Origin of the sequence: Mycolicibacter sinensis, assembly GCF_001673565.1 — a bacterium.
Lineage (GTDB): Bacteria > Actinomycetota > Actinomycetes > Mycobacteriales > Mycobacteriaceae > Mycobacterium > Mycobacterium sinense_C.
Genome location: NZ_LZMF01000071.1, coordinates 1 through 57,671 on the forward strand (window position 1 = coordinate 1; position 57,671 = coordinate 57,671).

Consider the following 57,671-nt stretch of genomic DNA (forward strand, 5'->3'; position numbering starts at 1 on the left):
GGGCGCCCTGGACGCGGCGATCGAATACACCAAGGACCGCAAGCAGTTCGGCAAGAACATCAGCACCTTCCAGGGTGTGCAGTTCATGCTCGCCGACATGGCGATGAAGCTGGAGGCGGCGCGGCTGATGGTCTACTCGGCCGCGGCGCGCGCCGAGCGCGGTGAGACCGAGCTGGGCTTCATCTCCGCGGCGTCGAAGTGCTTCGCCTCCGATGTGGCCATGGAGGTCACCACCGATGCCGTGCAGTTGTTCGGCGGGGCCGGCTACACCACCGACTTCCCCGTCGAGCGGATGATGCGCGACGCCAAGATCACCCAGATCTACGAGGGCACCAACCAGATCCAGCGCGTCGTCATGAGCCGCCACCTGCTGCGCTGAACCGCGGCTCGATGACATCGCGGCTCGTCGACTAGGAGAGCTTCATGCCAGGACTGCTGCCCGAGGTGGACCCCGACGGCTTGCTGGAGTACTCCGTCGTCTACACCGACCGGGCACTCAACCACATGTCCGAACGCTTCCAGAACGTCATGAACGACGTCTCGGCCACGCTGCGCGAGGTCTACCACGCCGACGCGGCAATCGTGGTGCCCGGCAACGGAACCTGCGGCATGGAAGCCGTCGCGCGCCAGTTCGCCAACGATGCCGAGGTACTCGTCGTCCGCAACGGGTTCTTCAGCTACCGGTGGAGCCAAATTTTGGAGGCCGGCCGCATCACCGACCGCGTCACGGTGCTCAAAGCGCGCCCGACGGGCGACGGCGACCAGGCGCCCTGGGCGCCGGCGCCCATCGACGAGGTCGAGGAGGCGATCGCGCGGACCCGGCCGGCGATAGTGTGCGTCCCGCACGTGGAAACCGCCAGTGGAATCCTGTTGCCCGACGACTACCTGGCGCGCGTCGGCGCGGCGACCACGGCGGTGGGCGGCCTGTTCGTACTGGACTGCATCGCCTCCGGCGTGGTCTGGGCCGATATGGCCGCACTCGGGGTCGACGTCTTGGTGACCGCGCCGCAGAAGGACTGGAGCGCCGAGCCGGGCTGCGCCATGGTCTGCCTGTCCAACCGGGCGCTCGAGGTCATGGACCGCACGCAAAGCACCAGCTTCGCGCTGGATCTGAAGAAGTGGCGCGAGATCATGGCGACCTACGAGAACGGTGGCCACGCCTACCACGCGACCATGCCGACCGGTGTCATCAGCAGTCTGCGCGACGCCATGACCGAGACCCGCGAGCGTGGTTTCGGCGCGGTGTGTGAGCAACAATTCACCTTGGGCCGCAAGGTGCGCGCGCTGCTGGCCGAACACGGCTTCCCCAGCGTGGCCGCAGCGGGATTCGAAGCACCCGGCGTGGTGGTCAGCTACACCACCGATCCCGAAATCCGCACCGGTAGAAAATTTTTGGCACAGGGACTTCAGACCGCGGCTGGAGTGCCGCTGCAATGCGACGAACCGCCGACGTTTAGCACCTTCCGGCTGGGCCTGTTCGGTCTGGACAAACTGGCCGACATCGAGGGAACGGTGGCGCGCCTGCGCTCGGCGATCGATCGGATCGGCTGAGCTCGCTCTGGTCTAGGTTGAAAACACCATGACCGAAGCTGAACCGGCTCGCGCGTCGAGCATCTATCTGGCCGCCGCCGAGGGAGGCACCGGCAAAACCGTGATCGCGCTGGGCCTGCTGCACCTGCTGGCCGCTTCGTCGGCGCGGGTCGGGGTGTTCCGGCCGATCGTCCGGTCGCTCGATGAGCCTGACGACCAACTCGAACTGCTGCTCGCACACGCCACCGCCAAGCTCGACGACCACCGCGGCTGCCGAGGCGTGACCTATCAGCAGGTCTACGCCGACCGGGAAACCGCGCTGAGTGAGATCGTCGCGCGTTTCCACGAAGTCGCCCGGCAATGCGACGCGGTACTGGTGGTCGGCAGCGACTTCACCGACGTCGTCAACCCGAGCGAGTTGAGCTTCAATGCCCGCGTCGCGGTCAACCTGGGCGCACCGCTGGTCCTGGCGGTCAACGGCCACAACCGCGACCCGCGAGCGATCTCCGAGATCACCGCGCGCTGTCTGACCGATGTGGCCTCGGTGCATGCCCGGCCGGTCGCGGTGATCGCCAACCGCTGCGACCCCGGCCTGCTGGCGGAGGTCACCCAGGCGATGGCCGACATCGGCGTGCCGGCGTTCGCGGTTCCGGAAGTGCCGTTGCTGTCCGCGCCGACGATGGCGGAACTCTGCACTTCCCTGGGCGGCACCGTCTACAGCGGCGACCCGGAGCTGATGCGCCGAGAGGCGCTCAGCGTGATGGTGGGCGGGATGACAGCCGAGAATATCCTGGAGCGCCTGACCGAGGGGCAGGTGGTGATCGTGCCGGCCGACCGCTCTGACGTCCTGCTGGCACTGCTGAACGCTCATGAAGCGCAAGGGTTCCCGTCGCTGTCGGGGATCATCCTCAACGGTGGCCTGCTGCCGCACCCGGCCATCGACAAACTGGTCAAGGGGATGCGGCCCAAGCTGCCGCTGATCGCCACCGGCCACCGCACCTACGACACCGCCGAGCAGGTGTCGCACACCGGGTCCCGGATCACCGTCGACTCGCTGCGCAAGATCGACACTGCGCTGTCGGTGATGGCCGCCCACGTCGACGGTGCGGAGTTCGCCGAACGGGTCCGGGTGCCGGCCTCGACGGTGGTGACGCCGCAGATGTTCGAGTACCGGCTGCTGGAAAGGGCCCGGTCCGACCGGCGCCATATCGTGCTCCCGGAAGCCTCCGATGACCGGATCCTGTTGGCGGCAGGGCGGTTACTGTCTCGCGGCATCGTCGACCTGACCCTGCTCGGGGTCGAGGATGTGGTACGCAGGCGCGGCGCCGAACTCGGGGTGGACCTGGGCGCTGCGCACGTGGTCGACCCGAGCACCAGCGGCCTGCTGGAGTCCTTCGGCGCCGAATACACCCGGCTGCGCGCACACAAGGGGATGACCGAGGAGCGCGCTCGCGAGATCATGCGCGACATCTCCTATTTCGGCACCATGATGGTGCAGCTGGGGATCGCCGACGGGATGGTGTCGGGTGCCGCGCACACCACTGCGCACACCATCCGTCCGGCGTTCGAGATCATCCGCACCGCGCCCGGGGTGTCGACGGTGTCCAGTGTGTTCCTGATGTGCCTGTCGGATCGGGTGCTGGCCTACGGCGACTGCGCGGTGGTCCCCGATCCGACGGTCGAGCAACTGGCCGACATCGCCATCTCCTCGGCGGCCACCGCGGAGGCGTTCGGTATCGAACCCCGGGTGGCGCTGCTGTCGTACTCGACCGGCGAGTCCGGTTCCGGGGCGGGTGTCGAAAAGGTGCGCTCCGCAACGCAACTGGTGCATGAGCGGCGCCCCGACCTGCTCGCCGACGGGCCGATCCAGTACGACGCCGCCGTCGATGAGACGGTGGCGGCCGCCAAGATGCCCGACTCGCCGGTCGCCGGGCGGGCCACGGTGCTGGTGTTCCCGGACCTGAACACCGGAAACAACACCTACAAGGCGGTGCAGCGCAGCGCTGGAGCGGTGGCGATCGGGCCGGTGCTGCAGGGCTTGGCCAAACCGGTCAACGACCTGTCCCGGGGCGCACTGGTCGACGACATCGTCTACACCGTCGCGATCACCGCGATCCAGGCGCAAGGTGTCGGCTCGTGAGCAACCCCGGCCTGGTGCTGGTACTCAACTCCGGCTCGTCGTCGATCAAGTACCAGCTCGTCGATCCCGGCGCCGGAACCGCGGTGGTCTCCGGCCTCGTGGAGCAGATCGGCGAGGCGGACGGACCGGTCGTCGATCACGCCGCAGGGCTGCGACTGATCCATCGGCGGCTCACCGATTCCGGGGTCGATCTGGCCGCCGTGCGCGCGGTGGGGCATCGCGTGGTGCACGGCGGCAGCCGGTTCTTCACGCCCACGCTGATCACCGACGCGGTGGTGGCCGAGGTGCAACGGCTCGCCGAATTGGCGCCGCTGCACAACCCGGCCAACGTGATCGGGATCAAGTTGGCCCGCAAGGATTTTCCCGATGTTCCGCACGTGGCGGTGTTCGACACCGGCTTCTTCCATTCGTTGCCGTCCGCGGCCGCCACTTACGCGATCGATCACGGCGTCGCCACCCGATACGGCATCCGCCGCTACGGATTCCACGGCACCTCCCACGAATATGTCTCCGCGGAGACGGCCGCGGCCCTGGGGCGCGACCCGGCCGAGCTGAACACCATCGTGTTGCACCTGGGCAACGGCGCCTCGGCGTCGGCGGTGCGCGGTGGAGTGGCGGTCGAGACGTCGATGGGGCTGACCCCGCTCGAGGGGCTGGTGATGGGCACCCGCAGCGGCGACCTCGACCCCGGCGTGCTGTTTCACCTCAACCGGACCGCCGGGATGGGGGTCGAGCAGCTCGACGAGTTGCTGAACCGCCGCTCCGGACTGAAAGGACTCAGTGGGGTCAACGACTTTCGTGAGTTGCTGGAGCAGCGGGCGGCCGGGGGAGCCTCAGGCGAGGCGGCCGGGCTGGCCTATGACGTCTACATCCATCGGCTGCGCAAGTACGTCGGCGCCTACCTGGCAGTGCTCGGCCGGGTCGACGCGATCGCCTTCACCGCCGGGGTGGGGGAGAACGTGCCCGACGTGCGTGAGGACGCCCTGGCGGGTCTGGACGGGCTGGGCATCGCCGTCGACCCGCACCGCAACCGCTCCGGCACGGGCGCGCGGATCATCTCGACCGACGCCTCGCGCACCACCGTCATGGTGGTACCCACCAACGAGGAGCTGGCGATCGCCCGCGCCGCCTGGGAATTCGTGTAGTCGAGCGGTCAGTACCAATAACGTCGGCCGCCGACCGGACGCCCGACGGACCCCAAGATCCACAGGATCGCGCCGATCACCAGCAGGACGATGCCGATGCTCCACAGGATCTGGATCCCGAATACGAAGCCGAGTATGAGCAGAAGAACTCCCAGGACGATCATGGCTACTCCATTCCTATGAGGTGTTCGATGCCGCCGCCGGGAAGTGAGCTGGGCTGCGGCAGCTGACATTGCGACACTTGAGGATTGACGCCGCCGTAGTTCAGCGGCCCGGCGAGCACGGTCAGTGCGATGGTGCCCGCTGATCGGCACGTGGGTTCGGCATTTTCCAGATAGCCGCGCTGCCACACCGCGATCGCCCCGATCAGCAACCAGATGAACACCACCGTGCCGAGTACATTGCCCAATCGCATCGTGGCCTCCGTTTTCGGTTGCGCCCCCGAGGTGGGAGCGACGATACCGCCGCAAAGCTTGTCGCGGACCCGGATTGGCTCGCGGACCGCAGTCGTCCTTGTGAAATACCCCGACGGAGCCGTCTCCAACCAACACCCCGCTCGCCTCGGGCGGAGTACAGTGATGAGCTGTGAAAATCGGCCGAGGGACCGTGTTTCTGACTCTGCTCACTGTTGGCGCACTGACAGTTTCGGGCTGCGGCGGAAACTCCGGTGAGTCGGGTTCGGCGGCCGACGCCTCGTCGTCGGTCGACTGCGGCGGAAAGCCGGAATTGCACGCCAGCGGCTCCACCGCCCAGGAGAACGCGATCGAGCAATTCGTCTACGCCTACATCCGGGCGTGCCCGGGCCACACCTTGGACTACAACGCCAACGGGTCGGGCGCCGGGGTGGACGACTTCATCGGCAACCAGACCGATCTCGCCGGATCGGACGTGGCGCTGGACGCCGCCAAAAGCCAGCCGGAACGCGCGGCGGAGCGGTGCGGTTCGCCGGCCTGGAACCTGCCGATCGTGTTCGGCCCGATCGCGGTGACCTATCACATCAGCGGGGTCAACGCGCTGACTCTGGACGGCCCCACGCTGGCGAAGATCTTCAACGGCACAATCGGCAGTTGGGACAATCCGGCGATCAAGGCGCTCAACGCGGGCGTAGCGCTGCCCTCGATGCCCATCCATGTGGTCTACCGCAGCGACAAGTCGGGCACCACCGCCAATTTCCAGAAGTATCTCGATGGTGCCTCCGACGGCGCGTGGAACGGGGGAACCGGCGAGATGTTCAACGGCGGCGTCGGTGACGGAGCCGCCGGAAACAACGGCACCTCGGCGGCGCTGCAGAACACCGACGGTTCGATCACCTACAACGAGTGGTCGTTCGCGGTCGGCAAGCAGCTGCCGATGGCGCAGATCATCACCTCGGCGGGCCCCAAACCGGTGTCCATCTCCGCCGACTCGGTCGGCAAGACGATCGCCGGCGCGAAATTCGCGTCGCCGTCCGGGCAGCCCAATGACCTGGTGCTGGACACGTCGTCGTTCTACAAGCCGACCGAGGCGGGCGCCTACCCGATCGTGCTGGCGACCTACGAGATCGTCTGCTCGAAATACCCCGACGACGCCACCGGGGCGGCCGTCAAGGCGTTCATGCAGGCTGCCATCGGCCCTGGCCAGGACGGGCTGGATCAGTACGGCTCCATACCGCTGCCGGATTCCTTCAAATCGAAGCTACTGACGGCGGTGAACGCCATCTCGTGACCATTTGCGGGGGTGACGCCGGTTAGGCTGGTGGGCAGTCTTTCGCCGCAGATCGCGGCACGGGGGTGCTGGTGAGGCGAAGGGAGCGACGTCGGTGAACAACACCGAGCCGGGTTCGCGGGCCGGGTCGCGGTTCGGCCCCTACCGGCTTGAGCGTTTGCTGGGTCACGGCGTCGTGGGTGAGGTCTACCGGGCCGAGGACACCCGCAGCGACGAGATGGTGGCGCTGAAGCTGATCTCCGAGGCGTTCTCCGGCGACGAGGCGTTCCGCAGCCGGCTGGAAGACGAGGCTGAAGCCGCCGGTCAGCTCATCGAACCCCACGTGGTGCCGATCCGGGCCTACGGCGAGATCGACGACGTGCTCTACCTCGAGACCGGCCTGATCGACGGCACCGACCTGGCCACGTTATTGGCGGAGGACGGCCCGTTGAGTCCCCCGCGGGCGGTGGCCATCGTGCGGCAGATCGCCGCGGCGCTGGATGCCGCCCACGACGCCGACGTCACCCATCGCGACGTCAAGCCCGACAACATCCTGGTCACCGGGGACGATCTGGCCCACCTGATGGACTTCGGGGTGGCTGCGGCCATCGGGGCTCCGGGGATGCCGGCAGATCCGGCGACCGGCACCGTGCGCTACATGGCGCCGGAGCGCCTGACCGGCGAGCAGGTGACCCACCTTGCCGACATCTATTCGCTGGCCGGTGTGCTGGCCGAGTGCCTGAGCGGAGTGCCGGCGTTCTCGGCCGGCACCGTCGACGACGCGGTCGAAGAACGCCGGACGGCGGCGCCGCCGCAACCCAGCAAGCTGCGCCCGGGACGTGTCCCGGCCGCCATCGACGACGTGCTGGCCCGCGGGTTGGCCCGCAAGCCCGAGGACCGCTACAGCAGCGCCGGCGAGCTGGCCGCGGCCGCCTACCAGGCGCTGACCGAGGCCGAACGCCACCAGGTGGCCAGAATCCTGCGGCGCGGCGAGCCCGCCCTGCACCTGCCGGGCGGGCTGGAAGCAGAGACCCGCCCCGAACCCCGAACCGGAGCCTGGGGCGATACCGCCCCGCAGCCGGTGGCGTTCCCGGTGTCCCCGCTGCTGCGCGCCGAGACCCCGGCTAAGCCCTCCTTGCCCACCCCGTCTCGGCGCGGACGGCTGCCGCGCAAGCCGGTCCTGCTGGCGGCGGCTGCGCTCGCCGCGGTCGCGGTGGTGGCCGGCGTCGGCCACCTGGTGAGTCGTCCCTCGTCGGCGTCGGCGGTGGCGTCGCCCCCGCAGGAGGTGCTGTCCTTCACCGATCTGAACTACCGGCTCTCCCCGGCCGGGGTGGCGCTGGATGGCGACGGCAACGTCTATGTCACCAGCGAAGGCATGCAGGGCCGGGTGGTGAAACTGGCGGCCGGCTCGGATGCCACCGCGGTGCTGCCATTCAGTGATCACTATCAGCCGCGCGGGCTGGCGGTCGACGGCGACGGCAATGTGTACTTCTCCGACGTCAACAACCGGGTGGTCAAGCTGGGTTCCGACTCGCACACGGTGTTGCCGTTCGCCGGCCTGGACGATCCCGACGGGGTGGCGGTCGATTCTGACGGCAACGTCTACGTCGCCGACCGCGGCAGCGATCTGGTGTTGCGGCTCGAGTCCGGCTCGAACGTCCAGACCGTGCTGCCGTTCGTCGGCCTCCACAAGCCCGTCGGGGTGGCGGTGGATTCAGCCGGCAACGTCTATGTCACCGACACCGGCAACAACCGGGTGCTCAAGTTGGCGGCCGCCGGAGACGAGCAGGTGGTGCTGCCGTTCGCCGGGATCGTCTCACCGTGGGGTATCGCGGTGGACGACGGCGGCGACGTCTACGTCACCGAGCGCAGCCGCAACAAGGTGGTCAAACTGTCAGCCGGGGCAGCGATCCCGGAGGTGTTGCCGTTCACCGGTCTCAACGCGCCGCTGGACGTCGCCGTCGACAAGCACGGCAACGTCTACGTCGCCGACCGCGGCAACGATCGGGTGGTGATGGTGGAGGAGAACCGATGAGGACCGGTGCATAACGGCGGCCCAGGCTCGCGTGCCGGTTCCCAGTTCGGGCACTACCGGCTGATACGACTGCTGGGCAGCGGCGGGATGGGCGAGGTCTACGAGGCCGAGGACGTCCGCAAGCGCCGCATGGTCGCGGTGAAGCTGATTTCGCCGCAGCTCTCCGACGACCCGGTTCTGCACGCGCGTCTGCAGCGCGAGGCCGACACGGCCGGGCGGCTCACCGAACCGCACGTGGTGCCGATCCACGATTACGGCGAGATCGATGGCCAGTTCTACGTGGAGATGCGCCTGATCCAGGGTCAGTCGCTGCGCGCGCTGCTGCATCGCCACGGCCCGCTCAGCCCGGCCCGGACGGTGGCGGTGATGCGTCAGGTCGCGGCTGCCCTGGACGCGGCGCATGCCGCGGGGATCATGCACCGCGACGTCAAGCCGGAGAACATCCTGGTGACCGACGAAGATTTCGCCTACCTGGTGGATTTCGGCATCGCCCGCGCGGCCACCGACCCCGGCCTGACCCAGATCGGGACCGCGGTGGGCACCTATAACTACATGGCCCCGGAACGGTTCACCGGCGGCGATGTCACCTATCGGGCCGACATCTACTCGCTGGCCTGCGTGCTCGGTGAGTGCCTGACCGGCGCGCCGCCGTATCGGGCCGACAGCATCGAGCGAATGATCGCCGCGCATCTGACCGAACCCGCCCCGCGCCCCAGCGCGCAGGTCGCCGGTGTTCCGCCCGCCTTCGACCAGGTGATCGCCCGCGGGATGGCCAAACGGCCCGAGGACCGCTATCGCAGTGCCGGCGAGCTGGCGGTGGCTGCGCACGCGGCGCTCACCGGCCCGCAGCAGGACCAGGCGGCCACCATTCTGCGGCACGGCGAAGAGGCCGCCTTCAACACCGGGACGGTGGCGGCGCCGGTCGCTCCGTCCTCTCCGGGGGCTCAGGTCACCGGCTGGCGCAGCCAGCCCGCACCGCCACCCCCGACGGCGCGCCGGCCACCGGCGTATGTGCCGCCGCCGGCATCACCGGCGTTCGGGCGGGCACCTTCCGGCCCCGGCTCCCGGCGCTGGGCGCTGCTCGGCGCCGCGGCCGTGGCGCTGCTGGTGGTGGGCATCATCGGCTACCTGATCGCCCGCCCGTCGCACCCGTCGACGGCGGCGCCGCCCGGGCAGAGCGAGCTGCAGTTCTCCGGCATCAACTTCCGGCTCTCGCCGAGCGGGGTGGCGCTGGACTCCGACGGCAACGTCTATGTGGCCAGCCAGGGCATGTACGGCCGGGTGGTCAAGCTGGCGGCCGGATCCCGCGCGGCGACCGTGCTGCCGTTCAGCGGCCTCTACCAACCGCAGGGCGTGACGGTCGACAAGGACGGCACCGTCTACGTCTCGGACTTCAACAACCGGGTGGTGAAGTTAACGGCCGGCTCGAACGACCAGGTGGTGCTGCCGTTCAACGGGCTGAGCTACCCCGAGGGCCTGGCGGTGGACTCCGGCGGCAACGTCTATGTCGCAGACCGCGGCAACGACCGGGTGGTCGAGCTGGCGTCCGGGTCGAACAGCCAGACGGTGTTGCCCTTCAGCGGACTCAACAATCCCGACGGGGTGGCGGTGGACGGCTCGGGCACCGTCTACGTCACCGACACCGACAACAACCGGGTGCTCAAACTGGCGGCCGGCTCCACCGACCAGGTGGTGCTGCCGTTCACCGGGGTCGCGGTGCCGTGGGGCATCACCGTCGACTCCGCCGCCAATGTCTATGTCACCGAACACGACGGCAACAAGGTGCTCAAGCTCCCGGCCGGGGCGACCAGCCCGAGCCCGCTGGGCTTCACCGGGCTCAACACCCCGCTGGACGTCGCGGTCGGCAAGGACAACACGGTCTATGTGGCCGACCGCGGCAACGACCGGGTGGCGCGGCTCGCTCCGGGCTGAGCCGCGCTGACCACGCTCCGCGGGCGGTAGCATTTCCTGCGTGGACAGTGGGATCGGGAGCCCCGAATCAGTGGGCGTCGTCGATGCCTGTGCCGTGCCCCATGTTCACCCCCATCCGGTGCAGCCGGTGCTTGACGCCGGCTGGCACCGCGCCGCGGACTGGGCTCGCCGGCTCGCCTGGGTCAGCCTGGTGGTGGTGGGGTTCGAAGGCGTGCTGGGCCTGTGGCAGGGCCTGGCGGCCGGCTCGATCGCGCTGACCGGCTGGGCGCTGGGCGCCATTCCCGAGGCGATGGCCGGGGCCATCGTGATCTGGCGGTTCACCGGCGCCCGTACGCTGTCGCCGACGGCCGAGCGGCGCGCCCAGATCGGGGTGGCGGTGTCGTTCTGGATCAACGCCCCCTACATCGCCGCCGAATCGGTGCGCCACCTGGTGGGTGACCACCGCAGCGAGAGCAGCGTCATCGGGATCGCGCTCACCGCGGTGGCGGTGCTGGTGATGCCGATTCTGGGCCGCGCGCAGCGCCGGCTCGGCACCCGGCTGGGCTCGGCGGCCACCGTCGGCGAGGGCGTGCAGAACTACCTGTGTGCGATCCAGGCCGCCGCGGTGCTGGTCGGGTTGACGCTCACCACCCAGTGGGCGGGCGGATGGTGGCTGGACCCGCTGATCGGTCTGGCGGTGGCCGCGGTGTCGGTGTGGCAGGGCGTCCGGTCCTGGCGCGGCGAGGGTTGTGGCTGTTAGCCGCTGCTAGGCAAAGTCCCGACTGCCCTGGAGCTGGTGGTGTTGCTCGACAGGGACAGTCGGGACGGACACAGATTACGCCCCGGCGGGGGCGGATGCCATCGGTTCGGCGTCCAGTCGGTAGCGGATCAGCCGCGAACTGTTGGCGACCACGGCCACCGACGACGCGTTGTGCAGAATCGCCGCCAGCACCGGTGACAGCGCACCGCCGGCGCCGATCAGCAGGCCGGCAGCGTTGACCGCGATCGACATGCCGTAGTTCTGCCGGATCACCTCGACGGCCCGGCTGCCCAGGTCGCGGACGTCCAGCAGCCGCCGCAGGTCGTCGTTGGCCAGGGCGACATCGGCGGTCTCGACCGCCACATCGGTGCCCGCCAGGCCCATCGCGATGCCCATGTCGGCGGCGGCCAGCGCGGGAGCGTCATTGACGCCGTCACCGACCATGCCCACCACGTAGCCCTCGTCCTGCAGGTCGCGGACCACCTGCAGCTTGTCTTCGGGGAGCACCTCGGCGCGCCATTCGGCGATGCCGAGCTCGGCGGCCACCGCCGCCGCGGTCTCCGGGTGATCGCCGGTTAGCATCACGATGCGGCGAATACCCTTGGCGCGCAACTGCTCAAGCACCTCGTGTGCCTCCGGGCGCACCTCGTCGCGCAGGCTGATCAACCCCACCAGGGTCCCGTCGACCGCCAGCAGCAAGGGGGTCTCGGCCTGGGCGCGCAACTTGGTGACCCAGTCCGCCGCCTTCTTGGAGATGCGGACCTTCTCGGCGCGCAGCAGGTTCGGGCTGCCCAGCAGCAAGGTCCGTCCATCGGCCCAGGTGCGGATGCCGAGCCCGACCAGAACTTCACACTCTTCGTGCGGTGGGATGCTGATGTGGCGTTCCTCGGTGGAGCGGATCACCGCCTCGGCCAACGGGTGCCGCGAGTGCAGCTCCGAGCTGGCGGCGTAGGCGAGCACCTGTTCGGGCTGCCAATCCTTATGGAGAGCAACGATATTGGTCACCACCGGGCGGCCGACGGTGAGCGTGCCGGTCTTGTCGAACACAATGGCGTCCACCCGGCCGGCCTGCTCGAGATGCGAGCCGCCCTTGATCAGGATGCCGCGCCGGGCGCCGTTGCCAATAGCCGCGCTGATCGCCGTCGGAGTGGCCAGCCCGACCGCGCACGGGCAGGCGATCAGCAGCATGGTCATCGCCCGGCGGACATCGCCGGTGACCAGCAGGGTGAACGCCGACAGGATGAACGATGCCGGTACGAATCGGCGGGAGAAGTTCTCGCCGACGGTCTGGATCGGAGCGCGGTCGTGTTGGGCCTCCTCGACGCGGCTGATGATCCGGCCGATCACGGTCTGGCTGCCGACCGCGGTGGCGCGCACCACGACTCGGCCGCGCACCACCACCGATCCGGCGTGCACGCGTGCCCCGGCGATCACGCTGACCGGCAGAGTCTCGCCGGTGATCGCGGACTGGTCGACGATGGCCTCGCCGTCGATGATCTCGCCGTCGACCGGGATCGCGACGTGGTCGTGGACGATCACCTCGTCGCCGAGCTGCACCGTGTCGATCGGTACCTGGACTTCGGTGTATTCCGGGCTTTCCGGGGGACCTTGGCCTAACCGCACCCAGGCGGTGTCTTGGCTGCCGCGCAGCAGATCCGAGATCGCGCGGCGGGTCCGGCGCAGCGTCAGATCTTGCAGATACTCGCCGATGTTGAGCAGCCACAGCACGGTGAGCGCGACCACGTTCTCCCGCAGCACCAGGCTGGCGATGGTCGCGGCGGTCACCAGGGCATCGGTGCCGGCCTTGCCGGAGCGGATCGAGCGCAGCGCACCGCGCAGGAACGGATAGCCCATGAACACCGTCGCCCCGGTGGCGACCAGCTGACCGCTCGGTCCCAGCAGCGGCGGCCGGGCGAAGACGTAGCGGCGCACGCCCAGCAGCGCCAGCGCCGCACCGCCGATCACCATGCGCAGCACGTCGGTGTTGCGGATGTCCGCCGAGCGCGGGGTGCGGGCCGGGATCAGCTCGGCGGCGACGCCGGCCGCCTCGCGGATCGCCGCCAGGATTTCCGCGGTATCGCACCGTTTGGGGGAGTACCACACCACCACCGCGCCGGTGCGCGGATAGGCGTGCACGGTGCGCACCCCGTTGACCCGGCCGGCTGTCTCCTCGACCGCCACCGCGCGCCGCGAGTCGCTGCGGACCCAGGGCACCCGCACCCGCATCCGGCCGGCGGCGTCGGAGACGACGACCAGTTCATCGACGGCGTGGGTCACGATCAGTGGTCGTGGTCGTGTGCGACGGCCGCAGCAGGCGGTGTCGCCTCTTCACCGATGCGTTCGCGGGCCTCGGCGACCACGTCGGCCACCTTGAGGCGCGCCGACTCGGCGACCTCCTCGGCCCGCCGGGTGCCGCGCAGGCTCCATTCGGTCGCGGTCACCGCGGCCTGATGCAGCGGAGCCTTTTCCAGCGCCTTGCGAGCCAGCTCGTAGGCACTGACCCCGACCAGCCCGGTGAACACCGTTCCGGCCGCCTTCGCCAGCAGTCCCTGTACCGCCATGAGTCATCCCCTCCGTGGGTCGTCCGTCTTAACCAGCGAGGGTATCAGCATATAAGCATTTCTGCATATATCGCGGTGTCGGCACGGTCCGACGTGGCAAACGTGCCGAGTGTGCGGTGTCGTCGCGGCACGCCGGCGCGCGTGTACCGAACCGCACACTCGACGGCTAGGTCGCCTAATCCAGCGTCCGGGTGACCTTCTCGCTGTCCCGGCGGCGTTGCTGCGCGGCCGGATCCGGATTGGCGACCTGCACCAAGGACGCGCCGACGGCGAACACCGCCAGCATGTTCTCGATCAGCTCCGCGGGTGTCGCCCAGGCGTTGGCCGACCACACCCGATCCGATGACGTCAAAGACATTGCGGCCGCGGATTTCTCGCAGAGGGCCAACACCTCGTCGGCGGATGATCCCTCCAGCGCCGGGCCGGGGCGCGGCTCCGGGTCGATCTGGTCGCCGTGCACCCGCACCGCCGTGGCGTAGTCGGTGACGCCCACCGGCAGGTCCGGGGCCGGGCGCCCGAACGGGTCCAGCGACAGCACCACCACCTCGCCGCCGGTGGTGGCTACCGCCGCGTCGGCCTCGTCGAGCCGGTCGGCGGTGCACAGGGCGATGTCGGCGTCGCCGTTCGGTGTGTCCAGCAGCACTTCGGCCCCGACCCACCAGGCGCCGAGCAGCACCGCCGCCGTCTGCCAGTGCGCGGGCAACAACACCGCAATACGACTGCCGGTGCCGGCGCCGAGCTCGTCGCGTAGCAGGTTGCCGGTCTTGGCCGCCCAGTTCGCCAGCGTCGCCGCGGACAGTTCGATGCGCTCGGCGGAGGCGTCGTCGTAATAGGTGATCCGTGGCCCCACCGGGTCGGCACGCATCATCGGATCGAGGATCGCCGAGGCAAGGTTGATCACCGCACCGACGCTAGTTCACGCACTGCGGGTCGTTGGAACCCGCGGTCAGAATCGGTGACGGAGCGGGGATTTCGGACAGCTGCCCGGCGTCGGCACCCGAGTAGCCGGCCATTTCGGCGCGGTCCCCGGCGCCCAGGCCCGATCCGGGACCGGTGTAGTCGTTGGCCAGTAAGACGCGTACCGCCCCGGCGGGCACCGCCTCGTTGGAGACCACCGGCAACCCGCCCAGATCCCGGGCCACCGCCTGCGCACCGGGGTCGTCGGTGTTGGCGGCCTGCACCTGGCTGGTCGTTACCCGGGCTGCCTCGTTGTTGCCGACCGACCCGGTGCCGAATCCCTTGGCGTTCAGCACGCTTGAGACCGCTGCGGCCAAGCCGTTGATGTCGGTGTCGTTGTACACGCTGGCGGTGGTGTGCTCGGGGTCGTAGGCACGTTGGTCGGCTTTGCCCTCGTCGGTGTCGTGCAGCAGTCCGTCCACCCAGTCGGCCACCTGCTGCGGGTCGACGCGCACCACGCTCTGCATGCCGTCGTCGCTCCAGCCGGACTCTTCGAGCACCGGGATAGTGGCGAAGGCCACCTTGCCGGCCGCCAGATCCTGCAGCTTGGTGATGAAATCCATCACGTCCCAACCCTCTGACAGCACGACCGAGCGCTGGACCGCCGCCTGCAGTCGGGTCAGGGTGCCCGGACTGGACAGCGTCTTGCCGGAGATCACCTGGTGGGCCAGCGCCGCCATCACCGCCTGCTGGCGACGGACCCGGTCCAGGTCGCCGTGCGGGAGTTCATGGCGCTGGCGCACGAAACTCAGCGCCTGGGCGCCGTCGAGCCGCTGCCAGCCGGCCGGGAAGTCCGCGCCGGAGAGCTCTTCGTACACCGGTTCCTTGAGGCAGACGTTGACGCCGCCAAGCGCGTCGGTGATCAGCGAGAACCCGAGCAGGCCGACCTCGGCGTAGTGGTCGACGGTGACCCCGGTCAGGTCGGCCACCGTCTTGATCAGGGCCTCCCGACCGGCCTGGGTGCCGCGGGCCTGGGCCTGCACCGGATCCATGCCGGTTGCCACCAGGGCGTCGGCGGTCTCGAGCCGGGTGGCGCCGTAGACGCCGTTGATCTTGGTCTTGTCCAGCCCGGGCGCCGCCACGTAGGAGTCGCGGGGGATCGAGATCGCGGTCGCCGACTTCCCGTTGTTGGGGATGCGGACCAGGATGATCGTGTCGGTGTTGGTGGCGTCGTCGTCGCCGACTCGCAGCGCCGCGAGTTCTTCGGGGGTCAGCGGGTTGCCGTGGGCGTCGGTGCGGCTGTCCATTCCGACCAGCAGGATGTCGACCGCGCCGTCGGCTCCGCCTTTGCCCAGCGCCAGCGACGCCACGTGGAAGATGCCGTCCTCGAAGGACCGCACCCGACTCCAGGCCACCCCGGTGCCGAGGACGACGGCGACGGCTGCCACGGTCGCGATCACACGAATCACACGTTGCGCAGGCATCACTTGAGGCTACTTGTGTAACTGCTGTATCGGCGGTAGCTGCGGTCGGCGTGCCAGACTCGGCTGGAGCCGCCGCATAAGCTCGGCGGTTATGACTTCTGGGCAGCGGATCGTGATCACCGGGGCCGGCGGCCAGGTCGGCAGCTTTCTGGCAGTGCGCGCCGCCGAGAGCGGCCACGACGTGCTCGCGCTGTCCTCGGCGCAGTGCGACATCACCGACCCGGCCGCCGTCGGCGCCGTCGACCTGCGCCCCGGTGATGTGCTGGTCAACTGCGCGGCCTACACCGCCGTCGACGCCGCCGAGGACGATGCCGAACGTGCTCATGCCGTCAACGCGGCCGGCCCTGGCCACCTGGCGGTCGCCTGCGCCCGGGCCGGGGCGCGACTGATCCACATCTCCACCGACTACGTCTTCGACGGCGACTTCGGCGGCGCCCCGCCGCGCCCGTACGAGCCGGGGGAGGCGACCCGGCCGCTGTCCGTCTATGGCCGCACCAAGCTGGACGGCGAGAACGCGGTGCTGGCGGCGTCGCCGGAGGCGCTGGTGGTGCGCACTGCCTGGGTCTACACCGGCGCCGCCGGCGGGTCGGACTTCGTCGCCGTGATGCGGGATAAGGCCGCAGGCTCCGGTGCGGTGGAGGTGGTCGACGACCAGGTCGGCTCACCGACCTTTGTCGGCGACCTGGCCGATGCGCTGCTGGCCTTGGCGCGGGCGTGGCCCGCGGCGCGTGTGCTGCACGCGGCCAACGGCGGTGCGGCCAGCCGCTACGAGCAGGCCCGCGCGGTGTTCACCGCGCTGGGCGCCGACCCGCAGCGGGTGGCACCGGTCAGCAGCGCCGCGCGGCCCCGTCCGGCGGCTCGGCCCGCGTACTCGGCGTTGTCGGGCGTCGAATCGGCACGAGCCGGCCTGGCGCCGCTGCGCCCATGGCGCGATGCGCTGGCCGCGGCACTGGCCAGATAACCTCTACGCCGTGAGTGAGGCCTTGCCGGTGGTGACGGTGACGTATTCGCCGGGTTGGCATCTGGACCGCTTCCTGGCGTCGCTGTCGTTGGCGACCGATCGCCCGGTGCAGGTGGTGATGGCCGACAACGGATCTACCGACGGCGCGCCGCAGGAAGCCGTGCAGCGCTACCCGGACGCGCAGCTGTTCGAGACCGGGGCCAACCTCGGCTACGGCGGCGCGGTCAACAGCGCGGTGGCCCTGCTCGGCGACCGGGGCAGTGAATTCCTCATCGTGGCCAACCCCGACGTGCAGTGGGGCCCGGGCAGCATCGACGCCCTGCTGGAGGCGGCCGCCCGGTGGCCGCACGCGGCGACGCTGGGCCCGCTGATCCGCGAGCCCGACGGCTCGGTGTACCCCTCGGCGCGCCACCTGCCGAGCCTGATCCGCGGCGGCATGCACGCCGTCGTCGGCCCGATTTGGCCGAACAACCCGTGGTCGCGGGCCTACCGCCAAGAACGCCTGGAACCCAGCGAGCGCCCGGTGGGATGGCTGTCCGGCGCCTGCCTGCTGGTGCGCCGCGCCGCGTTCGATCAGATCGGCGGCTTCGACGAGCGCTACTTCCTCTACATGGAAGACGTCGACCTGGGCGACCGGCTGGGCAAGGCCGGCTGGCTCAACGTCTACGTGCCGTCTGCGGAGGTGCTGCACCAGAAGGGCCACGCCACCGGCAAGGATCCGGCGGCCAACCTGGCGGCGCACCACCGCAGCACCTACACCTACCTCGCCGACCGGCACCCCGGTTGGTGGCGCGCGCCACTGCGCTGGACCATGCGCGGGGCGCTTGCGGTGCGCTCCGGCCTGGCCGTGCGCAGCGCCCGGCGCAAGCTGACGAAAGGACGTCCGTGACGCTTCAGCAAGTCGATGCCGTGCTGTTGGTGGGCGGCAAGGGCACCCGGCTGCGGCCACTGACGCTGTCGGCGCCCAAGCCGATGCTGCCCACTGCGGGGCTGCCGTTCCTGACCCACCTGCTGTCGCGGATCGCGGCGGCCGGCATCGAACACGTGATCCTCAGCACGTCCTACAAGCCGGAGGTGTTCTCCGCGGAGTTCGGCGACGGATCCGCGCTGGGCCTGCAGATCGACTACGTGACCGAAGACGAGCCGCTGGGCACCGGCGGCGGCATCGCCAACGTGGCGGCCAAACTGCGCCACGACACCGCGATGGTGTTCAACGGCGACGTGCTCTCCGGGGCCGACCTGGGCGAGCTGTACGCCTATCACCGCGAGCATGCCGCCGACGCGACCCTGCACCTGGTGCGGGTCGGCGACCCGCGCGCGTTCGGCTGTGTGCCCACCGACGACGGCCGGGTCACCGCATTTTTGGAGAAGACCGAGGACCCGCCGACCGACCAGATCAACGCCGGCTGTTATGTGCTGTCCCGCAACGTGATCGACCGTATTCCGCGGGGCCGGGCGGTCTCGGTGGAGCGCGAGGTGTTCCCGGCGCTGCTGTCCGACGGCGTGAAAGTCTGCGGCTACGTCGACACCAGCTACTGGCGTGACATGGGCACCCCGGAGGACTTCGTGCGCGGCTCGGCGGATCTGGTGCGCGGCATCGCGCCGTCGCCGGCATTGGGCGGTCAGCGCGGCGAGTCGCTGGTGCACGACGGTGCCGCGGTGGCGCCGGGTGCGGTGCTGATCGGCGGCACGGTCGTCGGTCGCGGCGCCGAGATCGGCCCGGGCGCCCGGCTGGACGGCGCGGTGATCTTCGACGGGGTCAAAGTCGAGGCCGGCTGCGTGATCGAGCGCTCGATCATCGGGTTCGGCGCCCGCATCGGGCCGCGGGCGCTGATCCGCGACGGGGTGATCGGCGACGGCGCCGACATCGGGGCGCGCTGCGAGCTGCTGCGCGGGGCGCGGGTGTGGCCGGGAGTGTCGATCCCGGACTGCGGGATTCGGTACTCCAGCGACATCTGAGCTACCCGAGCTCGGGGCGGTCTTGCAGCCATGGTGTGGCAGCGGCCAGCAGCGCTGCGCGATCGCCGTTGCGCGGCGGGTAGATCCGGCGGGTGTTGATCGTCTGCTTGGTGGCCTTGGCCTCCGCGCCACACGCCACCACCTGACGGTCCCAGCCTTCGGTGTACACCGCCCCGGCTGGTCCCAGGTCGAGAACCGTGACATACCAGGGGATCCGCAGCTTCAGCATCGGCTCGTCGAATAGATCGCTGATGACGTTGTAGCCGGCGTAGCGTCCCATCGGTCGACCGTGTTGACACGACATCACCGAGAGATGTTCGTCGTCCATCTGCGCGGCGGCCACGTCGCCGGCCGCGAACACCGACGGAACCCCGACGACCCGTAACTGGTCGTCGACTGGAATCCGGCCGAACCGGTCACGGGACACTGGCAGTTGCGCGGTCAGTGCGCTGGCCCGCATCCCGGCGCACCAGACGACCGTCGCGGCCGGCACCACCTCACCGGAGGACAACGTCACGCCATGCTCGCCGATGGCTGTCACCGTGACGCCGGTTCGGGTCTGAATACCGATGCCGGACAAGGCCGCCTCGATGACCGGGCGAGCCGATGACCCCATATCGGAGCCGACGTGGTCGTTGTGGTCGATCAGCACGACCTGGGGCGTGACCTCGGCGCCGACGATCGCGGCGAGTCTGCCGGGCAGCTCGCAGGCCGTCTCAAGCCCGGTCAACCCGGCGCCCACCACGACGGCAGTGGCCGCCTGGGCGGGATTCGGTCCCCGCCGGCCCAGGCCGCGCAAGTGCTTCGCGAGCGCCATGGCGCCGCCGTAGGTGTCGACGTCGAAGCCGAACTGCGCCAAGCCGGGGACGTCTGGTTTGACTACCTGGCTTCCTGATGCCAACACCAGTCGGTCGTAGGGGTACGTGGCTCCGGTCGCCGTGGTGACGCTGTCGGTGGCAGTGTCGATCCCTGTGACCTCAGCGGTGACGTGCCCAACGCCAGCCGGCTCGAGCAGATCCTCCAGTGCGATACGACAATCGCGTAGGTCAGCCTCGTAGTTGCGTACCCGGATATCGTGGAACGGGTTGGCGCTCAACACGGTAATCTCCACCGCTCCCGCTGGAAGGGCGAGTTCGTCAATGCGGCGGGCAGCACCCAGGGCGGCCCATAACCCGGCAAAGCCGGAGCCGACGACGATAACCCGTTTCACCGGCCGCAATTTACTCCTTGAAGCGGTTTATCTTGGCGTACACGGTGAACCCGGTGGTGTGCGGCCCCGATGACCGCGAATCGCGTACTCGCGTCGCCGGGTGGCCAACGGCAGGTCGAAGGTCAAGCAGATGCCTGCCTGAAGGTAGTCGGTGGCCCTGACTCAGCGCCGATTTCGCGCCGCACCAACCAGATACCGCAGCGCGTCGTCGGCATCGGATGGCAGCGCGTCGACCGGCCACCAGCGCAGGTCCACCGACTCGTCACTGATCCCGATCTGCGCGCCGGCCGGTGCGTACGCCACGAATTGCAGGTCCAGATGCCGGGTCGGCACCCCCAGCGAGCAGGTCACCGGGTGCACGTGCACCGCCGCCAGTTGAGGGTCCAGCCGCAGCCTGGCGATGCCGGATTCCTCGGTCGCCTCGCGCAGTGCGGCGCCGACGATATCGGCGTCGGTGTCCTCGCAGTGCCCGCCCAGTTGCACCCAGCGGCCGACCCGCGGGTGCAGCGTCAGCAGTACCCGCTTGCCGGTGTCGTCGAGCACCAGCGCCGAGGCGGTGATATGGCCGGGAACGCATTCGCGCGCACAAGCGTCGGCGCGGGCATCAAGAAACGCCAGAACCGCGTGTCGCAGCGCGTCCTGCGCGAAATCCGGTGCTGCCCAGGCTCGCAGTGTCGCGACCGCGGAGGCGTGCGTGCTCACCGGCGCACCAGCAGGTCATCGACCGGAGCCGGCGAACGGGGCTCGGCCGGCTCCGAAGGGTAGCCGATTGCGATGGCGCCCAACGGCTCCCAGTCCGGCGGCAGATCCAGTTCGGCGCGCACCAGTTCCGGAGTGAAGATGGTCGAACCGATCCAGCAACTGCCCACGCCGCGCACCGCCAGCGCCACCAACAGCGCCTGCACTGCGGCGCCGACCGCTACGGTGAACATGGTGCGCTCGGCGGCGGTGCGGGCCGCGTCGGGGTAGGAATGGGCACCGTCGGGAACCATTACCGGGATGACGACTTCGGGTGCGTCGTAGAGGATCCGGCCGCGCGAGACCCGGGTCTGGATCGCCTCGGGAGACTTGCCGTCGCCGGCCAGGTCGGCGCGCCACTGCTGTGCCATCGCGTCGAGCAGCCGGGTGCGCACGCCCGGGGTCTGCAGCCAGACGAACCGCGCCGGCCGGGTGTGGTGCGGCGCCGGGGCGGTCAACGCCTCGGCCATGGCGTCGGTGACCAGATCGGCGGGTACCGGTTCGCCGGAGAACGTGCGCACCGACCGGCGCAGCAGCTGGGCTTGGCGGCGCCCGGTCTCGATGGCCTCGGCGGTGCCCAGCCAGAACAGGTCGTCGGAGCCGGAGCGCACCAGCGAGGCTGCGGTGGAACCGTCGTCGGGACTGGCCACTCCGCGTACCACCGCTACCGGAACATCGGTGAGCTTGCCCTTGACCAGGTCGGCGGCCGCGGCCAGTTCGTCGGCGACCGCCACTTCGGTGACGAACAATTCGTTGCCGTGCCGGTCGACGGCACCGGCGTAGCTGTTGAGGACGCTTAGGCCGGACGACCCGATCGCGACGTCGATCTGCCCGTTGCGCCAGGCGCGGCCCATCGTGTCGGTGATCAGCACCGCCACGTCCACGCCGAGCCGCTCGGCCAGGCCGGTGCGCAACGCGGCGGCGCTTCCGTCGGGATCGACCGGCAGCAGTGCGAGTTCGTCGGAGCCGACGTTGGAGCCGTCCACGCCCGCGGCGGCTTGCACCAGGCCGAGCCGATTCTCGGTGATCCAGGTGCGGCCCTTGCGGGCCAGCACCCGCACCGCCTCGGCCTCGACCAGCTGGCGGCGCAGGGCATCTCGCGCTTCGGCGTCATGCGGCGCCGGCACGATACGGCCTTCGCACTTGGACACCACCTTGCTGGTGACGACCACGATGTCGCCGTCGGCCAGCCATGGTGCGCCGTGTGCCAGCGCGGCCGCCAGGTCATCGCCCGGCCGGAATTCCGCCAGGCCGGTGACGGGGAGGATCTCGACCTTGGCGGCGCTGCCGTGTTCTGCCCGCCCTGTTATAGCGACACCCCCGCTAACTCCAGCCCGGCGCGCACCATCTGGGCCGTCGCGGCCGGATCGGTCATCAGCAGCGGGGCGGAACGCACCGTCACACCGGGCAGCTCGGCGTCCTCGCCCTCGTGCACCAGCCAGTAGTCCAGGATCCCGGTTCCGCTGCGGGCACCGTAGTGGGCGCCCACCGCCTGCGAGGTGGAATCCAGGCCGATCACGCTCAAGCAGGTGTCAGCCATGCCGCGCAACGGTTTCCCGGCGATGATCGGCGAATAGCCGACGATCGGAGCCTGGGTAGACCGCAGTGCGGCGCGGATGCCCGGGACGGCAAGAATGGCGCCGATGCTCACCACCGGGTTGGACGGAGCCAGTAGCACGATGTCGGCTTCGGCGATGGCCTCGGTGACTTCGGCTGTCGCGCTGGCCTTCTCGCTGCCGACGAAGCCGAATCCGTGGGTGGGGACGTCGGCCCGGTATCGTACCCACCACTCCTGGAAGTGGATGGCACGCTGAGAGTCGTCGGCGGGATCGGTGATCACGACATGGGTTTCGCAGCTGTCGTTGGTTACCGGCAGCAGCCTCGCGCCCGGCTGCCAGCGCTCGCACAATGCCGCGGTCACTTCGGTCAGCGGATAGCCGGCGCGTAGCGCCTGGGTGCGGACCAGGTGGGTGGCCAGGTCGCGGTCGCCCAGACCGAACCAGTCCGGCTGCATGCCGTAACGGGCCAACTCCTCCATCGCGTGCCAGGTTTCGTCGCGGTGACCCCAGCCGCGCTCCGGGTCCACGCCGCCGCCCAGGGTGTACATGCAGGTGTCCAGATCCGGGCAGATGCGCACCCCGTGCATCCAGGCATCGTCACCGACGTTGACGACCGCGGTCAGTGCGTGCGCGGCGCTCTCGCCGTCAACGGAGCCACCGCCGAACTGGCCCAGGCCCAGCAGTTTCTGCACGCCGAGCAGGAACCGGGCACCGCCGACCCCGCCGACCAGAACCGTGACCTTCACAGCGCACGACAGTACCTTTGGTGTGGATGCGGCCGGTGTGGCGGTGCGTCCCAGCGACCCTCGCAAGACACGCCGTAGGGCCGGTGTGGGCTAGACGACACGGACTCGCCGGTCTCGGACACGTCCGAAATCGGTCACGGGATGGTAAGGAATTTGGCCATTCGGCTTGACCGGGCCAAGCAACCCGTGTCTAATCACATCAGTGTCATTTCCCGGTTGGCCAGCCGATTCCGGTGTCGCAGACCGAGATTCGATCACATGTTCGAATTGGTACGGACAACATCGCAATAGCGGGCGACAGATCAGGATCGCGCAACCAGGTGAGGAGGCCCAGCATGTCCTATGAGCACCTTTGGGGCGTAATCGGGGGGGCACCGCAAGCTCATACCGCAATGCAGCCAATCGAGGCCGAGCTGCCGCCCAGCCGGCCGCATTTGAGCCTGGTTCCCGAACCGGACGGCTACGACGACTTCGACCCGTTCGACGCCGAGACGGCCACCAACGAGGAATGGCAGGACCGCGCCCTGTGCGCGCAGACCGACCCCGAGGCGTTCTTCCCGGAGAAGGGCGGCTCCACCCGCGAGGCCAAGAAGATCTGCCAGCGCTGCTCGGTGCGCAGCGAGTGCCTGGAGTACGCCTTGGCGCACGACGAGCGTTTCGGCATCTGGGGTGGGCTGTCCGAGCGTGAGCGCCGTCGCCTCAAGCGCGGCATCATCTGAGCCCGTTCGCGTCAGTTTCGGGAGCTAGTCGTCGATCGTCGGGTCGATGACGGTGGGTTCGACATCCAGGTAGGTGGCGACCTGAGCCACCAGAATTTCGTGCAATAAATCTCCGAGCTCGGTGCTGTCGTTCGCCCGTTGCTCGATCGGCTTGCGGAACAACAAGATTCGCGCCCGCGTCGGGTTGCCCCGGACATCGACCCCGGCGGGAATCAAGCGGGCCAGCGGAATCGGCCCGTCGGCGACCACTTCCGGGGGCCACTGCACGCTGTCGGGGTCCTTCGCGGCGATCCGCGGGATCTCGTCGACCGCGATGTCGAGCGCTGACAGCCGTTGTTTCCAGCGTTGTTCGATGGGCTCGTAGGCCTCCAGCACCGCCATATCGAACCGTTCGGCGCGGGTGCGCCAGCCCGGCACGGTCGGCGGAAGCAGCGGACCGCGGGGCTCGCGGCCGCGCCAATGCCGACGCGTTGCGATCACGCAGACGATGGTAACGGTTGCGCATAGCGTGCCCGCCCGTTGCGCGTGTCCGGCGCCGCGGCGGTGCGCGGCCACGATAGCCTCACGGGCGTGAACGTTCCGCGTCGCTGCTGTCGGCCAGCGTGCCCGCACTACGCGGTGGCGACCCTGACGTTCGTCTACTCGGACTCCACCGCCGTGGTCGGCCCGCTGGCCACCGCCGCCGAGCCGCATTCGTGGGACCTGTGCTTCAACCACGCCGGCCGGATCACCGCCCCGCGGGGCTGGGAACTGGTCCGCCACCCCGGCCCCTGGGTGTCCCCCGAAGACGACGACCTGATCGCACTCGCCGAAGCGGTTCGCGAACGTCAGTCCGGGCAGGCCGGGTCTTCTGGGCCGGCCAACGGGTGGTACCCGCAGACCGGCCCCGCGGATTCCGGCGCCCGGGGCGCACCCGCCACCGCCCCCGGCGGCGGGGTGCTGGCGCCGCCCGGCCCGCCCGCCAAGAGCAACGGCCGGCGGCGTGGTCATCTTCGCGTGTTGCCAGACCCGTCGGACTGATCGCCGGTTGCGGGCTAGGCTTGAGCGGCAAGAGTCCACTTCGTCAGGAGCCCTGTCCATGTCTCGGCCCGCTGCGGCTGTCCACCGTGTGATCAAGGCGTACGACGTACGTGGCCTGGTCGGTTCGGAGATCGATGAATCACTGGTTACCGAGGTCGGGGCCGCATTCGCCCGGCTGATGGGCGACGAGGGCGCCCGCCAGGTGGTGATCGGCCACGACATGCGCGAGAGCTCGCCACCACTGTCGGCGGCGTTCGCCGAAGGGGTGGTCGCCCAGGGCCTCGACGTGGTCCGGATCGGTCTGGCTTCGACCGACCAGCTCTACTTCGCCTCCGGCTCGCTGGACTGCCCGGGCGCGATGTTCACCGCCAGCCATAATCCGGCCGCCTACAACGGGATCAAGCTATGCCGGGCGGGCGCCAAGCCCGTCGGCGCCGACACCGGCCTGGGCCGGATCCGCGACGAGCTGATCGCCGGCGTGGACCCGGGTGCCGGCCGGTCCGGGCAGCGCGGCGCCATCACCGATCGGGACGTGCTGGACGACTACGCGGCGTTCTTGCACTCCCTGGTCGACATCAGCGGCTCGCGCCCGCTGCGGGTCGCCGTCGATGCCGGCAACGGGATGGCCGGCCACACCGCCCCGGCGGTGTTCGGCTCAATCGAGGCGGTCACGCTGCTACCGCTGTACTTCGAGTTGGACGGCAACTTTCCCAACCACGAAGCCAACCCGCTGGACCCGGCCAACCTCGTTGACCTGCAAGCCTTCGTCCGAGACAGCGGTGCCGACATCGGCCTGGCCTTCGACGGCGACGCCGACCGGTGCTTCGTCGTCGACGAGCGCGGTGAGCCGGTGTCCCCGTCGGCGGTGACCGGTCTGGTCGCCTCCCGCGAGCTGGCCCGCGAGCCCGGTGCGACGGTGATCCATAACCTGATCACTTCGCGGGCGGTGGCCGAACTGGTGGCCGAGCGCGGCGGTACCCCGCTGCGGTCGCGGGTCGGGCACTCCTACATCAAGGGGCTGATGGCAGAGACCGGCGCCATCTTCGGCGGGGAACACTCGGCGCACTACTACTTCCGTGACTTCTGGGGCGCCGACTCGGGCATGTTGGCCGCCCTGCACGTGCTGGCCGCACTCGGCGAACAGCAGCGGCCGCTGTCCGAACTGACCGCCGACTATCAGCGGTATGCGGCCTCCGGCGAGATCAACTTCACCGTTGATGACGCAGCGGCGTGTGTGGAGGCGGTCCTCGCGGCGTTCGGCGAGCAAGCCTCCGTCGACCGCCTGGACGGGGTGACCGTCGATCTGGGTGAGGGCAGCTGGTTCAACCTGCGCAGCTCCAACACCGAACCGCTGCTGCGGCTCAATGTGGAGGCGCCCGACGCCGCCGCGGTGGATGCGGTGGTGGCCAAGGTCGCCGAGCAGATCGAGGCCGTGCCCGCCGCCGAGAAGTCACGGTCGTGAACGCGTTCTCTTCCACCGTTGACCTCGACGACACCGAGGCGCTGCTGGCCGCCGACCGGGACGGGGCGCTGTGGGCGGCGTCGATGGCCGGGGCGCAGGTGCGCGCCACCGCCGCGGCGGTCGCCGAGGGCGCCTTGGACGCGGTGCGCAGCGACAGCCGGGACTATCCGCCGCGCACGCTGATCTGGGTGGCGACCCGCGGAACGGCGGCATCGGCGGGCAGCCTGCTGTCCGCGGCTCGCGGGGACTCGGCTCGCGAACCGCTGGTGCTGGCCGCCGAGGCCCCGGCGTGGGTCGGGTCGCTGGATGTGCTGGTCGTCGCCGGTGACGATCCGGGGGATCCGGCGCTGGTCGCCGCCGCCGCAGCCGGGGTGCGGCGCGGCGCGCGGGTGGTGGTGGTCGCGCCTTACGAGGGCCCGCTGCGCGATGCCACCGCCGGCCGGGTCGCGGTGCTGGAGCCGCGGCTGGGTGTCCCGGACGAGTTCGGCCTGCCGCGCTACCTGGCCGCCGGGCTGGCGGTGATGGACGCTGTGGAGACAGCGGCCACCGCGACCGACCTGGGCGCGCTGGCCGACGAACTCGACGCCGAGGCGCTGCGCAACAGCGCCGGGCGCGAGCTGTTCACCAATCCGGCCAAGATGTTGGCGGACCGGATCATCGGCCGCGAAGTCGCGCTGGCCGGTGACTGCGCGGCGACGCTGGCGCTGGCCCGGCACGGCTGCGCGGCGATGCTGCGGATCGGGCTGACCACGGTGGCCGCGACCGGACTGGCCGATGCGGTGAGCGCACTGCGGGCCCGGGCCGCCGCGGGATCCGCCGACATCTTTCATGACGAGCAGATCGACGGCCCGGCCGCCGACCGGCTGCGGGTGCTGGCCTTGACGCTGGCCGCCGACCGTACCGTGGTCGCGGCCCGGGTCAGCGGCCTGGACGACGCCGACCTGGTCGGCGCGGGGGATGTGCCGCTGTCGCCGGGGGCGCCGGAGGAAACCGCGGCACCGGCTGGGTTTTTGGAGGCGCCGGCGCCGACCGGCCCCGGCGGGGTCGAACAGCAGCTTGCGGTGTTGGCCGTGCGGTTGGAGATGGCGGCCGCCTATGTGCGACTTGTGCGGGGTTGACGAGAACTGTGGAACCACTACGGGGCGCGATACGGACCTACGCCTGGGGCTCGAGGACCGCTATCGCCGAGTTCACCGGTCGGCCGGTCCCAGCGGCACACCCGGAGGCCGAGCTGTGGCTGGGCGCGCACCCCGGGGACCCGGCCTGGCTGGAGACTGCCGACGGCGAGGCATCGCTGCTGGACGTCTTGACCGCCGACTGGGAGGGGCAGCTCGGCGCGGTGGCGCACGCCCGCTTCGGTGACCGGCTGCCGTTCCTGGTCAAGGTGCTGGCCGCCGACGAGCCACTGTCCCTGCAGGCCCACCCCAGCACCATGCAGGCCATCGAGGGCTACGAGCGTGAGGAGCGGCTCGGGGTTCCGGTGTCCTCGCCGATCCGCAACTATCGCGACACCAGCCACAAACCGGAACTGCTGGTGGCGCTGCAGCCGTTCGAGGCGCTGGCCGGTTTCCGGCCCGCGGCGCGGACCATTGAGCTGCTGCGGGCGCTGGCGGTCTCGGACCTCGACCCGTTCATCGACCTGCTCGGTGCCTGCCCGGACGGTGGCCAGTCCGACGCCGACGGCCTGCGCGCCCTGTTCACCACCTGGATCACCGCACCCCAGCCCGATCTCGACGTGCTGGTGCCCGCAGTGCTCGAAGGGGCCATCCAATACCTCAGTTCCGAGGCCGGCGAATTCGCCGCGGAGGCCAAGACGGTGCTCGAACTCGGTGAGCGCTACCCGGGCGACGCCGGCGTGCTGGCCGCGCTGTTGCTCAACCGGGTCAGCCTGGCCCCCGGCGAGGCGATCTTCCTGGCAGCCGGCAACCTGCACACCTACCTGCACGGTGTCGGGCTGGAGGTAATGGCCAACTCGGACAACGTCCTTCGCGGCGGGCTGACGCCCAAGCACGTCGACGTCCCGGAACTGCTGAGGGTGCTGGACTTTACTCCGACCACCGCGGAGGCGCTGCGATCGGCGGTGCACACCGAGGGACCCGAGGTGGTCTACCAGACCCCCGCCGAGGAGTTCGCGGTGTCACGGCTGACGCTGGACGGCGCCTACCTCGGTCATGAGGTGGACGCGCCGGCCCACCATGACGGCCCGCAGATCCTGCTGTGCACCGAGGGCTCGGTCACCGTGCACGCCAAGACGGGGACGTTGACGCTGCACCGTGGCGAGTCGGCCTGGGTGCCCAGTGACGACGGGCCGATCCGGCTGCTGGCCCAGCAGCCGGCGGCACTGTTCCGCGCGACGATAGGCCTGTGAGTGTCCTCGTCCGGTAGTACCAGGGCGATCGTCGCGGCGCTGGTCGCCAACGCCGGAATCGCCGCGGCGAAGTTCGTCGGCTATCTGATCACCGGCAGCGCCGCCATGCTCGCCGAGGCGGTGCACTCGGTGGTCGACACCTCCAACCAGGCGCTGCTGCTCTACGGCCAGCGGGCCGCGGCCAAAGCTCCCGATGCGCTGCACCCGTTCGGGCACGGACGCAGCCGCTACTTCTGGTCGTTCGTGGTGGCGCTGGTGCTGTTCAGCCTCGGCTCGATGTTCGCGATCTACGAGGGCTACGAGAAAGTCCGCCACCCGGTCGAGTTGAGTTCCCCGCTGGTGGCGGTGGCGATCCTGGTGGTGGCAATCGGATTGGAAACCTACAGTTTTCGCACCGCGGTGCGCGAGTCGCGTCCGCTGAAGGGCGAGGGCAGTTGGTTGCGGTTCCTGCACACCTCGCGCAACCCGGAGCTTCCGGTGGTGTTGCTGGAGGACACCGCCGCGCTGATCGGCCTGATGCTGGCGCTGGCGGGGGTGGGCTTGAGCATGCTCACCGGCAACCCGGTATGGGACGGCGTGGCGACCCTGGGCATCGGCGCGCTGCTCGGGGTGGTCGCGGTTTTCCTGATGGTCGAGATGCACAGTCTGCTGATCGGGGAGGGCGCCACCGTCGCCGAGGACCGGGCCATTCGTGCGGCGCTGGAACAGACCGCCAACATCACCCGGCTGATCCACATCCGCACCCAGTACCTGGGGCCCGACGAAATGTTGGTGGGGGCCAAGATCGCGGTGCTTCCCCGGCTGGATCTGGCCGCGATCGCGGCCACCATCGACGACGCCGAAGCCAACATCCGCGCGGCCGTGCCCGCAGCCCGGGTCATCTTTCTCGAACCTGACCTGGACCGCACCCCTGTGCCAGACTCGCTGGAGTAGAAAGTTGACCGTCTTGTCCCGCTTCTCCTACCAACAGCTCACCGCCGCGTGTCAGGCCGGCGGGGCCAGCACGTTGAGCCTGGCCACCGAGTTGGCGCCGGCGGGCGGCCCCCACGCCGCGATCAGCCCGGCCCGCCGGGCCGGACGCGGCCCGTCGGCCATCGCCACCGAGACCCGCCTGATCGATGGCAACCCGACGGTGACAGTGGTCGTCGACGACAACCAGGGCCAGATCCAGCGCATGGAAGCCGCGATCCTGCAAGGCGTCCGCGATCAGCACCCGGTACTGAGCCGGGTGCCGCGCATGGAGGTCTCCTACGAGGGCGGCCGGACGGTCTACACCGATCTCGAACTGCCGCAACGGGTTTTCGACGGCCACTTCCTGACCGGGTCGATCGACGCCCACCCGGCGATCGCCCACCCGGTCTACCGGGCCGCTCGGGAGAGCGCCCCCGAAAACGCCCGCGCCCTCATGGAATTGAGCCCCGGCAGCCTGGCTTTCGGCGCGATCGACGCCGCCCGCGGCACCGGCCAGAGCCGCTTTCGCGGGGCGGTCTCCGGTGAGATCATCGGCGTGCTCGTCGAAGGCGCGGCGGCGGATTCGCGCGCGGGCTCCGACACCGTCTGCTGCAGCCGCATCCTTCGCACCCAGGTACTCAGCTTCGCCGCCCTGCGGCAGCTGCGATTCGACTGCGGCCCCGCCGGCGACGAGGCATGCCGGGCGTTGCTGGGCGCCTACGCGCTGGCCGGATTGGCGCGCTCGAATGCCGAGCTGAGCATCCGCGCCAACTGCGATCTGGTCGAGACCGGGCCGACGACGCTCAAACTCGACGCCCGCGACGGCGACTTCGTCGAGCTGGCAGCGCTTTCCATTGAGCAGGCCGACGAACTGCTGGAGCGCGCGCTGGTGCAGGCCTACCGGGAGGCCGACATCACCTGGCGCGGCCAGGTGCTGCGGGTCACCGGTAATTCGGGCGCCTACGCCGCGGCTCAGAACGGGGGAGTGGCGCAGGAGGCACCGGTCGCGCATGAGCCGCGCCGGTTCCGGCTGCCGCACTTCATCGAGAGCCGGCGCACCGCGGCGCACTGACCGCGCTACCCGGCGGGCAGTTCGATGGCCGCGAAGTTCACCGTCGCGGTGGCCGCGAGCTCGTCGTCGTTGCCCCGGTAGATGTCGACCTGCACGACCACCGAGCGTCGGCCGGTGCGCAGAATGGCTGCCACCGCCCGGGCCGGTCCGATCTTGATCGGCCGCAGGTAGCGGATGAAGAGATCGGTGGTGGCGATGCCGTTGCCGAATGCCGTGCTGCGAGCGGCGAGCTGCCCGGCCGCGACATCGGCCATGGTGGCGATCAACCCGCCTTGCAGTCCGCCGGCGGTGTTGACCACCCGCTCGTCGACGGGCATCTCCATGGTCAGGGTGCCGTCCGCCGACGGCACTTCCTGCAGGCCGAGCTGGGCGAACAGCTCCCTGATCGATTGGGGTGCGGTCATGGCTCGGTCAGCGCGACTCGACGCGGTCCCAGGCCTCGTCCATGGCGCGCAGAATCTCCTCGGCGCGACCGAGCCCGGCCAGGTGGCTTTCCCCGGCGATCGGATACAGCCGGGCGTCGGGGAGCAGGGAGACGGCGTGTTCCCCGTGCGCGAACGGAACGATGTGGTCGGCGTCGCCATGCCACCAGTGCACCGGCACCTTCACCTCGTCCAGCCGGAAACCCCAGTCACGGGCGAACAGCACGGCGTCGGCGATGGGAGCGGCGAGCTGCTTACGGGAGCCGTTGAGCAGGTCATCGAGGAACATCGCCTTGAACTCCGGCCGGCCCAGCAGCCGACGGTCGCCCTCGGGGGAGATCAGCGCGTAGAGCTCCAGCGCCGGTTCGGCCACCGGCCGGATCATTCGGATCAGACCGGTGGCCAGGATGCTGATCGGGCGCCCGGCGCGCTGCAGCACCGGCTCGGCGATCCGGGCCAGCGTCATCAGGCCGCTGTCGATGGCGTCGGGGCCCACCGCCGGGGCGACCCCGCCGAGGATCCCGGCGGCCACCACCCGCTCGGGCATCGCCGCCGCGCACGCCAGGGTGTAGGGGCCGCCGCCGGACAGCCCGATGACCGCCATCTTGTCGATGCCGAGCGTGTCGGCCACGGTGCGCAGGTCGTCGGCGAACTGGGACACCGTCTGGTACTGATACGGCGTCGAGGAACCGATGCCGGGCCGGTCCACCCCGATCAGGCGAATGTTCGCCTCCTTGGCGTAGACCCGCGCCTCGACCGGGATCTGGCGGCGGGCGCCGGGGGTGCCGTGCAGCCAGAACATCGCGCGGCCCTGCGGAGCGCCGAACTCGGCGAAGCCGAGCTGACGGTCTTCACCGACGGCAATGTTGCCCTCGATCTGCGGGCGGGCGATCGCGTAAACCATGCCCCGAGTGTGGCATGAGTCTGGGAGCTGGGTCACATCCCGGTTGTCGGCATGGACATCACCGTGGGCTGGGCACGCCCGCGCAGCACCGCCGAGCCGTGCCGCGCCCAGTTCCTGCGCTCGTGCTCGTCGGCGCGTTCCAGCGCGGTCTGCGAGCACAGCACGCGGGCGCTGACGGCCTTGGCGCGGTCGGCCAACCGCGCCGCCTCGTTGACGGCGTCACCGACCACCGTGTACTCGTAGCGGTTCTCGCTGCCGATGTTGCCGGCGAACACCGGACCCGCCGAGACGCCGATCCCGAAGTCCACCAACGGCAGTCGGCGAAGCGCGGTGTGCAGGGTGCGGGCGGTGGCCAGCGCCGCCGCGGCCGCACCGTCGACGGGGACCGGGGCGCCGAACACCGCCAGGGCGGCGTCGCCCTGAAACTTGTTGATCGAGCCGTGCTGCGCGTCGACGGCGGCCACCACGATGCGGAAGAAGTCGTTGAGCACCGCGGCGACCTCGTCCGGGGGATGGGTGGCCGCCAACTCCGTCGAACCCACCAGGTCGATGAACAGGATCGCCGCCTCCTGCACGTCGCCGGCGAGCGCGCGCTCCTGCTCGACGGCCAGGCGGGCCACGTCCGGGCCGACATGCCGGCCGAACAGATCCCGCAGCCGGTCGCGTTCGCGCAGGCCGGCCACCATCCGGTTGAATCCGGTTTGCAGCCGGCCGATCTCGGAGTGTTCGTAGACGCTGACCGAGACGTCCATCTCGCCGTGCTGGACCCGGGCCATCGCGGCGACGACCTCGCCGACCGGATCGGAGACCGAACGAGCCACCAGGATCATGGCGCGCATCCCGAGCAGCACCGCGACCAGGCACAGCACCAGCACCGGGGTCTCCACCGAGGCGCTGCGGTCGATGACCCACCCCATCCGCCGGCAGGCGATCAGGACGACGATGGCCGCGGCGGGCAGCGCGCAGGTGATGAACCACATGGTGACCAGCCGGGCCAGCACGCCGGGAGCAGTGGCGCGGACATCGGTATTGCGCCAGGTGGCCGCCACGATCGGCCGGAAGGTGCGGTGGGTGAACAGCATGCTGGTGCACACCGAGGCGGTTCCGCCGAAGACGACGACCATGGCCAGCAGCACGATCAGCCCGACGTCTGTCGAGCGCAGCGCGGCCAGGCCGATGGCCCCGCCGATCACCCAGGTGCCCAGCACGATCGTCGACTGGCGCCGCAAAATGTTGATCGCGCCCTGACGTTGCCCGGCGTCGGGCTGCTGACCGGCGGTGTACCAGCGCAGCGACGGCACGATGTTGGCCGTTCCCGCGATGACCACGGCCAAGGTGCCCAGCCCGACCAGCGCCGCGGTCAGGATCACGTGCTGCGGGCGCAGCAGGATATTGGCGCCGGTGGGGGTTTCACCGCTCAGGGACAGCACCACCGCGATCGCTTCGGCGCTGGTGAGCAGGTGGGCAAAGGCCAGCCCGGTCGCATAGTCGGCGCCGACCCGGAAGGCCGAACGGGGCCGCGAAGCCGCGCTCGAACCCGTCCTCGAACCTGCGCCCGTCATCGCGGTGGTGCCCATCGGTGCGTGCCCTCTGCAGTCAAAGTGCACTCAAAGCTATACGGATCCGTCGACCGCAGTGCGCCAAATCTGTGTGTACAAATTGCCATCTAATGTCTAGACAGCCGACGTGCAAACAGGTAATGTCCATCCGCAACGGTGGTCGAACTCACAAGGAGGGGCTCGGGATGGCGCAAACGGGCGCGGCGGCGGCAGCACCGCAGGCATGGCGGGACAAGAAGCGATACCTGTGGCTGATGGGCTTGATCGCTCCGACCGCACTGTTCACCATGTTGCCGATCATCGCGGCGATGAACCGGCTCGGCTGGCACACCGCCGCGCAGCTGCCGTTCTGGATCGGGCCCATCCTGGTCTACCTGCTGCTGCCCGCGCTGGACCTGCGCTTCGGCGTCGACGGACAGAACGCTCCCGATGAAGCCATGGCGCAGCTGGAGAACGACCGGTACTACCGCTACTGCACGTATGCCTACATCCCGTGCCAGTACGCCAGCGTCGTGCTGGGCGCCTACCTGTTCACCGCCACCGACCTGAGCTGGCTGGGTGTCGAGGGGTCACTCAGCTGGTTCGCCAAAATCGGGCTGGCGCTGTCGGTGGGGGTGCTGGGCGGCGTCGGCATCAACACCGCCCACGAACTGGGCCACAAGCGCGACTTGCTGGAGCGCTGGCTGTCCAAGATCACCCTGGCGCAGAGCTGTTACGGCCACTTCTACATCGAGCACAACCGCGGCCACCACGTGCGGGTGGCCACCCCCGAAGACCCGGCGTCGGGCCGGTTCGGCGAGACGTTCTGGGAGTTCCTGCCGCGCACCGTCGTCGGTGGGCTGCGTTCGGCGTGGCAGCTGGAGGCGGCGCGGCTGCGTCGGCTGGACAAGAGTCCCTGGCGGTTGTCCAACGACGTGCTCAACGCATGGCTGATGTCGGTGGTGTTCTGGGGTGTGCTGATCGCGGTGTTCGGCCCGGCGCTGATCCCGTTCGTCGTCATCCAGGCCGTCTACGGCTTCTCGCTGCTGGAATCGGTGAACTACATCGAGCACTATGGCCTGCTGCGTCAGACCCGCGCCAACGGCCGCTACGAACGCTGCACGCCCGAACACAGCTGGAACTCCGACCATCTGGTCACCAACCTGTTCCTCTACCACCTGCAGCGGCACAGCGACCACCACGCCAACCCGACCCGGCGCTACCAGACGCTGCGCAGCATGGCCGAGGCGCCGAACCTGCCCAGCGGGTACGCGTCGCTGATCGGGCTGACCTATATCCCGCCGCTGTGGCGGAAGCTGATGGATCACCGAGTGCTGGCGCACTACGGCGGCGACATCACCCGGGCCAACATCGACCCGCGCCGGCGGAAGAAGATCCTGGCCCGCTACGGGGCCAGCGACATCGAGCGGGCGGCCGCGTGATGGCGAGCTACCGCTGCCCGGGCTGCGACTACGTCTACGACGAGGCGCTCGGCGCACCCCGGGAAGGATTTCCGGCCGGCACGGCGTGGGCGCAGATCCCCGAGGATTGGTGCTGCCCGGACTGCGCGGTCCGCGAGAAGCAAGACTTCGAACAGGTCCAGGCGTGACACCCACTAATCTCGCGGTGGTGAAACGCATTCCCTACGCCGAGGCATCCCGGGCGCTGCTGCGCGACTCGGTGCTCGACGCGATGCGGGAGCTGCTGACCAGCCGGGACTGGTCGTCGATCACGCTGGCCGCGGTGGCGGAGGCGGCCGGCGTCAGCAGACAGACCATCTACAACGAGTTCGGCTCGCGCCAGGGCTTGGCGCAGGGCTATGCCATCCGGCTGGCCGACCGGCTCGTCGACTCCGTCGAGCGCGCGATCTACGGCAACGTCGGCGACGTCCATGCCGCGTTCCTGGAAGGGTTCCGGTCCTTCTTCTCCTCCTCGGCCGCCGACCCGCTGGTGATCTCGCTGCTGACCGGTGTCGCCAAGCCCGACCTGCTGCAGATCATCACCACCGACAGCGGCCCGATCATCACCCGCTGCTCGCAGCGGCTCACGTCGTCGTTCATGCACAGCTGGGTCAAGGCCAGCGAGGAAGACGCCGGCATCCTGGCCCGGGCCATCGTCCGACTGGCCATGAGCTACGTCTCGATGCCCCCCGAAGCCGACCACGATGTGGCCGCTGACCTGGCCCGATTGTTCACCCCGGCGGCAGAGACCTACGGGGTCATCGACGGCGATTGACCCGCTCGAGCATTCTCCGACCTCCGCCGGTAGCTTGTAGCGGAGCTGATTTCACTGAACCTACGGGGGCGCACTGATGAGTTTGACCGCGGACAGCCGCAACGGCATCGACTACAAGGTGGCCGACCTGTCGCAGGCCGAGTACGGCCGCAAGGAGATCCGGCTGGCCGAGCACGAGATGCCCGGCCTGATGGCGCTGCGTAACGAGTACCACGGCGTCAACCCGCTCAAGGGCGCCCGCATCACCGGCTCGCTGCACATGACGATCCAGACCGCGGTGCTCATCGAGACCCTGGTCGACCTGGGCGCAGAGGTCCGCTGGGCGTCCTGCAACATCTTCTCCACCCAGGACCATGCCGCCGCTGCGGTCGTCGTCGGGCCGCACGGCACCGTCGAGGAGCCCAAGGGCACCCCGGTCTTCGCCTGGAAGGGCGAGAGCCTGGAGGAGTACTGGTGGTGCGCCGAGCAGGCCCTGACCTGGGACGGCGAGCCGGCCAACATGATCCTCGACGACGGCGGCGACGCCACCATGATGGTGCTGCGCGGCGCCCAGTACGAGAAGGCCGGCGTGGTCCCGCCGGCTGAGGACGGCGACTCGCACGAGTGGAAGGTCTTCCTCAACACCCTGCGCGAGCGTTTCGAGACCGACAAGACCAAGTGGACCAAGATCGCCGAGTCGGTCAAGGGCGTCACCGAGGAGACCACCACCGGTGTGCTGCGCCTGTACCAGCTGGCTGCCGCCGGTGAGCTGGTGTTCCCGGCGATCAACGTCAACGACTCGGTCACCAAGAGCAAGTTCGACAACAAGTACGGTTGCCGGCACTCGCTGATCGACGGCATCAACCGCGGCACCGACGCACTGATCGGCGGCAAGAAGGCCCTGGTCTGCGGCTTCGGTGACGTCGGCAAGGGCTCCGCGGAATCGCTCAAGGGCCAGGGCGCCCGGGTGACGGTCACCGAGATCGACCCGATCAACGCGCTGCAGGCGCTGATGGAGGGCTACGACGTCCAGACCGTCGAGCAGGCCATCGGCGACGCCGACATCGTCATCACCACGACCGGCAACAAGGACATCATCACCCTCGAGCACATGAAGGCGATGAAGAACCAGGCCATCCTGGGCAACATCGGGCACTTCGACAACGAGATCGACATGGCCGCCCTCGAGACCTCCGGCGCCACCCGCGACAACGTCAAGCCGCAGGTCGACGTGTGGACTTTCGGTGACACCGGCAAGTCGATCATCGTGCTTTCCGAGGGCCGGCTGCTCAACCTGGGCAACGCCACCGGGCACCCGTCGTTCGTGATGAGCAACAGCTTCTCCAACCAGGTCATCGCCCAGATCGAGCTGTGGACCAAGGGTGACGAGTACGACAACGAGGTCTACCGGCTGCCCAAGCACCTCGACGAGAAGGTGGCCCGCATCCACGTCGAGGCGCTCGGCGGCACGCTGACCAAGCTGACCAAGGACCAGGCCGAGTACATCGGCGTCGACGTCGAGGGCCCCTACAAGCCGGACCACTACCGGTACTGATCTTTAGGCCTGGCAAAACCCCCGTTCCGGCGCCGGAACGGGGGTTTTTGCGCGGGGAACCTCCGGCGTGCGGGAGCCGCCGAGGCGGCGGGTCTCCGCTCCGAGGACTACGGTGGGTGCAGAAGCTGATGAAGAGGGGAGACTGAGTCCATGAGTTCATCGCGATCGATTTCCACAGCGATCAGCCGCATCGCGGGTGCCGCTGTGCTGGCCGGCGCCATGGCGGTCATTGGTGTTCCCGCCGGTGAGGTCGCTGTCGCGGCGGCCAGCCCCGCGGTCGCCGGTCCCTCCGTTCCCGCTGATCTACCGCCCGGCGTCGATGGGATGCCGTTGGGCGGCGGCTGGGGGCACGGCGGTGGCGGTCACGGTGGTGGCGGCCACGGCGGTTGGGGTCACGGCAACGTGGGCAAAGGCAACTGGGGCAACAACGGCTGGATCAACGGCGGTCGGATCAATGGATTCATTCACAGCGGAGGGCGCGGCGGCTGGTAAGCCAGCCGCTCAGCGCTTGGCGTGAGCCATGATCTCCGCCGGCGTGCCGCAGGCTTTTGCGTCACTGATAGACGGCCACCGGTCGGGCATGCCGGACTGATCCGGTCCACCACCATCGCCGTCGGGCGGGTCGATCGGGTGGCTGCCGGCGAAATCGATGACTCGCTGGATCTCTTCGGGCGTATAGCCGTTGTGGGACTGGGTGAGCACGAAGTCGCTGTAGGCGACGCACAGCGCCTGGTAGGCGGGCTTGATGCTGTTGGAGGCCGCGTACTCGGTTTTGCTGTGGGTGACGAAAGCGAAGAACGCCGCTATTGAAGCGGCCACCGCGGCGATCACGGCGGCAGCCGCCGTGATCCAGTTCGCCCCGCTGCGTCGAGAACCTGTATCTGCGGTCATGAGCTTCCCCCTGGGTCGGCGGATGTCAGTTTAGCGGTCAGCGGTACTCCGGGTGGCAGGAAACGTGGGTAGGCTGCCGCCGTGCTGATTGCGATCGAAGGGGTCGACGGCGCCGGCAAGAACACCCTGAGCCGGGGCCTGCGGACGGCGTTCGAAGCCGCCGGGAAATCGGTGGCCACCTGCGCGTTCCCGCGCTACGGCAGCTCGGTGACCGCCGACGTCGCCGCCGAGGCGCTGCGCGGGCAGCACGGCGACCTGGCCGATTCGGTGTACGCGATGGCGTTGCTGTTCGCGCTGGACCGGGCCGGCGCCAAAGAGGAGATCGCGAGCCTGCACACCAGCAACGACGTGGTGATCCTGGACCGGTATGTGGCCTCCAGTGCGGCCTACAGCGCAGCCCGGCTGCATCAGGACGCCGACGGCGAGGTGGTGGGCTGGGTGCGGCAGCTGGAATTCGAGCGGCTGCAGCTGCCCGCGCCGGACTGGCAGATCCTCCTGGACGTCCCCGCCGAGCTCGCCGCCCAGCGCGCCCGGAATCGCGAGGTGCACGACACCGCCCGGGCCCGCGACAGCTACGAGCGCGACGACGGCCTGCAGCGCCGCACCGGCGAGGTGTACCGCGGACTGGCCCGGGCCGGGTTCGCCGGGCGGTGGCAGCTGGCCGGCCCGACGGTCTCGGCGGCCGAGCTGGCCGGCGTTCTGCACGTTTAACCTGCGAAACACGCGCGTGGTAGCAGGATTTTGTCTCGATCTGATGACACGATGTACGCCATGAGGCAAAGGATTCTCGTCGTCGACGACGACGCTTCGCTGGCCGAGATGCTCACCATCGTGCTGCGTGGGGAGGGTTTCGACACCGCGGTCGTCGGTGACGGCACCCAGGCGCTCACCGCGGTGCACGAGCTGCGGCCCGATCTGGTGCTGCTGGACCTGATGCTGCCCGGCATGAACGGCATCGACGTGTGCCGGGTGCTGCGCAAGGACTCCGGGGTGCCGATCGTGATGCTCACCGCCAAGACCGACACCGTCGACGTGGTGCTCGGTCTGGAGTCGGGCGCCGACGACTACATCATGAAGCCGTTCAAGCCCAAGGAACTGGTGGCCCGGGTGCGCGCGCGGCTGCGCCGCAACGACGACGAGCCTGCCGAGATGCTCTCCATCGCCGACATCGACATCGATGTACCGGCGCACAAGGTGAGTCGTGCCGGTGAGCAGATCTCCCTGACGCCGTTGGAGTTCGACCTGCTGGTGGCCCTGGCACGCAAGCCGCGCCAGGTGTTTACTCGTGAAGTGCTCCTCGAACAGGTCTGGGGATACCGGCATCCGGCCGACACCCGGCTGGTGAACGTGCACGTCCAGCGCCTGCGGGCCAAGGTGGAGCAAGACCCGGAGAACCCGACCGTGGTGCTGACCGTTCGAGGAGTGGGTTACAAGGCCGGACCTCCGTGATCCCCACCGGGGAGCGGCGCACGTGATCTTCAGCTCCAGACGGCGCCCCCGGCGGTCGGGTCCCCTGCTGCTCGGCGTGAACACGCTGCGCCGCGCGGTGCAGGTCGCCTGGCGCCGGTCACTGCAGCTGCGGGTCGTGGTGCTCACGATGGGGTTGTCGGCTGCGGTCATCCTGGCGCTCGGATTCGTTTTGACCAGCCAGATCACCGACCGGGTGCTGGACGTCAAGGTTCGGGCGGCGACCGAGCAGATCGAGCGGGCCCGCGTCACGGCCGGCGGCATCGTCGGCGGTGAGGAGGCCCGTTCGCTGACCTCGAGCCTGCAACTGGCCCGCAACACGCTGATGAGCAAAACCGGCCCGGCCGCCGGCAGCGGAACCGCGGGCGCGTTCGACGCGGTGCTGGTGGTGCTCGGCGAAGGCCCGCGGGCGGCGACCACCGCCGGGCCGGTCGAGCAGGTGCCGGCCGCACTGCGCGAATTCGTCAAGGCCGGTCAGGTCAGCTACCAGTACGCCCCCGTGCACGTGGAGGGGTTTTCCGGCCCGGCGCTGGTGATCGGGACGCCGACGACGTCGCGGATCACCAACCTGGAGCTGTACCTGATCTACCCGCTGGGGACCGAGCGCAACACGATCAGCATGGTGCGCGGCACCATCGCCACCGGCGGCCTGGTGCTGCTGGTGCTGCTGGCCGGCATTGCGCTTTTGGTGTCCCGGCAGGTGGTGCTGCCGGTGCGGTCGGCCTCGCGGATCGCCGAACGGTTCGCTGAGGGGCACCTGTCCGAACGCATGCCGGTCCGCGGCGAAGACGACATGGCCCGGCTCGCGGTCTCGTTCAACGACATGGCCGAGAGTCTGTCGCGCCAGATCACCCAGCTCGAAGAGTTCGGTAACCTGCAGCGCCGGTTCACCTCCGACGTCAGCCATGAGCTGCGCACCCCGCTGACCACCGTGCGGATGGCCGCCGACCTCATCCACGACCACAGCGAAGACCTGGAGCCCTCGCTGCGACGCTCCACCGAGCTGCTGGTCAGCGAACTCGACCGGTTCGAGTCCTTGCTCAACGACCTGCTGGAGATCTCCCGGCACGACGCCGGGGTGGCCGAGCTGTCGGTGGAGTCGGTGGACCTGCGCTCGACGGTCAAGAGCGCGCTGGACAACGTGGGACATCTGGCCGCCGAGGCCGGCGTCGAGCTGCGGGTGGACCTGCCGGGCGAAGGAGTGATCGCCGAGGTGGATCCGCGCCGGGTGGAACGCATCCTGCGCAACCTGATCGCCAATGCGATCGACCACGCCGAGCACAAGCCGGTGGTGATCCGGATGCGCGCCGACGACGACACCGTCGCGGTCACGGTCCGCGACCACGGGGTGGGGTTGCGGCCGGGGGAGGAGAAGCTGGTGTTCAGCCGGTTCTGGCGCGCTGACCCCTCGCGGGTGCGGCGCTCCGGGGGGACCGGGCTGGGGCTGGCGATCAGCGTCGAGGACGCCCGGCTGCACCAGGGCCGGCTGGAGGCCTGGGGCGAACCCGGCAAGGGCGCCTGCTTCCGGCTGACCCTGCCGCTGGTGCGCGGCCACAAGGTCACCACCAGCCCGCTGCCGATGAAGCCGGTGACCGCCGCCGAGCGCCGCGAGCTTCGGCAGCGAGCGCGTGAACACGCCGAGCGGAGCGGGTGATGGCGCGGGTTCGGATGCGGCGGTCCAGCTTCGTCTCTCCTGCGTCGAGCCTCGCTAACCGCCGGCTGCGCGCGGTGGCGCTGATACCCGCCCTGGTAAGTACCGCCCTGGCGTTGGCGGGCTGCGCCGGAGTGCCCAGCACATCGGCCCCGCAGGCGATCGGCACCGTGCAGGCGCCGCCGCCGACGGTGCTGCCCAAACCCACCCCGGGCATGGACCCCGATGTGTTGCTGCGCGAATTCCTCAAGGCGACCGCCGACCCGGCCAACCGGCACCGCGCGGCACGGCAGTTCCTCACCCAGTCGGCGTCGGATGCCTGGGACGACGCCGGCAGTGCGCTGCTGATCGACAACGTGGTGTTCGTCGAGACCCGCAGCGCCGACCGGGTTGCGGTCACCATGCGCGCCGACATGCTGGGTTCGCTGTCGGACATGGGGGTGTTCGAGACCGCCGAGGGCGCCCTGCCCGCCCCGGAGCCGATCGAACTGCTCAAGACCTCCGACGGCTGGCGCATCGACCGGCTGCCCAACGGAGTCTTCTTGGACTGGCAGCAGTTTCAGGCCACCTACAAGCGCAACACGCTGTATTTCGTCGACCCGACCGGCAAGACGGTGGTTCCCGATCCGCGCTACGTCGCGGTGTCCGACCCCGACCAGTTGGCCACCGAGCTGGTGTCCAAGCTGATCGCCGGCCCGCGCCCGGAGATGGCCGGTGTGCGCAACCTGCTGGCGGCACCGTTGCGGCTGCGCGGTCCGGTGACCCGGGCCGACGGCGGCAAGAGCGGGGTGGGCCGCGGCTACGGTGGGGCGAAGATCGACCTGGACAGCCTGTCGACCACCGACCCCAACAGCAGGCAATTGCTTGCCGCCCAACTGATCTGGACGCTGGCGCGGGCGGATATCAAGGGCCCGTACGTGATCACTGCCGACGGTGCGGCGCTCGACGACCGGTTCCCGGATGGCTGGACGACCTCCGATGTGGCCACCACCGACCCGGGCGCCTCCGACGGCGCCGGCGCCGGAATACATGCGCTGGTCGGCGGGTCGCTGCTCGTCCTGGACGGACAGCAGGCCAACCGGGTGCCCGGGGCGTTCGGGCGGGAACCCGACCAGGAGGCGGCGGCGTTGTCGCGCAACGGACGTCAGGTGGCCTCGGTGGTGGTGCACCCGGGTGCCCCCGACCCGCCGGCCACGTTGTGGATCGGAGACCTCGGCGGCGAGGCGGTGCAGGCCGCCGAGGGGCACACCTTGTCGCGGCCGAGCTGGTCGCTGGACGAAGCGGTATGGGTGGTCGTGGACGGCAACAACGTGCTGCGCGCGATCCAAGAGGTGGCCTCGGGGCGCCCGGCCCGGATCCCGGTGGACTCCGGGGCGATCAACGCGCGGTTCCCCGGACCGATCAGCGAGCTGCAGCTGTCCCGCGACGGCACCCGGGCCGCCATGGTGATCGGCGGACAGGTGATCCTGGCCGGCGTCGAGCAGACCGCGGCCGGCCAGTTCGTGCTGAACTATCCGCGCCGGCTGGGCTTCGGGCTCGGCTCCTCGGTGGTGTCGCTGAGCTGGCGCACCGGCGACGACATCGTGGTGAGCCGATCCGACCCGAAGCACCCGGTGTCCTACGTCAACATCGACGGGGTGAACTCCGATGCGCCCAACGGCAATCTGCAGCTGCCGGTGTCCACGATCGTCGCCGACCCGTCCACGGTCTATGTGGCCGACCCGCGCGGGGTGTTGGCGCTGTCGTCGTCGCGGGCCGAGGACGAACAGAGCTGGTCGCCGCTGGGCCCGTTCATGGTCGCCGGCGCACAGCCGGTGCTGCCGGGCTGAGCCCCAGCTCAGCCGGTCGCCACCAGCGACGGGCGCCGGTGTTCGGCGTGCTCCCGGTTGGTCTTGCGCCGCTTGGCGGCGGCCACCAGCCGGGCCACCGCCGTCTCGATGCTGCGGGCGAATTCGTCGACGTCGGGCATGGTGTCGTAGTCGGCCAGTACGCCGAAGAACAGGCTCTCGGCGTAGCTCAGCATCGCCACCCCGGTACGCAGCTGCAGCGCGATCGGCGGCACCGGAAGCACGTCGAGCACCGTGCGGCCCATGATGTGCAGGGTCTGCGACGGACCCGGCACATTGGTCGCGATGGTGGTGACGCCCTGCTGAGGCAGCCGCGTCAACAGCCGCACCGCCCATGCGGTCAGCGGGAACGGAATGTGGTTGGCCGCCGAGACGAACGCACTGCCGGCCTGGCGCTGCCCGGTGCGCTTGGTTCGGCTCAGCCGCGCGTGCACCAGTTTCAGCCGCCGCACCGGGTTGTCCTCCTCCACCGGCAGGTAGGGCAGCATCACCGACACCCGGTTGTCGGTCGCGTCGACGGCGCCGCCGCCGCGGGTGGACACCGGCACCAACGTGCGCAGCGTTTCGGGCAGCGGGCGTTCGCCGCGGCGGTGCAGCATGCCGCGGTAGGCCTCGGTCAAACCGGCCAGCGCGACATCGTTGAGGGTCACGTCGAACGCCTGACAGATCTGGTGGACGTCGGCGAGCGATACCTTCGCCGAGCTGTACCGGCGCATCGCGCTCATCGGTCCGTTCAACGAGGTGGGGGTGCCCTGGTGCAGCAGCCCGGCCGACAACTCGACGGTGCCGCGGGCGGCCCGTAGGGCCGCGGCGCTGATCGCGGTCGACACATTCCACAGATCGGCGGCCCAGGCCGCAGGGCTGGTGTTCACGGCGGGAAGTCCGAAATGCCATTCGCCCGAATGCGATTCGTGCGAGCCTCGAAGGTGGCCGGCGAAACTCGCCACCCCGTCGCCGAGGTCGTCGCTTTCATCGCAGAGCCCGGTGAACAGGTGCGAGGTCGCGATCCCGTCGCCGATACAGTGGTGAATTTTGACCAGCATGGCCCACCGGTCGCCGGTCAGCCCCTCGATCACCCAGATGTGCCACAGCGGCCGATCCCTATCCAGCCGGCGCGCCATCTGGTCGGCGACGAAGCCGAACAGTTCGGCGTCGCCGCCCGGGTCCGGCAGCGCGACCCGCCGCAGGTGATGCGCCATGTCGAAATCGGGATCGGCCACCCACTGCGGCGGCGCCAGGTCGAACGGGTGCACCAGCAGTTTCTGGCCGAACCGCCGGCAGCCGCTGATCCGCGCACCCAACGCGGAGATCAGGGCGGCGTAATCCGGCGGCGGCCCTTCCAGGATGACCAGCCCGCCGATCGCCAGGCTGATGTGGCGGTCGGAGTCCTCGGCCTCGAGAAAACCCGCGTCCAGTGTGGTCAGTTGCTCCATGTTGCGGACCTCCTGCCTGCGTCCGCTCCTTATGATCCGCCCGCACCGGCCGGGGTCGGCAGGGCCAGAAGTCCCTACTCGCCGAAGCTTGCGACCCGGTGGCCCAAAGTCCTTTCCAGCCGGGGCCTTCCTGCCCTGTGCGGGCCTACCGGCCCAGGAGCATGGTGAAAAAGTCACGGGTCCTTGGGTTCGGTGCCAGATCGGCTCAAGACCGTGCCGGAAGAACGGGGACCGGATCATGGATGACCAGCCTGCCGGCTACCCGGACCCCGCGGCCGTCCGGGAGACCGTTCGCACTGCGCTCGAGCTGGCGATCCGCGCACCGTCGGTGCACAATTCCCAGCCGTGGCGCTGGCGGGTGCAGACGGCGACACAGCCGCCTCGGCTGGAGCTGTTCGCCGACCTCGGCCTGCACCTGCGCAGCGTGGATCCCGACGGCCGCGGTCTGATCCTGAGTTGCGGCGCGGCGCTGCACCATTGCGTGGTCGCCCTCGCCGCGCTGGGTTGGCGCAGCAAGGTCCACCGGCTGCCCGATCCGGCCCACCCCGAGCACCTGGCGTCGATCGAACTGTTCGGGCCCGATCCGGGGCGGCCGCCCGAACAGGCCGACGTGGCACTGGCTGCGGCGATACCGCGGCGGCGCACCGACCGCCGCTACTTCAGCGGCTGGCCGGTGGCGGCGGCCGACGTTGCGTTGATGGGTGCCCGCGCCGCCCGCGCGGGGGTGATGCTGCGCCGAATCGACGCGCTCGACCGGCTGAATGCGGTTGTGGCGCAAGCTGTCTTCGCCCACCGCGGCGACTATGACTACCTCGCCGAGCTGGCGAGGTGGAGCGGTCGGTACGGGTCGGTGGCCGGCGTTCCGGCACGCAGTGTTCCGGCGCCGAGTGCCGGCACGCCGATTCCGGGGCGGCTGTTCGCCGACCCGCTGCTGGCCCAGCCGCCCGGTGCCGGTCCGGCCGAGGACCGCGCGGTGATGCTGGCGTTGGGCACCGACGACGACGACCGGCTGGCGCAGCTGCGTGCCGGTGAGGCCACCAGCGTGGTGTTGCTGACCGCGACGGCGCTGGGGTTGGCCAGCTGCCCGGTCACCGAGCCGCTCGAGATCGCCGAAACCCGGGCCGCGGTGCGCCGCGACGTCTTCGGCACCAGCGGCTATCCGCAGATGTTGCTGCGGGTGGGCTGGGCCCCGATCAACGCCGACCCGCTGCCGGCGACCCCGCGACGCTTCCTCGATGACATCGTGGAATGGCTGCCTGCTACGTCATCAGCGGTGCGGACCAGCGCAGTACGGTGCCGCCGCCCGGGGCCGGTTCGATGCTGAAGGTCCCGCCGGCCTGCGCGGCGCGCTGGCGCAGGTTGTCCAGGCCGCTGGGGGTGATGACCTCCGGCATCCCGCGGCCGTTGTCGGTCACCTCGATGGCCAGGTCGTCTTCGACCTTGATCTGCACGCTCAACGCGGTGGCGCCGGAATGCCGAACCGCATTGCTGACCGCCTCGGAGACCACCGCCTCGGCGTGATCGGCCAGCGGTGGTTCGACCACCGACAGCGGGCCGACGAACTGCACGGTGGTGTGCAGCCCCGATCCGGAGAACTGCGAGACGGCGTTGTCCAGCCGTTGCCGCAGCCGGGTCACCGCCGAGGAGGCCCCGTGCAGATCGAAGATGGTGGTGCGGATCTCGCCGATGATCTCCTGCAGGTCATCCACCGCGTCGCTCAACCGGCGCTGCACCGCGGCGGAGCGGGCCCGCGGAATGGTGCCCTGCAAGGACAACCCGACCGCGAACAGCCGCTGGATCACATGGTCATGAAGGTCGCGGGCGATGCGATCCCGGTCGGTGACCACGTCGAGTTCGTGCATGCGGCGCTGCGACGTGGCCAACTGCCAGGCCAACGCGGCCTGGTCGGCGAACGCGGCCATCATGTCGAGTTGTTCGACGCTGAACGGATTCGCGGTGCCGTTTCGCGCCACCACGACGACGCCGGCCACCGCGTCCGCGGCGCGCAACGGCAGAATCAGCGCCGGGCCGGTCACGTCGACGCCGGTCAGCCCCAGTCGGTCCACCTTGCGCGGCATGCGCTGGGCGAATGCCTCGCCGACCGGAGACCCGGCGACCGGGATGGTGTCACCGGCGATCGTCTCCATTGCCGCGCCCAAGGTTTCGACCACCAGGAGTTCTTTGACGTCCGCGTCGAAGGTGTCCGCTTCCAGCGGGATGGCCACCAGCGCCGACTCGGCGCCGGTGAGCTTGCTGGCTTCCTCAGCGATCAGCCGGAACACCGTGCTGGGATCGGTTCCGGACAACAGTTCGGTGGCGATGTCACGGGTGGATTCGATCCAGGATTGGCGCGCCTTGGCCTGTGCGTACAACCGGGCGTTGGCGATGGCGATCCCGGCGGCGGCCGCCAGTGCCTGTACCAGCACTTCGTCGTCCTCGCTGAACGGCAGCCCATTGGCCTTCTCGGTGAGATACAGATTGCCGAAGACCTCGTCCTGCACCCCCACCGGCACGCCGAGGAAGGTGCGCATTATCGGGTGGTATGACGGAAACCCCACCGACGCAGGGTGTTTGGTGAGGTCATCGAGGCGCAGCGGGCGGGGCTCGTCGATCAGCAGGCCCACCACGCCCATGCCTTCGGGCAGCCGCCCGATCCGCGCGAAGGTGTCGTCGTCGATGCCCTCGTAGACGAACTCCCGCATCCGGCGGTCGTGGTCGTGCACTTCCAGCGCACCGTATTTGGCCTCGACCAGGTTGGTGGCGGTCTGCACGATGGAGCGCAGTGTGGCGTCGAGCTCCAGCCCGGAGGTAACCACCAGCATCGCCGCCAGGAGACCGTCGAGGCGGTCGCGGCCCTCCACGATCTGCTCGACCCGGTCCTGCACTCCGACCAGCAGTTCGCGTAGCCGCAACTGGGACAGCGTGTCGCGCAGGGGGCCCGGGCCGTCGGGGGATGCGTCGTCAGACATTCCGCGAGCGCTCGAGTTTGGTGGCGAAGACGGCGGCCTGGGTTCGGCGTTCCATGCCCAGCTTGGCCAGCAGTCGCGACACATAGTTCTTCACGGTTTTCTCCGCCAGGAACATCCGGTCGGCGATCTGCTTGTTGGTCAGGCCTTCGGCGAGCAGGCCCAGCAGGATGCGTTCCTGTTCGGACAGCCCCGACAGGGGGTCGGGTTTGGCGGTGGCGCCGCGAAGTTTGGCCATCAGTGCGGCGGCGGCACGGTTGTCGAGCAGCGAGCGTCCGGCGCCGACGTCCTTGACGGCGCGGGCCAGCTCCATGCCCTTGATGTCCTTGACGATGTAGCCGCTGGCACCGGCCAGGATGGCATCGAGCATCGCCTCGTCGGAGGTGAACGAGGTGAGGATCAGGCAGCGCAGCTCCGGCATGCGGGACAGCAGATCACGGCACAGCTCGATGCCGTTGCCGTCCGGCAGGCGTACGTCGAGCACCGCCACGTCGGGCCGCAGGGCCGGGATGCGCGCCAGCGCCTCGGCGACCGATCCGGCCTCGCCGACGACGTCGAGTTCCGGATCGGCGCCGAGCAGGTCGATCAGGCCGCGGCGCACCACTTCGTGATCGTCGACCAGAAAGACCGTGACGGTGGCGCGCCCTTTCGCCGCGGCGGTCATCGCGGCGTCCCGCCGACGGTGAGCACCGAACAGCCGCCGGTGCCGCCGGCCCAGCCCAGGCTGCGCCGATCGCGAGTTCCCGAGACGAACAGCTGGATCGACCCGGCGTGCGCGGCGAGGTAGCCCTCGACGTCACCGGAGGTGACCAGCCGCAGCGGCGCGTGACGCAGCTCGGCTTCGGCCCTGGCCCATCCCAGCACGGTCTTATTGTCCGGTGACGCATCGATTTCGGCAACGATCGCCCCGTCGTGTCGGGGAGTGCCGGGACCGCGGATCACGGCCACCGGGCAGTCGGTCGATCCGGCCAGCGCCGCGGCGGTCGAACCGGCGCGATGGCAGGTGTGGGCCACCCCGACCGATCCCACCACGACCATTGCCGCCGAGTGGGACAGTTCGATCAAGGTGGCGAGCGGGTTTCCGTGCAGCGCCTCGGTTTCGATCTGCGCGCCGGCGGCGGCCCGGGCCGCCTGGCGGGCCTGCGACAGTGCGCTGGAGGCGGCGGCCTGCGGGTCGGGGGGATCGGCCGGATCGCCGGCCGAATGGATGACATAGACCAGCTTCAGCGGCAGGTTCCGATCGGCCGCTTCGCCGGCCGCCCAGACCGCGGCGCTGTGCGCGGCCGGTGACCCGTCGATACCGACGACGACCGCCTGTGTTGACTCCCGATCACCCATGATGGCTCCCGACTGGCCGGCCGGACGTCGACCGCGCCCGGCACTGCCCAGGGTAACCGCGCCGACACGCCGAGAGCAGTGCCATTGGTCCATATCAGCGTCTGGGTGCGCCGCCCCCCAGAAACGGGGTGATGATGTCCACCGGCAGCGGGAAGACCACGGTGGAGTTCTGGTCGGCGCCGAGCTCCAAAAGGGTTTGCAGGTAACGCAGTTGCAGCGACGCGGGATTGCGCGACAGCGTCTCGGCGGCCTGGCTCAGTTCCTCGGAGGCCTGCAGCTCACCGCGGGCGTTGATCACCTTCGCGCGCCGTTCGCGCTCGGCCTCGGCTTCGCGGGCCATCGCGCGCTGCATCGACTCCGGGATCTCCACGTCCTTGATCTCGACCACCCGGACCTGCACGCCCCACGGCTCGGTCTGGGTGTCGATGATGGTGCGCAGGTCGGCGTTCAGGTCGTCTCGGTGCGCCAGCAGGGTGTCCAGATCGGCCCGGCCCAGCAGCGAGCGCAGGGTGGTCTGGGCGATCTGGGAGGTGGCCACCGCGTAGTTCTCCACCGCGAGAATCGCTTTGAGCGGATCGACCACCTGGAACATCACCACCGCGTTCACCCGGGCGGGCACGTTGTCGCGGGTGATCACCTCCTGCGGGGGGATCGTCAGCGTCACCACCCGCTGGTCGACGCGGATCATCTTGTCCACCAGCGGAACCAGGATCCGCAGTCCCGGCTGATACAGGGGGCGGGCATGCCCGACCCGGAAGACGACGCCCCGCTCGTACTCCCGCAAAACGTGGATCGAGAAGTAGGCGAGCGCGGCCAGTACCGCGATCACGATCACCGCTACGGTGATCAGGCCCTCACTCATTGATGCGCTGCCTCCTCGAGCTGTCGGAAAAACCGCCCCAGCGGGTGGAGTATCGGTCGATGGCCGCTTCGACCTGGTCGAGTTGCGCCTGCGGGTCGATCCGGTGCGGTCTGTCGTGCGGGGCGTCCTGTGGGGGGTTTGAGGGAGTGTTCCACAGATGGCGGAGCAGGGGGGAGCCGCCGGCGAGCACGATCAGGATCGCTGCGGCCAGCACCAGCACATCGGCGGGCCGGTGGTTGCCGATCAGTGCCGCCAGCGGCATCACCACCCCGAATCCGGCCACCGCGCAGGCGATGCCACGGTGGAACCGGCCCGCCTCGGAATGCGGCCAGGGGTCGACCGGCCGGCTGATCTGCCGACCATGATTCGACGTGGTGCAGGTGTCCTTTACCGGGCAGGCGTTGCAGATCGACGGCGTCGCCTGGTACCGCATCACCCGGTTGTCCGGGTCGAACGAGGTCGGCCAGAGCCACTGGTCCTCCGGGCATTTCCAGGCGTCGTGATCTTCGTGGTAGGTGAACTTTCCGGTGCGCCACTGGGCGGCGCGATCGGAGGTCCGCTTGGCCATGCCGTCGAAGCCCCACGCGAACACGAGCAGGAGCAGCGCGTAGCCCGACATCAGCCACACCCATGCTCCCGGCATCGTCATCGTCGATCAGCCCTGTTTCGCGGCTTCGGTCTCGGTCGCGTCGGTCGCCACCGAGGTGTACAGCGCGTGCTCCGGCAGCTCGTCGACGGTCTGACCGGAACGGAAGTGCCGCAGTGCAATCCAGGCGATCCAGCAGAACGGCACGACGCCGCCGACGATCAGGATCGCATCGCCTGGCAACCGCAGCCACTCCAGCACCGCGTTGCCCGGCTGAGTGATGTAGCCCAGCGACCGCGCTTCGAAGTAGCCGGCGTTGACCGAGTGGAACAACTGCAGCACACCCAGTGGCAGCAGGGTGACGAACACCATCCAGGCCAGGCCGATGTTCATGCACCAGAACGACAGTCGGGCCAGCTTGTTCGGCCACTTGTCCGCCGGAATCACATACCGGAAGGCGAACATCGCCAGGGCCACCGCGAGCATGCCGTACACCCCGAACATCGCCGCGTGCGCGTGGTTGGCGGTCAGCGCGGTGCCGATCTCGTAGTAGGACACCACCGGAAGGTTGATCAGGAAGCCGAAGATGCCCGCGCCCAAGAAGTTCCAGAACCCGACCGCGACCAAGAACATCACCGCCCAGCGCGCCGGGAAGTTGTGCTCACCGCCGGCTTCCTGGCGAGCGCCCAGCTGCAGGAATGCCCATGCCTCCACGGTCAAGAAGGTCAGCGGGATGACCTCGGCGGCGGAGAAGAAGGCACCCAGCGCCATGTGTTCGACCGGGGTGCCGGAGAAGTACAGGTGGTGCATGGTGCCGATCACGCCGCCGGCGGAGTACAAGATGATGTCGAGGAAGATCACCAGCAGCGCAACCTTCTCCCGCACCACCCCGAGCTGGACGAACAGGTAGGCCACCATCGCGGTGGTGAACAGCTCCAGGAAGTCCTCGACCCACAGGTGCACCATCCAGAACCGCCAGAAGTCGGCGACCGAGAAGTGCGTCTCGCTGCCGGCGAGCAGGCTGACCGCGTAGAAGGCCGGGATGGTCAGGCCGGTGAAGAAGAACACCCAGGGCAGGTTCATCCGCGAGGTGCTGGCCAGCTTGGAGCGCATGCCGCGCCAGATGATGAAGATCCACAGGAACAACCCGACGATCAGCAACAGCTGGAATACCCGCGGCAGGTCCAGGAACTCCCACTGCTGCGACAGCACGGTGCCGGGCTCGACCTTGCCGAAGATCGACAGCGCCTCGAATCCCAGGGACCCGAAGACCACCACGGCGAGCGCTCCGAGCAGGCCGTAGACCAGCCACGACTGCTTGGCGGGCTCGCGGCGGGTGATGAAGGGCACCAAGAAGATGCCGCCGGCCAAAAACGCTGCGGCGGTCCAGAACAGCGACAGTTGCAGGTGCCAGGTGCGGGCCAGGTTGTAGGGCAGGAACTTGGCGAGGTCGATCCCGTAGAACTCCGCCAGGTCCGCGCGGTAGTGCTCGACGGCGCCGCCGAGCAGTGTCTGGATCAAGAACAGCACCGCGACGACGGCGAAGATCCAGACCGCGGCCCGCTGGGAGCGGGTCAGCGGCACCTCGCCGGGTTGACGGAACTCGAGCCTTGTCGTCTCGGCGCCGTGCCAGCCGATGTTCTGGCTCCACCGGCCGTAGACGGTGAACATGATCCCGATCCCGCCGAGCAGCGCGATGAGGGACAGCACCGACCACACCACGACCGATCCGGTGGGGCCGTTGTCCACGCGCGGCTCCGAGGGCCAGTTGTTGGTGTAGCTGTAGGCGTGGCCGGGCCGGTCGGCCGCCGACGCCCAAGCGGTCCAGGCGAAGAACGCGGTCACGTCGCGGATCTCGCCCGGGTCGGTCATCATGTGCGGCAGCAGGCCGTATTTGGTGGAGGCTTCGCCGAAATAGTCGGCGTAGTGCCGCTGGATATCGGTGAACGCGCGGGCCTGTTTGTCGGTGAAGACCAGGGTGCCGGTGTCGGCGTTGTAGCGGTTGGTCCGGAACTCGGCGACCACATCGTCGTGCGGGCTGGTCACGCCCTGCGCCTCGAACTGGCCGGTGACATTGTCGGTGGCCATCCGCAGGTATTCGGCGGTGTAGTCCGGGCCCAGGTAGGCGCCGTGGCCCAGCACCGAGCCGTACTGCATCAGTCCGCGGGCCTGGAACAGGGTTTGGCCGCGGGTGATGTCGTCGCCGGTGAACAGTTGTTGTCCGGTCTCGGTGACCACCTTGTCCGGCATCGGCATCGATGCGGTGTAGGTGCGGTAGGCCAGGATGCCCATCACCAGGAATCCGAAGATCATCACCAGGGCCACGCCTTGGGCCCAGCCTTTGCCGATCAACGCCGTGGCGCCACCGGATTCGGGCTCTGCTGACGTGTCCAACTGCGTTGGTTTGGAGGTCATGGACGGCGACGCTAACAGTATCGAGGAATAAAATTCGTGAATCTGTAAGGGACCTCACGGTTTCGGCGTTTGGTGATGCTGCTACTGCGGACTAAAGGCCCCTTGACATGCGAATACGACATGACGTAGCACGACTTTTAGGGGCCGGTTGTCGGTGGCCGGTGCCAGTCTCAGGCGCATGCTCGACGGTGGGTTGGATCTGGTGCTTCCCCGGCAGTGCGGTGGCTGCGGCGCCCCGGCCACCGGTTGGTGCGCCGGCTGCGCGGCGCAGCTCGCCGTCGGGCCCGACGAGCCCCGCCTGGCCAGTCCGCGGCTCGACCCGCAGGTGCCGGTGTTCGCGCTGGGCCGCTACGCCGGGGCCCGCCGTCAGGCGATAGTCGCGGTGAAGGAGCGGGGGCGCACCGACCTGATCGCGCCGCTGGCTCTACCGCTGGCCGTCGCGCTGTACCGGTTGCTGTGCTGGGGGATGCTCGACCTGCCGCTGACGATCATTCCCGCGCCCACCCGGCGCAGTGCCGCCCGCCGCCGCGGCGGTGACCCGATCGGGCGGATCGCGGCCGCGGCGTCGGCCCGGCTTCCAGGCCTCACGGTGGCGCCGGCGCTGCGGATGCGGGCACTGACCCGGGACTCGGTCGGGCTGGGCAGCGGCGCCCGCGAACGCAACGTCGACGGCCGGGTGGTGCTGAGCCGGCGCCGGCTGCCCCCCGGTGACGTACTGATCGTCGACGACGTCGTCACCACCGGCGCCACCCTGGCCGAGTCGGTGCGGGTGCTGCGTTCCGGCGGTGTTGCGGTGGCCGCGGCATTGGTGATCGCGGCGGCTTGATGGCGGTGCGGCCACCAACTCGCAACGGGTCCGTCAAAGCAGTGGCACGTATCCGGCGGCATGGCTACGGTCGTCATCAAGGACGGGAACCGTGAGTACGTGGTCGAGACGACGAGAAAAGAGTGTCGAGCATGGTAAGTCAATTCGTGGAAACCAGCCGTGCGCCGGTCGATGCCGACGAGAGCCTCGATCAGTCGGGCGCCGAAATCGTGGTCAAGGGCCGCAACGTCGAGATACCGGACCACTTTCGGGTCTATGTCTCGCAGAAGCTGGCCCGCCTGGAGCGGCTGGACCGTTCCATTCGCCTGTTCGACGTCGAGCTCAAGCACGCGAACAACCGCCGGCAGCGAAAGTCCTGCCAGCAGATCGACATCACCGCGCACGGCCGCGGGCCGGTGGTCCGGGGCGAGGCCCGTGCCAACAGCTTCTACGCCGCCTTCGAGGCCGCGATCGACCGCCTGGAGAGCCGGCTGCGCCGAGGCAAAGGCCGCCGCAACGTCTCCTACGGCGACAAGACTCCGGTCTCGGTGGCCGAGGCGACCGCGCTGGATCCGGAACTCCTGGCTGCGGCGTTCAACCGGGACGGCATCGCCGAACCGGACCGCGACGGGTCCGGGCACACCGACGGCGCGCTGCATGATGGCCACGACCACGAACCGGGCCAGATCGTCCGCACCAAGGAGCACTCCGCGACGCCGATGTCCGTCGACGATGCGCTGTATGAGATGGAACTCGTCGGGCACGACTTCTTCCTGTTCCATGACAAGCAGACCGACCAACCCTCGGTGGTCTATCGCCGGCACGCCTATGACTACGGCTTGATCCGTTTGGTGTGACGCCGTTTGAATGACACCGCCGGAACCCGGCGGGGCCGCCCCTTGCAACAGTGTCACCTACCATGGGTGACGCTCGATTAATGCCGAAGACTGAGTAGGGGACCAGCCGTGCTGTCCAAGTTGCTGCGTTTTGGTGAAGGCCGCATGGTCAAACGGCTCAGGAAGGTCGCCGACTACATCGACACGCTGTCCGGAGACGCCGAGGCGCTCACCGACGCGGAGTTGCGGGCCAAGACCGACGAGTTCCGGGAGCGCTACGAAGGCGGCGAATCCCTCGATGACCTGCTGCCGGAGGCGTTCGCGGTGGCTCGCGAGGCGGCCTGGCGGGTGCTGAGCCAGCGGCCGTTCCACGTGCAGCTGATGGGTGGGGCGGCGCTGCACTACGGCAACGTCGCGGAGATGAAAACCGGTGAGGGCAAGACCCTGACCTGTGTGCTGCCGGCCTACCTCAACGCGATCTCCGGCAAGGGCGTGCACGTCGTCACGGTCAACGACTACCTGGCCAAACGCGACGCCGAGTGGATGGGCCGCGTGCACCGCTTCCTGGGTCTGGAGGTCGGGGTGATCCTGTCTCAGATGACCCCCGACGAGCGGCGGGTCGCCTACAACGCCGACGTCACCTACGGCACCAACAACGAGTTCGGCTTCGACTACCTGCGCGACAACATGGCGCATTCGCTGGAGCAGCTGGTGCAGCGCCCGCACAACTTCGCCATCGTCGACGAGGTGGACTCGATCCTGATCGACGAGGCGCGCACCCCGCTGATCATCTCCGGGCCGGCCGATGGCGCCTCCAACTGGTACACCGAGTTCGCCCGGATCGTGCCGCTGATGGAAAAAGACGTCCACTATGAGGTGGACCTGCGCAAGCGCACCATCGGTGTGCACGAGCTCGGGGTGGAGTTCGTCGAGGACCAGCTGGGCATCGACAACCTCTACGAGGCAGCCAACTCGCCGCTGGTCAGCTACCTCAACAACGCCCTGAAGGCCAAAGAGCTGTTCAACCGCGACAAGGACTACATCGTCCGCAACGGCGAGGTGTTCATCGTCGACGACTTCACCGGCCGGGTGCTGGTCGGGCGGCGCTACAACGAGGGCATGCACCAGGCCATCGAGGCCAAGGAGCAGGTGGAGATCAAGGCCGAGAACCAGACGCTGGCCACCATCACCTTGCAGAACTACTTCCGGCTCTACGACAAACTCGCCGGGATGACCGGCACCGCCGAGACCGAAGCCGCCGAGCTGCACGAGATCTACAAGCTGGGCGTGGTGCCGATCCCGACCAACAAGCCGATGGCGCGCACCGACCAGATCGACCTCATCTACAAGACCGAGGAGGCCAAGTTCGCCGCGGTCGTCGACGACCTGGCCGAACGCTACGAGAAGGGTCAGCCGGTGCTGATCGGCACCACCAGCGTCGAGCGCTCGGAGTACCTGTCCAAGCAGCTGACCAAGCGGCGCGTCCCGCACAATGTGCTCAACGCCAAGCAGCATGAGCGCGAGGCGCACATCATCGCCGAGGCGGGCCGGCGCGGTGCGATCACCGTGGCGACCAACATGGCCGGCCGCGGCACCGACATCGTGCTCGGCGGCAACCCGGACTTTCTGGCCGACCAGAAGCTGCGCAACCAGGGCCTGGACCCGGTCGAAACCCCCGAGGAGTACGAGGCCGCCTGGGACGAGACGCTCACCGCGATCAAGGCGGAGGCGGCCGCCGAGGCCAAGGAAGTGATCGAGGCCGGCGGTCTCTACGTGCTGGGCACCGAGCGGCACGAGTCGCGGCGCATCGACAACCAGCTGCGCGGCCGGTCCGGCCGCCAGGGCGACCCCGGCGAGTCGCGGTTCTATCTGTCGCTGGGTGACGAGTTGATGCGCCGGTTCAACGGTGCGGCACTGGAGTCACTGCTGACCCGGCTGAACCTGCCCGACGACGTGCCGATCGAGGCGAAGATGGTCAATCGGGCGATCAAGAGCGCCCAGACCCAGGTCGAGCAGCAGAACTTCGAGATCCGCAAGAACGTCCTCAAGTACGACGAGGTGATGAACCAGCAGCGCAAGGTGATCTACGCCGAGCGCCGCCGGATCCTCGACGGCGAGAACCTGGCCGAGCAGGCCCACGACATGCTCGTCGACGTGATCACCGCCTACGTCAACGGCGCCACCGGCGAGGGCTACGCCGAGGACTGGGATCTCGAACAATTGTGGACCGCGCTGAAGACGCTGTACCCGGTCGGCATCGACTACCACGAACTGCTGCACGCCGCCGACGTCGGTGAGGCTGACGACCTGACCCGCGAGGAGCTGCTCGAGGCGCTGCTCGCCGACGCCGAGAATGCCTACGCCGCGCGCGAGGCCGAGGTCGACGGCACCGCCGGGGCCGGCGCCATGCGGGAGCTGGAACGCGGCGTGCTGCTGTCCGTCCTGGACCGCAAGTGGCGCGAGCACCTCTATGAGATGGACTACCTCAAGGAGGGCATCGGCCTGCGGGCGATGGCGCAGCGCGACCCGCTGGTGGAATACCAGCGCGAGGGCTTCGACATGTTCACCGGCATGCTCGACGGGCTCAAAGAGGAATCGGTCGGCTTCCTGTTCAACGTCGCCGTCGAGGCCGCACCGGCGCCGTCGGTGGCACCGGTGGACGCTCCGCAGGGGCTGGCGGAATTCGGGTTGCGCGCCAAGGGAATCGACGGCGCCAACGGGGCCAAGGGCGCCGACGGCGCCGACGGTACCGCGGGGCTGACCTACTCCGGTCCCGACGAGGACGGCTCGGCGCAGGTGCGGCGCAGCCGCGACCTGCAGCCGGCGGGTGCGGCATCGCGGCGTGAGCGCCGGGAGGCGGCCCGCCGCGAAGGCCGCGGACCCAAACCGCCCAAGACGCGCAAGAGCTGACCGCCCGCAACCAGCGCGAAGCCCTCAGCCGATGTGCAGGGCGACGATCTGCCAGGCCATCACAGCGCCGGGTCCGGCCACCCGCTCGATGCGGCAGGCCAGCGCATGCGTACGCCGGCC

54 protein-coding genes (1 of these 54 running past the window's edge) are annotated in these 57,671 nt (G+C 69.3%); 31 read left to right on the forward strand and 23 right to left on the reverse strand.

From position 1 onward, the window contains the following. From A5648_RS11185 to A5648_RS11200, 4 genes are all read left to right on the forward strand, one after another. Positions 1-379: acyl-CoA dehydrogenase family protein (locus A5648_RS11185; RefSeq protein WP_267887808.1), on the forward strand; the 379-nt coding region annotated here is incomplete at its 5' end. Positions 380-423: 44 nt separating this feature from the next. Then, positions 424-1,551: an aminotransferase class V-fold PLP-dependent enzyme gene (locus A5648_RS11190; RefSeq protein ID WP_065024606.1), complete on the forward strand. Its 1,128-nt coding sequence runs from the start codon at positions 424-426 to the stop codon at positions 1,549-1,551. Positions 1,552-1,579: 28 nt separating this feature from the next. Beyond that, positions 1,580-3,670 (forward strand): phosphate acetyltransferase, encoded by a 2,091-nt coding sequence (gene pta, locus A5648_RS11195; RefSeq protein ID WP_065024607.1) that lies wholly within the window; start codon positions 1,580-1,582, stop codon positions 3,668-3,670. Continuing rightward, the gene (locus A5648_RS11200) at positions 3,667-4,815 is read left to right on the forward strand and encodes an acetate kinase (RefSeq protein ID WP_065024608.1); all 1,149 of its coding nucleotides are present in this window, start codon (positions 3,667-3,669) and stop codon (positions 4,813-4,815) included. The genes pta and A5648_RS11200 overlap by 4 nt, the downstream gene beginning before the upstream one ends. Positions 4,816-4,823: 8 nt before the next feature. On the opposite strand, the gene A5648_RS24030 is transcribed toward A5648_RS11200, so the two are convergent. Further along, positions 4,824-4,979: a DUF6131 family protein gene (locus A5648_RS24030; protein ID WP_165607333.1), complete on the reverse strand. Its 156-nt coding sequence runs from the start codon at positions 4,977-4,979 to the stop codon at positions 4,824-4,826. Between the two features lie 2 nt (positions 4,980-4,981). Next, positions 4,982-5,230 carry a hypothetical protein gene (locus A5648_RS11205; protein WP_065024609.1) on the reverse strand — a complete coding sequence of 83 codons (249 nt, stop codon included), beginning with the start codon at positions 5,228-5,230 and terminating at the stop codon, positions 4,982-4,984. A 170-nt stretch (positions 5,231-5,400) separates the two neighbouring features. Here A5648_RS11205 and pstS point away from each other — a divergent pair, with 170 nt between their 5' ends. The 4 genes from pstS to A5648_RS11225 all read left to right on the forward strand — a co-directional run bounded on the left by pstS (position 5,401) and on the right by A5648_RS11225 (position 11,204). After that, positions 5,401-6,519, forward strand: coding sequence for a phosphate ABC transporter substrate-binding protein PstS (gene pstS / locus A5648_RS11210; RefSeq protein WP_065024610.1), 1,119 nt, complete (start codon positions 5,401-5,403; stop codon positions 6,517-6,519). Positions 6,520-6,613: 94 nt separating this feature from the next. After that, complete coding sequence (locus tag A5648_RS11215) at positions 6,614-8,533, forward strand: serine/threonine-protein kinase PknD (RefSeq protein ID WP_065024611.1); 1,920 nt, start codon at positions 6,614-6,616, stop codon at positions 8,531-8,533. Between the two features lie 6 nt (positions 8,534-8,539). Then, positions 8,540-10,465 (forward strand): serine/threonine-protein kinase PknD, encoded by a 1,926-nt coding sequence (locus A5648_RS11220; protein WP_065024612.1) that lies wholly within the window; start codon positions 8,540-8,542, stop codon positions 10,463-10,465. A gap of 94 nt (positions 10,466-10,559) precedes the next feature. Continuing rightward, complete coding sequence (locus A5648_RS11225) at positions 10,560-11,204, forward strand: cation transporter (RefSeq protein WP_065024613.1); 645 nt, start codon at positions 10,560-10,562, stop codon at positions 11,202-11,204. Positions 11,205-11,279: 75 nt separating this feature from the next. Here A5648_RS11225 and ctpC read toward each other — a convergent pair whose 3' ends face one another. From ctpC to A5648_RS11245, 4 genes are all read right to left on the reverse strand, one after another. Further along, positions 11,280-13,430, reverse strand: coding sequence for a manganese-exporting P-type ATPase CtpC (gene ctpC / locus A5648_RS11230; RefSeq protein ID WP_109470766.1), 2,151 nt, complete (start codon positions 13,428-13,430; stop codon positions 11,280-11,282). 53 nt (positions 13,431-13,483) lie between these two features. Further along, positions 13,484-13,765 carry a DUF1490 family protein gene (locus A5648_RS11235; RefSeq protein WP_065024615.1) on the reverse strand — a complete coding sequence of 94 codons (282 nt, stop codon included), beginning with the start codon at positions 13,763-13,765 and terminating at the stop codon, positions 13,484-13,486. 175 nt (positions 13,766-13,940) lie between these two features. After that, positions 13,941-14,633 carry a TIGR03089 family protein gene (locus A5648_RS11240; RefSeq protein WP_065024667.1) on the reverse strand — a complete coding sequence of 231 codons (693 nt, stop codon included), beginning with the start codon at positions 14,631-14,633 and terminating at the stop codon, positions 13,941-13,943. Positions 14,634-14,676: 43 nt separating this feature from the next. Continuing rightward, positions 14,677-16,146: an LCP family protein gene (locus tag A5648_RS11245; RefSeq protein ID WP_065024616.1), complete on the reverse strand. Its 1,470-nt coding sequence runs from the start codon at positions 16,144-16,146 to the stop codon at positions 14,677-14,679. A gap of 91 nt (positions 16,147-16,237) precedes the next feature. Between A5648_RS11245 and rfbD the strand changes: the two genes are divergently transcribed. The 3 genes from rfbD to A5648_RS11260 are packed head-to-tail and all read left to right on the forward strand — an operon-like array spanning position 16,238 to position 19,066. Beyond that, positions 16,238-17,107, forward strand: a complete 870-nt coding sequence (rfbD, locus tag A5648_RS11250; protein ID WP_065024617.1) for a dTDP-4-dehydrorhamnose reductase — start codon at positions 16,238-16,240, stop codon at positions 17,105-17,107. Positions 17,108-17,117: 10 nt separating this feature from the next. Beyond that, a complete protein-coding gene (locus tag A5648_RS11255; RefSeq protein ID WP_065024668.1) occupies positions 17,118-17,996 on the forward strand; it encodes a glycosyltransferase family 2 protein in 879 nt (292 codons plus the stop codon). Next, a complete protein-coding gene (locus tag A5648_RS11260; protein ID WP_065024618.1) occupies positions 17,993-19,066 on the forward strand; it encodes a sugar phosphate nucleotidyltransferase in 1,074 nt (357 codons plus the stop codon). Before A5648_RS11255 ends, A5648_RS11260 begins: the two co-directional genes overlap by 4 nt. Position 19,067: 1 nt before the next feature. Here the strand turns inward: A5648_RS11260 and A5648_RS11265 are convergent, their stop codons facing one another. From A5648_RS11265 to cofD, 4 genes are all read right to left on the reverse strand, one after another. Continuing rightward, on the reverse strand, positions 19,068-20,276 hold the full coding sequence (locus A5648_RS11265; RefSeq protein ID WP_065024619.1) for an NAD(P)/FAD-dependent oxidoreductase: 1,209 nt from the start codon (positions 20,274-20,276) through the stop codon (positions 19,068-19,070). Between the two features lie 162 nt (positions 20,277-20,438). Continuing rightward, positions 20,439-20,978 (reverse strand): NUDIX hydrolase, encoded by a 540-nt coding sequence (locus A5648_RS11270; protein WP_065024620.1) that lies wholly within the window; start codon positions 20,976-20,978, stop codon positions 20,439-20,441. After that, entirely contained in the window at positions 20,975-22,324 is a 1,350-nt protein-coding gene (locus tag A5648_RS11275) for a coenzyme F420-0:L-glutamate ligase (protein WP_065024621.1), read from the reverse strand. The genes A5648_RS11270 and A5648_RS11275 overlap by 4 nt, the downstream gene beginning before the upstream one ends. Next, a complete protein-coding gene (gene cofD / locus A5648_RS11280) occupies positions 22,321-23,319 on the reverse strand; it encodes a 2-phospho-L-lactate transferase (RefSeq protein WP_065024622.1) in 999 nt (332 codons plus the stop codon). The genes A5648_RS11275 and cofD overlap by 4 nt, the downstream gene beginning before the upstream one ends. Positions 23,320-23,654: 335 nt before the next feature. Between cofD and A5648_RS11285 the strand changes: the two genes are divergently transcribed. Further along, entirely contained in the window at positions 23,655-24,038 is a 384-nt protein-coding gene (locus tag A5648_RS11285) for a WhiB family transcriptional regulator (protein ID WP_082966438.1), read from the forward strand. Positions 24,039-24,062: 24 nt separating this feature from the next. On the opposite strand, the gene A5648_RS11290 is transcribed toward A5648_RS11285, so the two are convergent. Continuing rightward, on the reverse strand, positions 24,063-24,515 hold the full coding sequence (locus tag A5648_RS11290; RefSeq protein WP_109470767.1) for a metallopeptidase family protein: 453 nt from the start codon (positions 24,513-24,515) through the stop codon (positions 24,063-24,065). Between the two features lie 93 nt (positions 24,516-24,608). On the opposite strand from A5648_RS11290, the gene A5648_RS11295 reads away from it, so the two are divergent. The 6 genes from A5648_RS11295 to A5648_RS11320 are packed head-to-tail and all read left to right on the forward strand — an operon-like array spanning position 24,609 to position 30,911. Beyond that, positions 24,609-25,058 carry a DUF3499 domain-containing protein gene (locus tag A5648_RS11295; RefSeq protein WP_082966439.1) on the forward strand — a complete coding sequence of 150 codons (450 nt, stop codon included), beginning with the start codon at positions 24,609-24,611 and terminating at the stop codon, positions 25,056-25,058. A 58-nt stretch (positions 25,059-25,116) separates the two neighbouring features. After that, positions 25,117-26,520, forward strand: coding sequence for a phosphomannomutase/phosphoglucomutase (locus A5648_RS11300; protein ID WP_065024626.1), 1,404 nt, complete (start codon positions 25,117-25,119; stop codon positions 26,518-26,520). After that, entirely contained in the window at positions 26,517-27,638 is a 1,122-nt protein-coding gene (locus A5648_RS11305; RefSeq protein ID WP_065024627.1) for a TobH protein, read from the forward strand. Before A5648_RS11300 ends, A5648_RS11305 begins: the two co-directional genes overlap by 4 nt. Before the next feature lie 8 nt (positions 27,639-27,646). Then, a complete protein-coding gene (gene manA / locus A5648_RS11310; protein WP_065024628.1) occupies positions 27,647-28,888 on the forward strand; it encodes a mannose-6-phosphate isomerase, class I in 1,242 nt (413 codons plus the stop codon). Next, the gene (locus tag A5648_RS11315; protein WP_065024629.1) at positions 28,889-29,821 is read left to right on the forward strand and encodes a cation diffusion facilitator family transporter; all 933 of its coding nucleotides are present in this window, start codon (positions 28,889-28,891) and stop codon (positions 29,819-29,821) included. A gap of 4 nt (positions 29,822-29,825) precedes the next feature. Then, positions 29,826-30,911: a type I-U CRISPR-associated protein Cas7 gene (locus A5648_RS11320; protein WP_234787398.1), complete on the forward strand. Its 1,086-nt coding sequence runs from the start codon at positions 29,826-29,828 to the stop codon at positions 30,909-30,911. 5 nt (positions 30,912-30,916) lie between these two features. On the opposite strand, the gene A5648_RS11325 is transcribed toward A5648_RS11320, so the two are convergent. The 3 genes from A5648_RS11325 to A5648_RS11335 are packed head-to-tail and all read right to left on the reverse strand — an operon-like array spanning position 30,917 to position 33,712. Next, complete coding sequence (locus tag A5648_RS11325) at positions 30,917-31,315, reverse strand: PaaI family thioesterase (RefSeq protein WP_065024631.1); 399 nt, start codon at positions 31,313-31,315, stop codon at positions 30,917-30,919. Between the two features lie 7 nt (positions 31,316-31,322). Further along, positions 31,323-32,237, reverse strand: a complete 915-nt coding sequence (locus tag A5648_RS11330; RefSeq protein WP_065024632.1) for an alpha/beta fold hydrolase — start codon at positions 32,235-32,237, stop codon at positions 31,323-31,325. Positions 32,238-32,269: 32 nt separating this feature from the next. Further along, positions 32,270-33,712: an adenylate/guanylate cyclase domain-containing protein gene (locus tag A5648_RS11335; protein ID WP_065024669.1), complete on the reverse strand. Its 1,443-nt coding sequence runs from the start codon at positions 33,710-33,712 to the stop codon at positions 32,270-32,272. A 269-nt stretch (positions 33,713-33,981) separates the two neighbouring features. Between A5648_RS11335 and A5648_RS11340 the strand changes: the two genes are divergently transcribed. The 5 genes from A5648_RS11340 to A5648_RS11360 all read left to right on the forward strand — a co-directional run bounded on the left by A5648_RS11340 (position 33,982) and on the right by A5648_RS11360 (position 38,036). Beyond that, positions 33,982-35,217, forward strand: a complete 1,236-nt coding sequence (locus A5648_RS11340) for an alkane 1-monooxygenase (protein ID WP_065024633.1) — start codon at positions 33,982-33,984, stop codon at positions 35,215-35,217. Further along, positions 35,217-35,384 (forward strand): rubredoxin, encoded by a 168-nt coding sequence (locus A5648_RS11345; protein WP_065024634.1) that lies wholly within the window; start codon positions 35,217-35,219, stop codon positions 35,382-35,384. Before A5648_RS11340 ends, A5648_RS11345 begins: the two co-directional genes overlap by 1 nt. Then, positions 35,381-36,010 (forward strand): TetR family transcriptional regulator AlkX, encoded by a 630-nt coding sequence (alkX, locus tag A5648_RS11350; protein WP_428844330.1) that lies wholly within the window; start codon positions 35,381-35,383, stop codon positions 36,008-36,010. Before A5648_RS11345 ends, alkX begins: the two co-directional genes overlap by 4 nt. A 76-nt stretch (positions 36,011-36,086) precedes the next feature. After that, entirely contained in the window at positions 36,087-37,544 is a 1,458-nt protein-coding gene (gene ahcY / locus A5648_RS11355; RefSeq protein WP_065024635.1) for an adenosylhomocysteinase, read from the forward strand. Between the two features lie 150 nt (positions 37,545-37,694). After that, positions 37,695-38,036, forward strand: a complete 342-nt coding sequence (locus A5648_RS11360; protein WP_131810552.1) for a hypothetical protein — start codon at positions 37,695-37,697, stop codon at positions 38,034-38,036. 9 nt (positions 38,037-38,045) lie between these two features. Here A5648_RS11360 and A5648_RS11365 read toward each other — a convergent pair whose 3' ends face one another. Continuing rightward, complete coding sequence (locus A5648_RS11365; RefSeq protein ID WP_131810553.1) at positions 38,046-38,435, reverse strand: hypothetical protein; 390 nt, start codon at positions 38,433-38,435, stop codon at positions 38,046-38,048. Between the two features lie 81 nt (positions 38,436-38,516). On the opposite strand from A5648_RS11365, the gene A5648_RS11370 reads away from it, so the two are divergent. The 4 genes from A5648_RS11370 to lpqB are packed head-to-tail and all read left to right on the forward strand — an operon-like array spanning position 38,517 to position 43,382. Beyond that, entirely contained in the window at positions 38,517-39,146 is a 630-nt protein-coding gene (locus A5648_RS11370) for a dTMP kinase (RefSeq protein WP_065024638.1), read from the forward strand. Positions 39,147-39,197: 51 nt separating this feature from the next. After that, on the forward strand, positions 39,198-39,884 hold the full coding sequence (mtrA, locus tag A5648_RS11375; protein ID WP_019737852.1) for a two-component system response regulator MtrA: 687 nt from the start codon (positions 39,198-39,200) through the stop codon (positions 39,882-39,884). 22 nt (positions 39,885-39,906) lie between these two features. Continuing rightward, positions 39,907-41,556, forward strand: a complete 1,650-nt coding sequence (gene mtrB, locus A5648_RS11380; RefSeq protein ID WP_065024639.1) for an MtrAB system histidine kinase MtrB — start codon at positions 39,907-39,909, stop codon at positions 41,554-41,556. After that, positions 41,556-43,382 (forward strand): MtrAB system accessory lipoprotein LpqB, encoded by a 1,827-nt coding sequence (lpqB, locus tag A5648_RS11385; RefSeq protein ID WP_234787399.1) that lies wholly within the window; start codon positions 41,556-41,558, stop codon positions 43,380-43,382. The genes mtrB and lpqB overlap by 1 nt, the downstream gene beginning before the upstream one ends. Positions 43,383-43,390: 8 nt before the next feature. On the opposite strand, the gene A5648_RS11390 is transcribed toward lpqB, so the two are convergent. Then, positions 43,391-44,833 carry a WS/DGAT/MGAT family O-acyltransferase gene (locus tag A5648_RS11390; RefSeq protein ID WP_065024640.1) on the reverse strand — a complete coding sequence of 481 codons (1,443 nt, stop codon included), beginning with the start codon at positions 44,831-44,833 and terminating at the stop codon, positions 43,391-43,393. Positions 44,834-45,071: 238 nt separating this feature from the next. Here A5648_RS11390 and A5648_RS11395 point away from each other — a divergent pair, with 238 nt between their 5' ends. Continuing rightward, the gene (locus tag A5648_RS11395; RefSeq protein WP_065024641.1) at positions 45,072-46,157 is read left to right on the forward strand and encodes an Acg family FMN-binding oxidoreductase; all 1,086 of its coding nucleotides are present in this window, start codon (positions 45,072-45,074) and stop codon (positions 46,155-46,157) included. Here the strand turns inward: A5648_RS11395 and A5648_RS11400 are convergent. From A5648_RS11400 to A5648_RS11425, 6 genes are all read right to left on the reverse strand, one after another. Then, complete coding sequence (locus A5648_RS11400) at positions 46,093-47,802, reverse strand: GAF domain-containing sensor histidine kinase (RefSeq protein ID WP_065024642.1); 1,710 nt, start codon at positions 47,800-47,802, stop codon at positions 46,093-46,095. The two genes, A5648_RS11395 and A5648_RS11400, sit on opposite strands and share 65 nt — an antisense overlap. After that, positions 47,795-48,463 (reverse strand): hypoxia response regulator transcription factor DosR/DevR, encoded by a 669-nt coding sequence (gene dosR, locus A5648_RS11405; protein ID WP_065024643.1) that lies wholly within the window; start codon positions 48,461-48,463, stop codon positions 47,795-47,797. Before dosR ends, A5648_RS11400 begins: the two co-directional genes overlap by 8 nt. Next, positions 48,460-49,137, reverse strand: coding sequence for a universal stress protein (locus A5648_RS11410; protein ID WP_065024644.1), 678 nt, complete (start codon positions 49,135-49,137; stop codon positions 48,460-48,462). Before A5648_RS11410 ends, dosR begins: the two co-directional genes overlap by 4 nt. A gap of 94 nt (positions 49,138-49,231) precedes the next feature. Then, positions 49,232-49,999 carry a slipin family protein gene (locus A5648_RS11415; RefSeq protein WP_065024645.1) on the reverse strand — a complete coding sequence of 256 codons (768 nt, stop codon included), beginning with the start codon at positions 49,997-49,999 and terminating at the stop codon, positions 49,232-49,234. Then, positions 49,992-50,648 (reverse strand): hypothetical protein, encoded by a 657-nt coding sequence (locus tag A5648_RS11420; RefSeq protein WP_065024646.1) that lies wholly within the window; start codon positions 50,646-50,648, stop codon positions 49,992-49,994. The genes A5648_RS11415 and A5648_RS11420 overlap by 8 nt, the downstream gene beginning before the upstream one ends. Positions 50,649-50,654: 6 nt before the next feature. After that, positions 50,655-53,000, reverse strand: a complete 2,346-nt coding sequence (locus A5648_RS11425) for a nitric-oxide reductase large subunit (protein ID WP_065024647.1) — start codon at positions 52,998-53,000, stop codon at positions 50,655-50,657. Positions 53,001-53,178: 178 nt separating this feature from the next. On the opposite strand from A5648_RS11425, the gene A5648_RS11430 reads away from it, so the two are divergent. From A5648_RS11430 to secA, 3 genes are all read left to right on the forward strand, one after another. Next, on the forward strand, positions 53,179-53,826 hold the full coding sequence (locus A5648_RS11430) for a ComF family protein (RefSeq protein ID WP_065024648.1): 648 nt from the start codon (positions 53,179-53,181) through the stop codon (positions 53,824-53,826). A 131-nt stretch (positions 53,827-53,957) separates the two neighbouring features. Continuing rightward, entirely contained in the window at positions 53,958-54,662 is a 705-nt protein-coding gene (hpf, locus tag A5648_RS11435) for a ribosome hibernation-promoting factor, HPF/YfiA family (protein WP_082966436.1), read from the forward strand. 108 nt (positions 54,663-54,770) lie between these two features. Further along, on the forward strand, positions 54,771-57,551 hold the full coding sequence (secA, locus tag A5648_RS11440) for a preprotein translocase subunit SecA (RefSeq protein WP_065024650.1): 2,781 nt from the start codon (positions 54,771-54,773) through the stop codon (positions 57,549-57,551). Between the two features lie 24 nt (positions 57,552-57,575). On the opposite strand, the gene A5648_RS11445 is transcribed toward secA, so the two are convergent. Beyond that, positions 57,576-57,671 carry the 3' portion of an Rv3235 family protein gene (locus A5648_RS11445; protein ID WP_065024651.1) on the reverse strand. Its footprint extends 489 nt past the window's final position, so only the last 96 of its 585 coding nucleotides appear in the window; its start codon lies beyond the right edge, outside the window; it ends in the stop codon at positions 57,576-57,578.

Excerpts from the sequence above, each read along its gene's own strand:
- lpqB (WP_234787399.1), top strand. The coding sequence starts at position 41,556 with ATGGCGCGGGTTCGGATGCGGCGGTCCAGCTTCGTCTCTCCTGCGTCG.
- A5648_RS11430 (WP_065024648.1), top strand. The coding sequence starts at position 53,179 with ATGCTCGACGGTGGGTTGGATCTGGTGCTTCCCCGGCAGTGCGGTGGC.
- A5648_RS11205 (WP_065024609.1), bottom strand. The coding sequence starts at position 5,230 with ATGCGATTGGGCAATGTACTCGGCACGGTGGTGTTCATCTGGTTGCTG.
- A5648_RS11300 (WP_065024626.1), top strand. The coding sequence starts at position 25,117 with ATGTCTCGGCCCGCTGCGGCTGTCCACCGTGTGATCAAGGCGTACGAC.
- A5648_RS11325 (WP_065024631.1), bottom strand. The coding sequence starts at position 31,315 with ATGACCGCACCCCAATCGATCAGGGAGCTGTTCGCCCAGCTCGGCCTG.
- A5648_RS11425 (WP_065024647.1), bottom strand. The coding sequence starts at position 53,000 with ATGACCTCCAAACCAACGCAGTTGGACACGTCAGCAGAGCCCGAATCC.
- A5648_RS11190 (WP_065024606.1), top strand. The coding sequence starts at position 424 with ATGCCAGGACTGCTGCCCGAGGTGGACCCCGACGGCTTGCTGGAGTAC.
- ctpC (WP_109470766.1), bottom strand. The coding sequence starts at position 13,430 with ATGCGGGTGCGGGTGCCCTGGGTCCGCAGCGACTCGCGGCGCGCGGTG.
- mtrA (WP_019737852.1), top strand. The coding sequence starts at position 39,198 with ATGTACGCCATGAGGCAAAGGATTCTCGTCGTCGACGACGACGCTTCG.
- A5648_RS11245 (WP_065024616.1), bottom strand. The coding sequence starts at position 16,146 with ATGCCTGCGCAACGTGTGATTCGTGTGATCGCGACCGTGGCAGCCGTC.
- A5648_RS11390 (WP_065024640.1), bottom strand. The coding sequence starts at position 44,833 with ATGGAGCAACTGACCACACTGGACGCGGGTTTTCTCGAGGCCGAGGAC.
- A5648_RS11400 (WP_065024642.1), bottom strand. The coding sequence starts at position 47,802 with ATGTCTGACGACGCATCCCCCGACGGCCCGGGCCCCCTGCGCGACACG.
- rfbD (WP_065024617.1), top strand. The coding sequence starts at position 16,238 with ATGACTTCTGGGCAGCGGATCGTGATCACCGGGGCCGGCGGCCAGGTC.
- ahcY (WP_065024635.1), top strand. The coding sequence starts at position 36,087 with ATGAGTTTGACCGCGGACAGCCGCAACGGCATCGACTACAAGGTGGCC.
- A5648_RS11235 (WP_065024615.1), bottom strand. The coding sequence starts at position 13,765 with ATGGCGGTACAGGGACTGCTGGCGAAGGCGGCCGGAACGGTGTTCACC.
- A5648_RS11340 (WP_065024633.1), top strand. The coding sequence starts at position 33,982 with ATGGCGCAAACGGGCGCGGCGGCGGCAGCACCGCAGGCATGGCGGGAC.
- A5648_RS11410 (WP_065024644.1), bottom strand. The coding sequence starts at position 49,137 with ATGGGTGATCGGGAGTCAACACAGGCGGTCGTCGTCGGTATCGACGGG.
- A5648_RS11345 (WP_065024634.1), top strand. The coding sequence starts at position 35,217 with ATGGCGAGCTACCGCTGCCCGGGCTGCGACTACGTCTACGACGAGGCG.
- hpf (WP_082966436.1), top strand. The coding sequence starts at position 53,958 with ATGGTAAGTCAATTCGTGGAAACCAGCCGTGCGCCGGTCGATGCCGAC.
- A5648_RS11420 (WP_065024646.1), bottom strand. The coding sequence starts at position 50,648 with ATGACGATGCCGGGAGCATGGGTGTGGCTGATGTCGGGCTACGCGCTG.
- A5648_RS11365 (WP_131810553.1), bottom strand. The coding sequence starts at position 38,435 with ATGACCGCAGATACAGGTTCTCGACGCAGCGGGGCGAACTGGATCACG.
- A5648_RS11330 (WP_065024632.1), bottom strand. The coding sequence starts at position 32,237 with ATGGTTTACGCGATCGCCCGCCCGCAGATCGAGGGCAACATTGCCGTC.
- A5648_RS11360 (WP_131810552.1), top strand. The coding sequence starts at position 37,695 with ATGAGTTCATCGCGATCGATTTCCACAGCGATCAGCCGCATCGCGGGT.
- pta (WP_065024607.1), top strand. The coding sequence starts at position 1,580 with ATGACCGAAGCTGAACCGGCTCGCGCGTCGAGCATCTATCTGGCCGCC.
- A5648_RS11240 (WP_065024667.1), bottom strand. The coding sequence starts at position 14,633 with ATGATGCGTGCCGACCCGGTGGGGCCACGGATCACCTATTACGACGAC.
- A5648_RS11415 (WP_065024645.1), bottom strand. The coding sequence starts at position 49,999 with ATGAGTGAGGGCCTGATCACCGTAGCGGTGATCGTGATCGCGGTACTG.
- A5648_RS11285 (WP_082966438.1), top strand. The coding sequence starts at position 23,655 with ATGTCCTATGAGCACCTTTGGGGCGTAATCGGGGGGGCACCGCAAGCT.
- A5648_RS11395 (WP_065024641.1), top strand. The coding sequence starts at position 45,072 with ATGGATGACCAGCCTGCCGGCTACCCGGACCCCGCGGCCGTCCGGGAG.
- dosR (WP_065024643.1), bottom strand. The coding sequence starts at position 48,463 with ATGACCGCCGCGGCGAAAGGGCGCGCCACCGTCACGGTCTTTCTGGTC.
- A5648_RS24030 (WP_165607333.1), bottom strand. The coding sequence starts at position 4,979 with ATGATCGTCCTGGGAGTTCTTCTGCTCATACTCGGCTTCGTATTCGGG.